Source organism: Pseudomonas sp. GM74 (genome assembly GCF_000282455.1).
In the GTDB taxonomy this organism is placed as follows: Bacteria; Pseudomonadota; Gammaproteobacteria; order Pseudomonadales; family Pseudomonadaceae; genus Aquipseudomonas.
The window spans coordinates 1-52810 of the sequence record NZ_AKJG01000013.1 but is presented as its reverse complement, the minus strand read 5'-3'; the positions used below and the strand labels follow the sequence as shown (position 1 = coordinate 52810).

Sequence of the window (52810 nt, the reverse complement as noted above, 5' to 3'; positions counted from 1 at the left end):
AGCCAGCTCCCACAAGGGACCGTGCCGTCGCTGAAAATGAGGCCCATAAAAAAGGCCGCTGCAAACGCAGCGGCCAAAGTAAGACGTTGGATCAGGAGCTACAAATCAACGTCGGTGAACACGGGGCGATGAGCCGAATCCTCAATTCATCTAAATTTTTTCAGTCACGGCGCAGGCTGTTACAGCGTGCCTTGCGGCCGTGGCAGCCAGATAAGAATAAGCCCTCGGCGCTGTAGGAAAAATACCAATTCCCGACATGCACTGTTGCAGCCCGGGCAACAGTCAGGATTCGGTGGTTCGACGTCCGGGTGATGACCCGGTGCCAATCATCCTTTAGAGGTACACCACGAATACCTCCTTGGTGCGCTTATCGACCCCGATGCCCGGCAGTAGGGTGAGGCCTTCTGTCACTCACCGGGGAAGACGCATGACAAAAACAACAATGCGCGCCATCTTCACACCGCAGGCGCTGGCGGCTGCGGTTGCCTTGGGTTGCTGCACCCAGGCGCAGGCCATTTCGTTCAACATCGGGGAAATCGAGGGGACGTTCGACTCCTCGCTGTCGGTCGGCGCGAGCTGGGGCATGCGTGATGCGGATAGCGCGTTGGTGGGTACCGTTAACGGTGGTTCCGGCCAGTCTTCGACCGGTGATGACGGGCGATTGAATTTCAAGAAGGGTGAAACCTTCTCGAAGATCTTCAAGGGTATTCACGACCTCGAACTGAAGTACGGCGACACCGGTGCGTTTGTGCGTGGCAAGTACTGGTACGACTTTGAACTCAAGGATGAAAGCCGCCCATTCAAGGACATCAGCGACCACAATCGCAAAGAAGGCGCCAAGTCTTCAGGCGGACAAATCCTCGACGCTTTCGTCTATCACAACTACTCCCTCGCCGATTTGCCGGGCACGGTCCGCGCCGGCAAGCAGGTGGTCAGTTGGGGCGAGAGCACCTTCATCGGCAACTCGATCAACAGCATCAATCCGGTCGACGTGTCCGCGTTCCGTCGTCCTGGCGCCGAGATCAAGGAAGGCCTGATCCCGGTCAACATGCTGTTCGCCTCCCAGGGCCTGACGGAGAAGTTGACCGTGGAAGGCTTTTATCAACTGGAATGGGACCAGACGGTCGTCGATAACTGCGGCACTTTCTTTGGTGTCGATGTGGTGGCGGACGGCTGCAACAAGGGCTACACCGTGGCCAACCCGGCCATTGCACCCTTGCAGCCGATTGCTGCTGCCTTCGGCCAGGGCTTCGAGGTCAGCAAGGAGGGGGTGATCGTCCCCCGTGGCGGTGACCGCGATGCCCGGGATTCGGGACAGTGGGGTACGGCGTTGCGCTGGCTGGGGGACGATACCGAGTACGGTTTGTACGTCATGAACTACCACAGCCGTTCACCGAATGTCGGGACCACCACCGCCGCCCCCGGTACGCTGGCGAGCATTCCAGGGATCGTTGCCACCGCCAACCGCATCGCCCCCGGCAGCGGTTCGGGCCTGGCCCAAAGCGTGATGCTCGGTCGCGGCCAGTATTACCTCGAATACCCGGAGGACATCCGCCTCTACGGCGCGAGCTTCGCCACCACCTTATCCACCGGCACCGCGTGGAGCGGGGAAATCAGCTACCGCCCCAACCTCCCGGTGCAGGTCAACACCAATGACCTGACCCTGGCCATGCTCAATCCGATAGCGGGCGGTGCGGCATCGCCCATCGCCACGTCGCCCGGGGCTGACAACAAGGGTTATCGCCGCAAGGAAGTGACACAGATCCAGAGCACCCTGACGCACTTCATCGACCAGATCGCCGGTGCGGATCGCCTGACCCTGGTGGGCGAGGCGGCGGTGGTCCGGGTCGGTGGACTGGAATCGCGCAGCAAACTTCGCTACGGCCGCGACTCGGTGTATGGCCAGTATGGTTTCGGCGGTGATATCGATGGCTTCGTGACCTCGACTTCATGGGGTTATCGCGGCCGGGCCATCCTCGACTACAACAACCTCATCGCCGGGATCAACGTCAGGCCCAACCTCTCGTGGTCCCACGATGTCTCCGGCTATGGCCCCAACGGTCTGTTCAACGAAGGCGCCAAGGCCATCAGCCTCGGTGTCGATGCGGACTATCGCAACACCTATACCGCGAGCCTGAGTTACACCGACTTTTTCGGCGGTGACTACAACGTCCTCACCGACCGTGACTTCGTGGCGTTGAGCTTTGGTGTGAACTTCTGATCTGGCTGAAAAGGATGAATTCAATGCGCAAGATGATTCTGCAATTGGGCACCGTTCTGGCCCTGAGTCTGCTGGCCGCCAACGTGATGGCCGCAGTGCCGCCGGAAGAAGCCGGCAAGCTCGGCACCAGCCTTACACCGCTTGGTGCCGAGAAGGCCGGCAATGCCGATGGCTCGATCCCGGCCTGGACCGGCGGCATCCCGAAAAACGCTGGCGAGGTGGACAGCAAAGGTTTCCTGGCCGACCCGTTCGCCAACGAAAAGCCCTTGTTCGTGATCACCGCGGCGACCGTCGACAAGTACAAGGACAAGCTCTCCGACGGCCAGATTGCAATGTTCAAACGCTATCCGGAGACCTACAGGATTCCGGTCTATCCCACCCATCGCACCGTGGCGTTACCGGCCGAAATCTATGAGTCGGCCAAGCGCAGTGCACTGAACGTAACACCGATCAATGACGGTAACGGTCTGGCCAATTTCACCGGCAATCGCTACTACGCGTTCCCGATTCCGAAGAATGGCGTGGAAGTGATCTGGAACCACGTCACTCGTTACCACGGCGGCAATCTGCGCCGCACTATCACCCAGGCGACACCGCAGTCCAATGGCGACTTCACCGTGATCCGCTTCAAGGACGAGGTTGCCGTGCCGTCGTTGCTCAGCGATCTGAAACCGGGCAGCGACGATAACGTTCTCAACTACTTCAAACAGGAAGTGACCGCGCCGGCGCGGCTGGCGGGCAACGTGTTGCTGGTCCACGAGACCCTCGACCAGGTCAGGGAACCGCGCAAGGCCTGGATCTACAACGCAGGCCAGCGCCGGGTTCGGCGTGCGCCGCAGGTCGCCTATGACGGCGTCGGCACTTCATCCGACGGCCTGCGCACCACCGACAACTTCGACATGTTTTCCGGTGCGCCGGATCGCTACGACTGGAAACTGATCGGCAAGAAGGAGATGTATATCCCCTATAACAGCTACAAGCTCGACTCGCCCGACCTCAAGTACACCGATGTGATCAAGGCCGGGCACATCAATCAGGACCTGACTCGCTACGAGTTGCACCGGGTCTGGGAAGTCGTCGCCACGGTCAAGCCGAGCGAGCGCCACGTGTACGCCAAGCGCCACATGTACATCGACGAAGACAGCTGGCAAGTGGCGCTGGCCGACCACTATGACGGGCGTGGTCAGCTCTGGCGCGTCGCCGAAGGGCATGCCCAGTTTTACTACGATCACCAGGTGCCAGCCTACACCGTCGAAGCGCTGTATGACCTGATTGCCGGTCGCTATATCGCCCTGGGAATGAAGAACGAAGAGAAGCGCAGCTTCGAATTCAACATTGATGCAAAAGCGGGGGACTACACGCCGGCAGCGTTGCGTAGCACGGGAGTCAGGTAGGTTTCCTACAGGCTCCTACACAAAAGGGTGACTTTGCGGTCACCTTTTTTATAGCGGTCGATCAGTGTGTTGAATACTTCTTCAACAAGCGCTCGGGAGGGGGCTAGGGTGGCGCCAGAATTATAAAAAAGGCGCATCACAATGACCGCAATGACGCACTGTCTGGACCGCCCTGGCTTCCTGCCCCGACTGTCGTCCCATCATCTGTCCCGCGAGCGGCTGATCGAGCCCATGCTGGTCTCGACCGCGCGGGTGAAGTTGCTTTGCGCTCCGGCCGGTAGTGGCAAGAGCGCGTTGCTCACCGAATGCCTGCTGCGGGCGCCGGAGCGCGCTCGGGTCTGTTGGCTGCCGCTGGTGGGGGAGTCGTTGAGTGCAGCGGATTTTCTGTTGCGCCTGACGCAAGCGCTGGGTCTGCCCTCGGCGGATGAGCCGGGGTTGCTGGCGCATCTGGCGCTATTGCAGACGCCGACCTGGCTGTTTCTCGATGATTACTGCCGCGCACCCAACCCGGAGCTCGACCGGATGCTCGATCGCCTGTTGGCCGTTGCCAGTCCGGCGCTGACCTGGTGGGTGGGCTCCCGGCGGCGACCACCCTGCAACTGGCCGCGGTTGCTGCTCGATGATGAGCTGTACGAGTGCGAAGCCCGGACGCTGGCCTTTACCGAGGCCGAGGTCGGGCAGTTGCTCGGTCATGTCGAGCCGACCCTGGCGGCACAAACCGCAAAAAGGGTGGTTCAGCGCAACGGTGGCTGGTGCGCTGGCGTGCGCATCGCGTTGCTCAATGGTTGTCCATGGTCGGGTGAGCAGGGGCGTTCGGCGACATTGCTCGATTATCTGCAACACGAGTTGTTCAACACCTTACCGTCGGAGTTGGTCGAGGTCTGGAAGGTGTTGGTCCATCTGCCACGATTCAATGCCAGCCTGTGCGAGCATCTTTTCGGTACGGGTGAGGGCGCGCAGTGGCTGCACGCGTTGCAGGACATGGGCTGCTTCATTGAACCCTGGGAAGACTCCGTCGAGTGGTTGCGGATCTTCGAGCCACTGGCCCGGGAGATGCGTGAGGAACCGACCCCGGCCGGGCGATCCTGGCATCGCCGCGCGTGCCAATGGTTCAGCGCCGAAGAAGACTGGCAGGGCGCCTTCGAGCAGGCATTGCTGGCGCAAGAGCACGAAGTCGCGGTCAGCCTGATGCAACACTTCAGTTTTGAGCATCTGTTCAAGCGTCAGAACGTCAGCTGGTTACTCAAGCTGCACGAGCAACTGGGTGAACAGTTGACCCTGGGCACGCCGCAACGGGTGGGGTTGATCACTGCGGCTTTGCTGTTTGCCGGGCGTTTCGAGCAGGCAGCGGCCTGCATTGGGCAGTTGTCCAGATTTGCCCCGCAACCGACGGCATCCTTGCAACGGCAACTGCTGGCGCGTTGGCAGGCGCAACAAGGGTGGTTGCTGCATTTGCAGGGACGCCTGCCGGCGGCACGGGCGCATTTTATCGAGGCGCTGGACGGGCTGGACGCCGAGGCGTGGCCCGCTCGGTTGCTGTGTCTGTCCGGGTTGACCCAGCAAGCGCTGCTCAACGCTGACCTCGATGCCGCCCAGGCCTTCAATCGTGACGCCCTGTGCCTGGCGCGGGCACAAGGCTCGTTGCTGTTTGAAGGCTTGCTCGAACTCGATCATGCGCAGTTGCTGGAGCAGCGTGGTGCACCCCGGCGAGCCGGGCAGTTGCTGGCCGACATCCATGAAATGCTCGGACGGCAGGCGGATCGACCGACGCTGTTGCTGGGACGAATCGCCCTGCGGCGCGGGCGGTTGGCCTTGTGCCAGGGCCAGGATGAATTGGCCGGTGAATGTTTCCAGGCGGGCCTTGATGACTGCCTGCACAGTCAGGACAAGCACGTGTTGTATGGGTTTCTCGGGCAGGCGCAACTGGCGGCCAATCAACGTGATTACGCCCATGCATTTGATCGTCTGCGCGAGGCCGAACGGTTGATGCAGCAACGGCAGATCCCCGACACGGTTTATCGCGGTGTGCTGCTGCAAGTCAGCAGTCATTTCTGGCTGCAACAAGGGCGCCCTGAGTTGGCCCGGGAAGCGTTGACCCGGGTCTTGCGTCATTACCGCGGGGCCCACGCGCGCCAGGCACCGCCGGCCACGCTACAGCTGATTGCACGTATCGAGTATCAGTTGGTGTTGGCCGAGACTCAACTGCAACTGGTGCAACGTCCACTGGATAGACTCAAGGCGTTACTCGAGCACGCGCAACAACACGCCATGCTGGCGCTGGAAACGGAGCTGCAATTGGCGATCTGCGAAGTGGCGGACCTGACGGGGGAGCCGGACATGGCTCACGCAGCACTGGAGGCCGGTCTGGTGCTCGTGAAGCGTTGTCACGGGCAACAGGCATTGCGTGATTTGAACTTGCGCCAGCCAAACCTGATCTGTCGTTTACAAGGGGAGGATACGGTGACCGCGCTGGCCCTTGATGTCAGCCTGCTGAGTTGTCGGGAGCTGGAAGTGCTCGGCCTGATTGCCCAGGGTAATTCCAATCAGCAAATTGCCGAGCAGTTGTTCATTTCGCTGCATACGGTGAAAACCCATGCCCGGCGCATTCACAGCAAGTTGGGTGTGGAGCGGCGTACACAGGCAGTTGCCATGGCGAAGAAGTTGGGATTGATAATGCAGGTTTGGTAGTCGTTGGTTTTTAGTTTGTAAATAAATTAAAACATACGGTCGCGTGCATAAATAACCGTGTTGATTAGTATGGTAGTCGGCGCTGATAAATAAGCAATTTGTTGCATTGTCAGTATATTGGTCGACAGTTCGAGCAGGATGCTCGGCTCTTTAACGTGACAGGAAGTCTGTATGAGTGACAGTTTTTTTTCTTACAGTAAGGTTTTGCGATTGAAGCGTATTCGTGCGGATTTCGCCGTCGAGGTGCTGTTGGCTGAGCGCTTGGGGGAACTCGAAATCAATCCGTACTTTACCTATCTGAATACCCTGGTTGATTTAGTTGGCACTGGTGTCGGCGAGTCCAGGACGTTATTCGATGAAACGCTGGAGTGGGTTGAGAAGGAGGCAATGCCTAATTATGATCATGGCCTAAATGGCATCTTCGATCGGCGGTTTTCTTACGAGCCGAAACATCGGGTTAAAGGGCTCGGCCTTATACAGTTTGAGGAGATAGTTATTGATGTCGTGCGCCTGCTCACCGATGCACCCTCAATCAATCTTTCAAAGCGCGAGATCAATGTTTCGGGCATCGAGCAAGTCCACGCAGCGTTAAAACATCAAATCCCCGAGATCAATATTGATAACGTGTACGTGACCAGTTTTGTGATTGAGCCGGGCGGACGGAGAATAACTCAGTCCCGAAGGCTGGCCGAAGATGTCTTTGTTCATTTTCAACATAATGAAATTCCTTACTATCACGGCGAAGGAGTTGGTGTTTTTTCGATCGCCTACAGTTCCCGGGAAGCTCATTTGCATCCGCAACTCACGATCAAGGATATCAGTGACCTAGTGATCGAAATCGCTCCGCAGTTCCTGATCTGATACGGAAGGACTCTCGTAGCCCATCCGCCAACTGATGGCCCGTGTCGCAGCCAGTAATCGCTGCGCTGCGGGGCCATTTTCGTCGGCATGAAACAGCGACGTCGGCCCCACCACCGTCAGCACTGCCGCAATCTTGCCCATCGCGTTGAACACAGGCGCCGACAAGGCATCCACACCGGGCATCAACAATCCATGCACATGATGCAGGCCCCGTTGGCGGATCTGTTCGCACATCGTCGTGTACGCCTGCTGATCGGCCAAGGCGTGGGCGGTGCTGTTCTGCAATTCCTGTTCACGCAGGTCCACGGTTTCACGCGCAGGCAAGTAGGCGCCAAATACCAGTCCCGTCGAAGAACTGAGCAATGGCAACACCGAGCCCAGTTGTGTCACCACCGTCACCGCACGCACCGCCGGTTCGATATGCACCACGGTCGCGCCCTGATTGCCCCACACCGCCAGAAAACAGGTTTCGTTCAAGTCGTCGCGCAGTTCAGCCAGGGGCAGGGCGGCGACTTTCAGCACGTCCATACTGTTGAGTGCCGCCAACCCGACGCGCAAGGCTTCGCGACCCAGACCGTAATGGTTGGTGGCGGCGTTCTGTTCGGCGAATCCGCTGGCGATCAGGGCCTGCAAATAGCGGTGAACCTTGCTCGCCGGCATCTGCACGTGTTCGGCCAGGCGCGACAGCGAAGTCGAAGGCGACAACTCGGCCAGCGCCTTGAGGATGTCGGTGCCAACCTCGGCCGAGCGGACTTTCTGTTTACCGTTGTTGTCGCTGGTTTTTTCCATGGTGGCTGGGATCCCGGGACGAATGGGCGTCTTTATAGCTTGACGGTCAATACCAATCAAATTACGTTATGCGTAATCAAATTACGATAAAAACAACCCGGGCGTGCCTCGACCTCTGCAATAGAGCGAGCGGCCACTGCCGACTCCCTGTTCAGGAGGCTCCATGAACCCCGATTCAACGACGCCAGCGCTGGCCTACCTGTCAGGCTTCGGCAACGAATTCAGCAGCGAAGCGTTGCCCGGCGCACTGCCTGTTGGCCAGAACTCCCCGCAAAAAGCCCCGTACGGCCTTTACACCGAACTGTTCTCCGGCACGGCGTTCACCATGGCGCGCAGCGAAGCGCGGCGGACCTGGATGTACCGTATTCAGCCGTCGGCCAATCACCCGGCATTCGTCAAGCTGGACCGGCAACTGGCCGGCGGCCCGCTGGGCGAGGTGACCCCCAACCGCCTGCGCTGGAACCCGCTGGACATTCCCGCCGAGCCGACCGATTTCATCGACGGCCTGGTGAGCATGGCCGCCAACTCGGGCGCAGAAAAACCGACCGGGATCAGCATCTACAACTACCGCGCCAACCGTTCCATGGAGCGCGTGTTCTTCAACGCCGACGGCGAGATGTTGCTGGTGCCTGAACGGGGGCGCCTGCGCATTGCCACCGAGCTGGGCGTGCTTGAACTGGAACCGCTGGAAATTGCCGTACTGCCTCGCGGCCTTAAATTCCGCATCGAACTGCTCGACCCGCAAGCCCGCGGTTACGTCGCGGAAAACCACGGTGCGCCGTTGCGACTACCGGACCTGGGGCCGATTGGCAGCAATGGCCTGGCCAATCCGCGGGATTTCCTGACCCCGGTGGCGGCCTACGAAAACCTGCAACAACCCACCACGCTGGTGCAGAAGTTCCTTGGCCAGTTGTGGGCCTGCGAGCTCAATCATTCGCCGCTTAACGTGGTCGCCTGGCACGGTAACAACGTGCCGTACAAATATGACCTGCGCCGCTTCAACACCATCGGCACCGTCAGTTTCGATCACCCCGATCCGTCGATCTTCACCGTGCTGACTTCACCGACCAGCGTTCACGGCCTGGCCAACCTTGACTTCGTGATCTTCCCGCCGCGCTGGATGGTGGCCGAGAAAACCTTCCGTCCGCCGTGGTTCCATCGCAACCTGATGAACGAATTCATGGGATTGATCCAGGGCGAATACGACGCCAAGGCTGAAGGCTTTGTGCCCGGCGGTGCTTCGCTGCACAGCTGCATGAGCGCCCACGGTCCCGACGGAGAGACTTGCACCAAAGCGATCAACGCCGACCTCAAGCCGGCGAAAATCGACAACACCATGGCGTTCATGTTCGAGACCAGCCAGGTGTTGCGCCCAAGCCGTTTCGCCCTCGATTGCCCGCAACTGCAAAACACATACGACGCTTGCTGGGCTACGTTGCCCGCCACTTTCGACCCGACCCGGAGATAACCCATGACGCAGACTTCCATCACTCGCAGCTGGGTTGCATCCGCCAACGGCCACGCGGATTTCCCCCTGCAAAACCTGCCGCTGGGCGTGTTCAGTCTCAACGGTTCGGCACCGCGCAGTGGCGTGGCCATTGGCGAGCATATCTTTGATCTGCAAGCGGCCCTGGAGGCCGGGTTGTTCGATGGCGCCGCGAAGGCTGCCGTCGAGGCCACCCGTGGCGGCCAGCTGAATGCATTCTTCGAACTGGGCCGCGAGGCTCGCGTCGCGTTGCGCGAGCGTTTGCTGGAACTGTTCGTCGAGGGCAGCACCCTGCACGGCAAGATCGAAGCCCAGGGCGCAAAACTGCTGCCGCTGGCGGCGGATTGCGAGATGCACCTGCCGGCGAAAATCAACGATTACACCGACTTCTACGTCGGCATCGAGCACGCGCAGAACGTCGGCAAACTGTTCCGTCCCGACAACCCGTTGCTGCCCAACTACAAGTACGTGCCAATCGGCTATCACGGCCGCGCATCGACCATTCGCCCCTCCGGCACCGATGTACGTCGCCCGAAAGGCCAGACCTTGCCGGCCGGTCAGAGTGAACCGACCTTTGGCCCTTGCGCGCGCCTGGACTACGAGCTGGAGCTGGGCATCTGGATCGGCCAGGGCAACGACATGGGCGACTCGATTGCCATTGGCGACGCCGCCGATCACATCGCCGGTTTCTGCCTGCTCAACGACTGGTCGGCACGGGACATCCAGGCCTGGGAATATCAGCCGCTGGGGCCGTTCCTGTCGAAAAGCTTCATCACCAGCATCTCGCCGTGGGTGGTCACCGCCGAAGCGCTGGAGCCGTTCCGTCGTGCCCAGCCTGCGCGTCCCGAAGGCGATCCGCAGCCGCTGCCGTATCTGTTCGACAAGCGCGACCAGGCCGCTGGAGCATTCGACATCGAACTGGAAGTGTTGCTGCTCACCGAAGCCATGCGCGAACAGAACCTGCCAGCCCATCGCCTGACCCTGAGCAACACCGGGCACATGTACTGGACCGTGGCGCAAATGGTCGCGCACCACAGCGTCAACGGTTGCCAATTGCAGGCCGGTGACTTGTTCGGTTCTGGCACCTTGTCGGGGCCACAGAGCGGTCAGTTCGGCAGCCTGCTGGAAATTACCGAAGGCGGTAAAAAGCCGATCGAACTGGCCTCGGGCGAGGTGCGTAAATTCCTTGAGGACGGAGACGAAATCATCCTGCGCGGCCGTTGCCGCCGCGACGGTTTCGCGTCCATCGGTTTCGGTGAATGCCGCGGCAAAGTGCTGCCGGCGCGCTGAGAGGAGCAGGGCATGGATCTCTATACCTACTACCGTTCGACATCTTCGTACCGGGTGCGTATCGCGTTGGCACTCAAGGGCCTGGATTATCAATCTTTGCCAGTCAACCTGATCGCACCCCAGGGCGGCGAGCATCGGCAGCCGGCTTATCTGGGTATCAACCCGCAAGGCCGGGTGCCGGCCTTGCGCACCGATGAAGGCGAGTTGCTGATCCAGTCTCCCGCGATCATCGAGTACCTGGAGGAACGTTATCCACAGGTCCCGCTGCTGTCCAAAGACCTGGCTGCGCGCGCTCACGAGCGCGGCGTGGCGGCAGTGATCGGCTGCGATGTGCACCCGCTGCACAACGTCAGCGTGCTCAATCGGTTGCGCCAGTCGGGCTACGACGAACCGCAGGTGGTGGAGTGGATCGGCCACTGGATCGGCCAGGGGCTGGCCACGGTGGAGCAATTGATCGGTGATGACGGTTACTGCTTCGGCCCCGAGCCTGGGCTGGCGGACGTCTACCTGATCCCGCAGTTGTACGCGGCCGAGCGCTTCAATGTTTCCCTTGAGGCTTATCCACGCATCCGGCGAGTGGCGGCATTGGCGGCGACGCATCCGGCGTTCATCAAGGCGCATCCGGCGAATCAGCCAGATACACCATAACCCAATGTGGGAGCGGCGGTGCGGCGGTCCGACTTGCTCGCGAAAGCGGTGTGTCAGCCACATTATTGTTGGCTGACACGCCCTCTTCGCGAGCAAGTCGGACTGCCGCACCACCGCTCCCACAAGGTTTATTGTGATTAGTGAACGATGGCGTTCGGCGGCAAATGCCCCAGCCGTTCCGTCAGGCGAATCCGCTGGATCGGGTCGTCACTGAGCAGCAGCGCATGCTCGAGGTCAAAACGCTCGGCATTCGGGCAGTCCAGCCGTTGGTACAGGCTGGCCCGGGCCAGATAATCGGCGGCAGTGGCATTGCCCAGTTCCAGGACGCGCTCGGCGTCGATCAAGGCATTGATGACATCGTCGTGGGACAGGTACAGCTGGCGCAGGTTGCGCGACAACCGTTGCAGCATCTGCACTGGCTCGGCGGTAACCAGGTGCTCGGCGCTGAGCTTCATGTTCGGGCCGTACTGGCGGTGCAGCAGTTCTCGACAATCGTTCGGATAAAGGCGACGGCCGCCGCAGGGATCGAGCAAATGATCGGCGCCCGGAACCCGCAGCAGGAAATGCCCGGGGAAGTTGACCCCGACCATGGGAATCTCCAGGCCCCTGGCCAACTCCAGCGCAATCAACCCCAGCGTCAAGGGTTGCCCTCGTCGGCGCTCCAGTACTTTGTCAATCAGTGCCACTTGCGGGCGCAAGGGTGTGAAGTCGTCCTGGGCGAAGCCAAGGTCATTCATGCGCCGCAGCAGTGGCTGGGCCAGTTCGCTGACCGGCAGCATCGGCAAGCCGCCACTGACCCGTTGTTGCAACACCTGGAAATCGGCCAACAGCGCTTGCGGCTGCACCTCGCTGTCGTGCTCGGCCGCAATCCACAGAGCCGCCTCGAACAGCGCGGGCGGTGAACGTAGCAGGCAGGCGAAAAACGATTGGCGCGGGGTCATCAAAATCTCCGGGCAATGCCTCGTTTTAGCCCCCTCTCCGGCTTTCGTCCAGTGCTGCACAAGGGCGACCACCGGTTATTTCCGAAAGCCTGCTTTGGGGCCGTGCTTATTCCGGTGCGCTTCTGCAATTTTTGGGCGCAAGCCTATACTGGCGACTACAAGAAGTGATTCGGGAGCCTTACGATGTTCGCTCTCATGCAAAGCACCCGCCTTGAATCGCTGCATCTGAGCGTTGACTCGGTCACCGGGTTGAAGGCGGTCATTGCCATTCATAACAGCCGGCTGGGGCCTGCCCTGGGTGGTTGTCGTTACCTTGCCTACCCGAGCGACGAATCGGCGGTCGAGGATGCCGTGCGCCTGGCCCAGGGCATGAGCTACAAGGCAGCGCTGGCCGGTCTGGCCCAGGGCGGCGGCGTGGCGGTGATCGTGCGCCCGGCCCATGTGGAAAACCGTGCAGCGCTGTTCGAAGCCTTCGGACGCTGCATCGAACAGCTCGAGGGTCGCTACATCACCGCCATCGACAGCGGTACTTCAGTGGCGGACATGGATTGCATCGCCCAGCAGACCCAGCACGTCACCAGCACCACCTCGGCGGGCGACCCCGCGCCACACGCGGCGATGGGCGTGTTCACCGGCATTCGCGCCACTGCGATGGCGCGACTGGGCAGCGATAACCTCGAAGGCCTGCGCGTGGCCATCCAGGGCCTGGGCAATGTCGGTTATGCCTTGGCAGAACAGTTGCACGCCGCCGGTGCCGAACTGCTGGTCAGCGACATCGATCACGGCAAGGTGCAACTGGCCATGGAGCAACTCGGCGCCCACCCGATTGCCAACGAAGCGCTGCTCAGCACTCCTTGCGACATCCTCGCGCCCTGCGGGCTGGGCGGTGTACTCAACAGCCATACCGTGACGCAACTGCGCTGCTCGGCGGTGGCCGGTTCGGCGAACAATCAGCTGACACATCTGGATGTCGCCGACCAACTGGAACGCCGCGGCATCCTGTACGCACCAGATTATGTGATCAACGCCGGTGGGCTGATTTACGTGTCGCTCAAACACCGTGGTGAAGAACTGTCGACCATCACCGCGCACCTGTCGAAAATCAGCTCGCGCCTGACCGAAGTGTTCGCCCATGCCCAGGCGGAAAAACGCTCCCCGGCTCGGGTGGCCGACGAGTTGGCGGAGAAAGTGTTGTACCGCTGAATTGGGCATGCGTTATCCACAGGCATGAAAAAGGCCCTGGGTCATTCGACTCAGGGCCTGTTCAATTCGGGCTTTGCCTACTTGGCGGCTTTGGGGGCTTTGGCAGGCTTGGCCGGGGTGATCGGCTCAGCGGCCTCAACGACCTCGGTCGCCGCAACAGGTTGTGCGACTTCAACCGGTGCGCTGAGCAGTTCGGACAGGGCGTCCGGCTGGCTCTTGAACGCCTTGGCGAACACGTCGCGATTTTTCGCCATGTAAATCCCGGCTTCTTCCACTTGCTGCTCGGTCAGGGACGGAACGGCTTTTTGCAACACTTCAGCCAGCAATTCAGCCAGTTCGAGCATTTTGTCATGACGGTCAGCTTCGGCTTTATCCATGAACAAGCGCTCCAGATCTCGGCTGCTGCGGTATACCACTTCGACGGCCATTCACCACCTCACATGCCTTCACATTGGTTGTCGATTTCGACTACTGTATCTATATACAGCTAAAGGATAGGCGAAACCCTGTCTCTTGGGTAGTGGCTTTTTAATGTAGACCGGATTCTGGATTTGTCAGGCAAGGCGCTGCGCAGGTGCGACCAAACGCCACGGCGCGCAATCCAGAGCGGCTCGCCATCATGGGCTGGCCTTTTTTCTGCATGCAGGAAAACCGTCACGTCCAACCCGCATCATCCGGTCGAGTCGACCTAAGGAAGCAGCATCGTGAAAATCAACTGGGCCGAAAAACTGCGGCAGAACGTGCATGAACTGGCCGAGTCCCTGGGCAATCTGTTCGTCGAAACCTTTCACTACCTGGCGCTGTTCGCCATTGGTGCGGTGACCGCGTGGGCGGCGGTGATGGAATTTCTCGGGATGATCGAAGAAGGGCACATCAAGATCGATGACATCTTGCTGCTGTTCATCTACCTGGAACTGGGGGCGATGGTCGGGATTTACTTCAAGACCAACCACATGCCCGTGCGCTTCCTGATCTATGTGGCAATCACCGCGTTGACGCGGCTGCTGATTTCCAACGTTTCGCACCATAACCCGCCGGACCTGGGGATCATCTACCTGTGCGGCGGGATTCTGCTGTTGGCGTTTGCGATCCTGGTGGTGCGTTACGCTTCGTCGCAATTTCCTTCGGTGAAGATCGAGAACCCACACCGCAAAACAGGTGCGGGCTCCAGTGAACATCCGGAAGTAGAAAAGGGCGAGCTTTAAAGCCCCATGGCGGGTCGGGGGCGGCCATTGGCCGGTGGCGGCAGGCTGCGGGTGCCGTCATCGGTCATGGATTCGAGGATGGTCACGGCGCTGTGGCCCTGCTCGATGGCAATGCCGAATTGAATGCTTTGCACCAGTCGTTTCAGGCGCTCGGGGTCATTGCGTTGTTCGGCGCTGATCATGCGCTTGGCCACCACGCGCCCACTGTTGGACAGGGTCAGCATGATGCTGCCGTCCAGGCCCTGAATGCTCAGGTTGATCTGGTAATCCGCTGCAAAGGCATCGGTAATGAGCTGGAAAGGGTTGTCCATGATGCGTCACCGCCTGATTGAACGTGCAGTTGTTGACCGGCCGTGATCGGGTTGGTTCGCTATGTCAGACCACCGGCCATCTCGCCATCATTGTTCCAGGCAGGATGTAGCAAGGGGCATGCCGACAAAATTGTCGGACAAAAAACTGGTTCTGTAGGAGCGAGCTTGCTCGCGATGGTCGTCAACGATAACGCGTAAACCCAGACACCCCACGGTGCCTTTTGGTTTTTCGCGAGCAAGCTCGCTCCTACAGGGGCCGCGTTTTCTGCACGTTTCAGGGCACTAAGCCTCGACGTGCCTCCAAAGCGATCAGCATTCCACCCAGTTCACCGCCAGGCCGCCCCGCGACGTCTCTTTGTACTTGTCGTGCATGTCGGCCCCGGTGTCGCGCATGGTGCGGATCACCCGGTCCAGGGAAATGAAGTGTTTGCCGTCGCCGCGCAGGGCCATTTGCGTGGCGTTGATGGCCTTCACCGCGGCAATCGCGTTGCGCTCGATACACGGTACTTGCACCAATCCGCCAACCGGGTCGCAGGTAAGGCCGAGGTTGTGTTCCAGGCCGATTTCAGCGGCGTTTTCCAATTGCTCCGGGGTGGCACCAAGCACCTCTGCCAGGCCCGCGGCGGCCATAGCGCAGGCGGAGCCGACTTCGCCCTGGCAGCCGACTTCGGCCCCGGAGATCGAAGCGTTTTTCTTGCACAGGATGCCGACGGCAGCTGCGCCCATGAAGAACGCGACCACATCGTCGTCAGACGCGTCGGCATTGAATTTCATGTAGTAGTGCAGTACCGCCGGAATGATCCCCGCCGCGCCGTTGGTCGGTGCCGTGACCATGCGCCCGCCGGCCGCGTTTTCTTCGTTCACGGCAAGGGCGTACAGGTTGACCCATTCCATCGCTGACAACGTGGACGTGATGACATTCGGCTTGCCGATTTCCTGCAGGCTGCGATGCAGTTTCGCCGCTCGGCGCGGGACATTCAGACCGCCAGGCAGAATGCCTTCGTGGCGCAAGCCCTGTTCGACGCATTCGCGCATCACCGACCAGATATGCAACAGACCCTGGCGAATATCTGCGTCACTGCGCCATGCCCGTTCATTGGCCATCATCAGTTCACTCACCCGCAGCCCGTGCTGGTTGCAGAGCCTGAGCAGTTCGGCGGCACTGGAAAAGTCGTAAGGCAGCACCACATCGCCGGTCGGTGCGATCCCGGATTCGGCTTCGGCCGCTTCGATGATGAAACCGCCGCCCACCGAGTAGTAGGTCTGCTCGAACAGTTCACCGGTTTCGCTAAAAGCTGTCAGGGACATGGCGTTGGGGTGGTAGGGCAGACTTTCGTCTAGCAGCAGGAGGTCGCGTTGCCAGTCGAAGGCAATTTCCACGGCACCTGCCAGACACAATTTACCGGTTTCCCGCAGGGTGTGAATGCGACTGTCGATGGTAGTGGGATCGATACGATCAGGCCATTCGCCCATCAAGCCCATGACGCAGGCGCGGTCCGTTGCGTGGCCGACGCCGGTCGCTGACAGAGAACCGAAGAGGCGGATCTCCACACGTCGCACCTCAGCCAGAAAACCCTGATCTACCAGCGCTTGGGCAAAGGTTGCGGCAGCGCGCATCGGACCGACGGTATGGGAACTGGACGGGCCGATGCCGACTTTGAAGAGATCGAAAACACTGATAGCCATGCTAAAGCCTGTACATGCAATGGAAGGGAAATCGCTGCCATTTCTGTAGGACAAGCGCAATTTGGGCGATACTGCCTGTCACGATCCTGTGTGACCAACGAAAATTCCTAAGACATCCTTTAGCGGTACTAAACGATGAGCCGTCAATTACACGCCCAGACGTATGTCTGGCTGAACGTGTTTGCCTGTGCCGCGCGGCACCTGTCGTTCACCCGATGCGCCGAAGAGCTGCACATCACACCGGGAGCGGTGAGCCAACAGATTCGCCAGCTGGAAGAACGCCTGGGCTTTCGCCTGTTTCATCGCCGGGCCCGCGGGGTGGAGCTGAGTGCAGAGGGCCAGCGCCTGGCCATTACCGTCAACGAGGCCTTTGGCAGCATCGACGCGGAATTGCGGCGACTGGATGCAGGCATGATCAGCGGGATTCTGCGGGTGCGTTCGATTCCGTCGTTCCTGAGCAAATGGCTGACGCCGCGCCTGCCGCGTTTGCAGCAGCGATTTCCCGACATCCAGTTGCGCCTGGTGGCCGAGGACAGCAGCGTGCCGCTGCATGAAGGCGACTTCGACCTGGCGATCGACCTGAACGACGGCAGCTACCCAGGCCTGTTATCCACAGCCTTGCTGGATGAACAGATTTTTCCGGTGTGCGCGCCGAGCCTGTTGCGTGGTCGTCCGCCGCTGCACGGTCCGGCAGACCTGATGCACTTTCCCTTGCTGCACGACATCACCGCCTGGCGCGGCAGCTATGAGTACGCGGAATGGGAGTTTTACCTCAATGCCATCGGCTTCGAAGGGGCGGATGTGCGACGCGGGCATACGTTCAACCGCAATCACCTGACCATCGAAGCGGCCATCGCTGGCATGGGCGTAGCGATTGCGCGACGAACCTTGCTCAATGATGAGTTGGAGCGTGGTGCCTTGATCGTGCCGTTTGGCCTGGCGGTGCCCAATCACAAGCGCTACATGCTGCTTTACGCACCGGGGGCGTTGAGCCATCCGGGTGTGCGCGCGGTGCACGATTGGTTGGTGGAGGAGGCGGGTGCTTTTCGCAGCCTGCACCCGTTGGGGGAGCGGCAAATGTGAGTAATTGTTACGTAGGAGCAGGGCGACCCAACTCCCGACATTAACAGCGCTTTTGCTCCTTGTCCGGCTTTTTTTGCGTATGAATATTTATCTTTTTTCAGGGGTTGAATTGTTCAGCGTACAGACCGATTGTGTAACCAAGAGGTCACGGTGATGACGCCCAAGGGCTTAGCTGACCGGCCTCTCGCGAGCTAGCTGAAATAAGGGATGAACTATGCAAATCCAAGTCAATAGCGATAACCATATTCAAGGCAGTAAACGACTGGAGGAGTGGGTACGTACGACCATTGAGAGCACGCTCGAACGCTACGAAGAGGACCTGACACGAGTCGAGGTTCACCTGCGGGACGAGAACGGCGACAAGCCGGGTCCCCACGACATGCGCTGCCAGCTGGAGGCGCGGCCAAAAGGCCATCAACCGGTTTCCGTCACCCATAAAGCCTCCACCATGGAGCAGGCGATCGACGGAGCGGCCACCAAACTTGAACATGCGCTGGAGCATATGTTCGGCAAATTACGCGGAAAACGAGCCAATGTGGTGCCCATCGAGAGTGCCGCCCATGCCGACCATCTGCTGGAAGAAGAGTTTCTTGAGAACGAACAGGCAGCGCTTAACGGCTGATACCTGATTCACTTTTTACCTTCCCATGAAAACGGGCCTGCATTGCAGGCCCGTTTTGTTTTCGGTGGCTTTTGGATTCCATGGCCATTGGCTGGCTCTGGGAGCAGCCAGGTTTGCGGTGCAACCAACGGGTGTAATAGAGGGCTGCCTCCGATCTTTTTGCATATGAGAATATTTATCATTAATATTGCGACCTTGCCGGCCCCCTGATGCTGTCGTGGCCTCCCCGGTTTTCAGATCGAAACATGAACGATGATCACTCTGCCCCCCGACCCCCACGATATCGAGCTCGATCAGCAGCGCGGCGACCGTGCGCATTTTCTCCAGGTGTTTCTCTCCCAGCGCTCGCAAATGGAGGCGTTGGTGAATCGTCGCGTCGGTTGCCGGGCGACGGCGGCTGACCTGGTTCAGGACTTGTTCCTGCGTTTCTGGCGGCGGCCGCTGGTGCAGGTCGAGGAACTCAGCACCTACTTGCTGCGCTGCGCCGGCAACATCGCCATCGACCATTTGCGCAGTGAAGGCACACGAGTCCGGGCTAGCGAAGGCTTGATGGTGGAGCCTGCGGACAGCCATGGCAGCGGACCACAAGCCGCGCTGGAGGCGGGCAACGATTTGCGCCATGTCGAAGCTGCGTTGCGCGCGTTACCGGAGCGCACGCGGCAGATCTTTTTGCTCAATCGCATTCATGGCCGTAAGTACGCCGAGATCGCCAAGGCCATGGGCTTGTCCCAAAGCGCCGTGGAAAAACATATGATGCGCGCCCTCGAAGCCTGCAAGGCGAGCCTTCGGGAGCCCGAAACACGAACGCCAGGGAAAGCACCGTGAACCACCTCGAACGCGTCATTCCGACGCCCGCGCAGGAGCAGGCCGCACTGGCCTGGCTGAGTTTGTTGCATAACCAGCCCAGCAGCGGTGACCAGGCGACATTCAGCCAATGGTTGCAGGCCGACCCCGCCCATGCCGAAGCCTATGCCCAGGCGCAAGTGCTGTGGGAGTTGAGCGAAGGGCCGGCGCGTACGCTCGCCGATGAAGACGCCTTTGCCTTGCGGGGCTATCTCAATGCCATGGAAAAGCCGCGGCGCAACACGGTCGCGCGCTGGTCCGGTGCGTTGGTGATGGCCGCGTGCCTGCTGTTGATGATCAGCCTTGGCACAGGCTGGCAGCCGATGCGCTGGATGGATGACCTGGGGGCGGATTACGTCTCGGCACCTGGGGAAATTCGCACAGTCACCCTGGCCGATCAGTCGCAGGTGACACTGGATGCCGACAGCGCCATCGCCGTGGATTTCAGTCGCGGTGAGCGGCATGTGCAACTGCGTCGCGGCGCCGGTTTTTTCAGTGTCACCCACACCGGCGAGCCGTTTGTGGTGGACGCCGAGGAAGGCCGGGTGCGGGTCCTGGGTACGCAGTTCGAAGTTCGATTGCAGCCCCACGGCGCGCAGGTCACGGTGTTGTCGGGGCGGGTTGGCGTGTCGGCGGACAAGAACGCCGAACAGCAAATTCTTACCGCCGACCAGCAAGTGGCCTACGGCGAAGGCACAGCGCAAACACTCCACGCGGTGGACAGCGAAGCGCAGTTGGCCTGGCGTCAGGGCTGGCTCAATTACTACAAGGCGACGTTGGCCGACGTGGTACAGGATTTGGCGCGCTATTACCCCGGGCGGATCGTGTTGCTCGACGATGAACTGGCGGCACGCCGGGTCAGTGGCAGCTTCCCGAGCAAGAACCCGCAGGCGGTGTTGAATTCTTTGCAGGGGGTGATGGGGTTTGAGCAGCATCAGGTGTTGGGGCATCTGATTATCTTGCGTTGAAGCTGGTGGCCCCTTCGCGGGCAAGCCCGCTCCCACAGGGTAAGTGGGTTTACGCCGATTTCGCGTCCGACACAGATCAACTATGGGAGCGGCGGTGCGGCGATCCGACTTGCCCGCGAAGGGGCCAGTTCAAACACTGCATCACCCGGAATAAAAATATTTTCAAATTGTGATGAGGTAAACCTCAGCGTCATTCGTGTAGTGACTGAAACTGCGAGTCATTCGCATCCGTAGCGGTTCTACACAGGTCGTGAGTAATGAAGTCCAGGGCAAAATCGGGTTCGGTCAAACAATGGTTGGGTGTGTCTGCGTTGAGCTTTTCGGCAATGGCATTGTTGCCGCTGAGCGTGGCGCTGGCCGCAGAGGCGGGCAGCAGTCAGTCGCGTGGGCAATTCAATTTCGCGTTGGCCGCCAAACCGCTGCCCCAGGCCCTGAGTGATTTCAGCCGGGTGACCGGTAACAGCGTCGTCTACACCGATGAAGCGCCTTATGGTCTGAATGCGCCGGCCATCAACGGCCAGATGAGCGCCGAACAGGCCCTGCAACGCTTGCTTACCGGTTCGGGCTTGACCTTCCGCCGCACCGACGGCCACACCTTCGCTCTGGAACCTCGGCCAACTGAAGGTGCATTGAATCTCGGCGCGACCACCATCACCTCGTCGATGGATGACTCCATGAGCTACCAGCCGCCACCCACCACTTCGGTGATGCGCTCCTCGGCCCCTGTTCAGGAAATCCCGCAGACGATCAACGTCGTCCCGGCCCAGGTCATCCGCGACCAGGCGCCGCGCAATCTCGATGACGCCCTGGCCAATGTCAGCGGCATCACCCAGGCCAACACTCTGGGCAGCACCCAGGACTCGGTGATGGTCCGCGGCTTCGGCGACAACCGTAACGGCTCGATCATGCGCGACGGCATGCCGATCGTGCAGGGCCGTGGCCTCAACGCCAGCGTGGACCGGGTCGAAGTGCTCAAGGGCCCGGCCTCGTTGCTTTATGGCATCCAGGATCCGGGCGGTGTGGTCAACATGGTCAGCAAGAAGCCCGAGCTTGAGCAGTACAACGCACTGAACGCGCGCGGTTCGAGTTATGGCGACGGCAAGAACGGCAGCGGCGGCGGTCTCGACAGCACCGGTGCCCTAGGCGATTCCGGGCTGGCCTACCGCATGGTGCTGGACTACGAAGACGAAGATTACTGGCGCAACTTCGGAGTGCATCGCGAAAGCCTGATCGCGCCGTCGCTGGCCTGGTACGGCGAAAGCACCAGCCTGCTGTTTTCCTATGAACACCGCGAATTTCTCACACCGTTCGACCGCGGCACGCTGATCGATCCACGCACCAACCACCCGCTGGACATCTCGCGCAACGAGCGTCTCGACGAACCGTTCAACAACATGGAAGGGCGCTCGGACCTCTATCATTTCGAGGCCGATCACGAACTCAACGACAACTGGAAAGCCCATTTCGGCTATAGCTGGAACCGCGAAACCTACGATGCCAGCCAGGTGCGCGTGACCGCCATCGACACCAAAAAGGGCACCCTGACCCGCAGCATGGACGGCACCCGGAATGCGATCAGCACCGACCGTTTCACCACCGCCAGCCTTGAAGGCAACGTGAACGTACTCGGCATGCAGCACGACCTGCTGTTCGGCGTTGATGACGAGTACCGCAAGATCTACCGCGAAGACCTGATTCGCCAGAAAAGCCTGACCACATTCAGTTACGTCAATCCGGTCTATGGTCGGGAGGTGCCGGGTACCACCGTCAGTGCGGCCGACAGCGCGCAGACCGATGAACTGCGCAGCGACTCGGTGTTCCTGCAGGACTCCATCCACCTCAACGAGCAGTGGATTCTGGTGGCCGGCGCGCGTTTCCAGGCATACGACCAATACGCCGGCAAAGGCGTGCCGTTCCACGCCAACACTGACAGCAACGGGCAGAAATGGGTGCCGCGCGCGGGCCTTGTGTACAAGTACACCGATGCCTTGTCGTTCTACGGCAGTTACACCGAGTCGTTCAAACCCAACTCCACCATCGCGCCACTGAGCGGCAGCAGTACCGTGCTTGACGGCGGTATGGCCCCGGAAGAAGCCAAGTCCTGGGAACTGGGTGCCAAGCTTGATCTGCCGGGCCGCGTCACCGGCAACATTGCGCTGTTCGACATCAAGAAACGCAATGTGCTGGTGGCCAACGCCGAAGGCCCGACCACGATTTACAGTGCCGCCGGCGAAGTGCGTTCCCGTGGCCTGGAAGTGGACCTGAGCGGTCAGCTTACCGATCGCTGGAGCATGATCGGCAGTTATGCCTACACCGATGCCGAAGTCACCGAAGACCCGGACTACAAAGGCAATCAACTGCAAAACGTGGCGAAGAACAGCGGCTCGCTCTCGGCCGTCTATGACTTCGGCAGCATCATTGGCGGTGATCAGCTGCGGGTCGGCGCCGGGGCGCGTTATGTGGGTGAGCGTGCGGGCAACGCGGTGAACGATTTCGACCTGCCGAGCTACACCGTGGCCGACGCGTTCGCCACTTACGACACCAGGGTCGAAGGGCAGAAGGTCAAATTTCAGCTCAACGTGAAGAACCTGTTCGACCGCACTTATTACACCTCGGCGGCGAGCCGCTTCTTTGTTTCGATGGGGGATTCGCGGCAGGTGACGTTGTCGAGCACTTTGGAGTTCTGACGATAGACCGCGTCATCGTTCATCGTCGGAACGCCGCCCGGAGCAAGCTCGCTCACACAGGGGAAAAGGGTGATCACAAAACAGCTGAGCACCACCAAACCTTGTGGGAGCGGGCTTGCCCGCGAAGGCGCTCATACAGGCCACGAAAAATCTCGGGACTAGCGCAAAAACGCCTGTCGATATTCACCGGGCGTTCCACCCAGCGCCTGGCGGAACCGATTGGTGAAGTGGCTGGCACTGGAAAAGCCGCAAGCCAGTGCAATTTCCCCCAATGGCTGCAACGTCGTGCGCAGCAACTCCCGCGCCCGGTTCAGGCGCCGCGCCAGCACGTACTGGTGGGGTGGCAAGCCGAAGCTTTCGCGGAACATCCGCGCGAAGTGGTATTCCGACAACGCGCACAGCGCCGCCAACTGACCGAGGCTGATGGCCTCGTCCAGATGGCCGTCGATGAACTCCACCAGATGCCGACGCTGATGCGCGGCCAATCCACCTTTAAGGCGCAGGCCTTGCCGGGTGTTGACCTGGCTGAGCAGAGCATGGCTGAGCAATTCGTGAGCCAGGCTGCTGGTGAGCAGTCGCTCGCCCGGCTCGTCCCAGTTCAAGCTGATCAACTGCCGAAAGCGCAGCGCCTGCTGCGGGTCATCGAGAAAGGTCTGCTCGCGCAGTTGCATTTCCCGTGGTTCGCGATCGAGCAGGGTGACGCAGCCGAGGGCAAATTGTTCGGGGCTGAAATACAGGTGTGCCAGGCGGATGTCGCCATTGATCACCCAGCCTGACTGGTGATCGGCCGGGAGGATGCACAGTTTGTCCGGGCCGCCCTTGTTGCCGGGCCGGTCGCGGCGAAAGGTGCCGGTGCCGCCGGCGATGTAACAGGACAACGTGTGGTGGCTGGGCGCTTCGTACTCCTGGGCGTCGTGGTGATTGCTCCACAAGGCTGCAGACAAGCCGTCACCGAGCTCGGCGCTGTGCTCCAGACGAGCATTGGGAGAGCGGTTGAGGGCTTGAAAAACTTGTAGGGTATCCAGTGCAGCCATGATCGTTGCTCTCTAACACCTGCATCCAACGCCTTGCATCCTACTCTGTAGACGCGCGCCTGCCAGCGTGTCGCCGGACAAAAGCGCAAGTTTATGCAAGTGCGCCTGGGCGTAGCGCCGGACACTGGGCTCCTATCGAGGAGCCTTAGTCATGAACCTTTCTTTGTACCTGCTGACCGTGCTGATCTGGGGTACCACCTGGATTGCCTTGAAATGGCAACTGGGCGTGGTGGCCATTCCCGTGTCGATCGTCTATCGCTTCGGCCTCGCCGCGCTGGTGCTGTTCGTGATCCTGCTGCTCAGCCGACGCTTGCAAGTGATGAACCGTCGCGGGCACCTGATCTGTCTGGCTCAGGGCCTGTGCCTGTTCTGCATCAACTTCATGTGCTTCCTCACCGCGAGCCAGTGGATCCCCAGCGGTCTGGTGGCCGTGGTGTTTTCCACCGCCACCCTGTGGAATGCCCTCAACGCGCGGGTGTTCTTCGGTCAGAAAATCGCCCGCAATGTGCTGATGGGCGGTGTGCTGGGCCTGCTTGGGCTGGGACTGCTGTTCTGGCCGGAGCTGGCCGGGCATGCCGCCAGCCCGGAAACCTTGCTCGGTCTCGGTCTGGCCCTGTGCGGCACCTTGTGTTTCTCGGCGGGCAACATGCTTTCAAGCCTGCAACAGAAGGCCGGTCTCAAGCCGCTGACCACCAATGCCTGGGGCATGGCCTACGGGGCGGCGATGCTCACGGTGTGGTGCCTGGTCAAAGGCATTCCCTTCGACATGGAAATGAGCGCACGTTACATCGGGTCACTGTTGTACCTGGTGATTCCGGGATCGGTGATCGGTTTCACTGCCTACCTGACCCTGGTCGGCCGCATGGGGCCTGAGCGTGCTGCGTACTGCACGGTGCTGTTTCCGGTGGTGGCACTCAACGTGTCAGCGTTCGTCGAGGGTTATCAGTGGACGATGCCGGCGCTGTTGGGGCTGGTATTGGTGATGTCGGGTAACGTACTGGTGTTTCGCAACCCCAAACCACGCTTGGTACAGGGGAGTGGCAAGCTCGCTTGAGATGACTTTCATCGAGCGCTGAAGTCCTCAGTCCTCGACTCTGATCGCAATATAAATCAGCAGCGGAAGTATGAAGTCGACAATGTGCCGGGTCCAGTCTTTGTAACTCCAAGCGTGTGATTGGTCCATGTTGAACCATTCCACGCCGATAACCTGGAAGCCGACATAGTAAAGCAAGAGTGCAATGAGTAATCCAATGATCGCGGGCTTTTTGGCCTCGTGAAACTCTTCAGCGCTGCCGTTCATGTTTTTATAAAGATAACAGGTTCCGATCATGAAAAAGATCGTGTAGATAACCTCGAGTGTAATGATGAGCCAGTAGATACGGTGGTGGAGCATGTGCGAGGTAACGGCCCTGTAGCTGTATCTCCCGTCGTCACCTGTGCTCTCCATGCTCAGGATGTTGCTGATGCTTTCGTAGTTGCTTGCGTAGTCTGTAAAGTTGCTGTACATCACCAGCAATCCAAAAAAGCTAATGAATAACATCAGTGTGGCTTTGCTGAAACGTATGATTTTACTTGTCGTAAGTTGGTTCAAGGTGGTGATCTCCTTTAATGTTTTCGTTGTTCCTGGAAAAGTAAGGAGAGTCTAGCGGGTTGTTTTGTTGTTTGTTTATTGACTGAATTGCAGGGTGTGTATTCAGGCAGTTTTATGACAGGTTGAGAGTGATATTGTTTTATTCTTTGCATAAAAGGGCAGGCGCAAATAACGCCTGCCCTTTTTTCAACCCTTCCAGACTTGCGGGTTGACCAGATCCTGCGGGCGCTCGCCCAACAGGGCGCTGCGCAAGTTGGCCAAGGCACGGTTGGCCATGGCATCGCGGGTCTCATGGGTGGCCGAGCCGATGTGCGGCAAGGTCACGGCATTGTTCAGCTGGAACAGTGGCGACTCGGCCAGCGGTTCCTTTTCGTATACGTCCAGCCCGGCACCACGGATGCGGTTGTTTTGCAGCGCTTCGATCAGCGCCGGCTCATCCACCACTGGACCTCGGGAAATATTCACCAGGATCGCGCTTGGCTTCATCAGCGCCAGTTCACGATGGCTGATCAAATGTCTGGTTTTCTCGCTGAGCGGCACGACCAGGCAGACGAAATCAGCTTCGGCCAGCAATTGATCGAGGCTGCGGTACTGTGCGCCGAGTTCCTGTTCCAGCGCGGTCTTGCGGCTGTTGCCGCTGTAGATGACCGGCATGTTGAACCCCAGGCGACCGCGTCGGGCGATGGCCGCACCGATATTGCCCATGCCGACGATACCCAGGGTCTTGCCATGCACATCGCAACCGAACAGTTGCGCACCGACAGTGGCCTGCCATTGCCCGGCCTTGGTCCAGGCATCCAGTTCGGCGACGCGACGGGCGCTGCTCATCAACAGGGCAAACGCCAGGTCGGCGGTGCTTTCGGTGAGCACATCCGGCGTGTTGGTCAGCATGATCCCGCGTTCGTTGAAGTAGGCCAGGTCATAGTTGTCGTAGCCCACCGAGACGCTGGACACCACTTCCAGCCTGGCAGCGTTTTCCAGTTGGGCGCGGCCAAGTTTGCGACCGACGCCGATCAGGCCGTGGGCGTGGGGCAGGGCTTCGTTGAATTGGGCGTTGATGTCGCCGTTTTTCGGATTCGGCACGATGACATCGAAATCCTGTTGCAGGCGTTCGACCATTACCGGGGTGACGCGGCTGAAAGCCAGGACAGTCTTTTTCATGAGAGGCGGGCTCGTCGGGCGGTGAAGAATGCTTAGCAAGCTACAAGTTTCAGGCGGCTAGCTGCAAGTTTAAAAGTCGCCCCCATCGTTTTTAACTTGAAGCTAGTCGCTTGAAGCTTGCAGGCGCCGTTCCGCTATACTGCCGCACTTCTTATACTGTGGCATGCGGCTCGCTCACCGGGCCCGACACTTCATGCATCACCCGGAGCTTTCATGACTTCCCCGAAACAACCGCCGGTCGCCGACGCCATGCGCGACGAGCCGGCCACACTGCCAGACAGTCTCGAGTCCAGTGCCGAAGGCGAAACAAAAGCCGAGATTCCGGCCTTCAAGTTCCCGTTCAAGCCGGGCGAACTGGCGGCCGCCAAAGGCTCGAGCCAGCCGTGGTACAAGAACGGCGCCAAGAACGGCCACACCAAAACCCCGGGCATGGCACCGCCGGGGACTCGTCGTTCGATGGGCAAGCGCTGACCCTGCGAGATTGCTGGCGGTTTTTTTCTCTCATTCATCAAGATATTTCCCACAAGAATTGGCGATTACGCTGCTGGGAAATGCAATGGCCATTCGTTGAGCATTCCAGGTTCATGAATTCCTGATGAAGGCCGTCAACATGTCTCAGGTGAAATCTTTTTCGTTATTGTCGCTACTGGTCATGACCGCTGGTTGCGTGTCGTCCGCACCAGAGCCACAGATTCGTTTCGGTATCGAAGCCATTGTTCCACCGTTTGAAAACCGTGACGACAAGGGTGAGTTGGTGGGATTGAACATTGAGTTGGGTCATGCGCTCTGCGCCGAACTCAACACCCGCTGTGTCTGGATAGATCAGGATTACGCCTCCAATATTCAAGCCCTTGAAGCTGGCCGCTTTGATGTGATCCTGCCGATGACCGCCACATCGGCGCGTAAAGAGCGGGTTGATTTCACCAACGATCTCTACCCCCTGAGCAGCCGCCTTGTGGCGCGCAAAGGGGCGAATCTGCAAGCGGATGCGCAATCGCTCAAGGGGAAAACAGTCGGCGTCCTCGCGGGTACCAGCCGCGAAGCGTTCGCCAAGGCCCGTTGGGCTCCGGCCGGGGTAACGGTACGCAGTTTCGATTTCAACCAACAATTGATCGAGAGCCTGCTTGCGGGGGGGGTCGATGCCACCCTGCAAGACTCCATCGAAATCACTTACGCATTACTCAGCCAGCCCCAAGGCCAGGCGTTCGATTTTTCCGGTCCGGCCCTCGAGGACCCCATGCTGGGCAGCGGCGTGGCCATGGCCTTGCGCAAAACCGATACTCAATTGCGCGACAACCTGAATCTGGCCCTTGAGCGGCTGAAGCAAGATGGCCGGTATCAGGCGATTACCCAGCGGTACTTGCCAGCAGCCCCCGATTTTCCTCGGTACTTCCCAGGTGGAGAAGGCCTGCCGTTTGCCGATGCGGTACAGGTCGGCGAGATGATCCATCTGTCAGGTGTGATTGGCGTCAGCGCCGGTGACGAACTCGTCAAGGGTGGCTTCGGCCCGCAGATGGTCCAAACCATGGAGAATCTGAGCAGCGCCCTGCAACGCACTGGTTCGTCTTTGGAGAACGTTGCCAAATGCACGGTCATTCTTGCGGATATGAAGGACTTTGGTGCGATGAACGAAATCTACAAGCGTTACTTCCCGACAGATCGATTGCCTGCCCGGACAACGTTCGCTGCGAAAAAACTGGTAATGAATGCGCGGGTGGAAGTCGAATGCATGGCGGTTGCTACCCGCTGACATAACGCTGGAATCGCTCTGGCGCAGATCGAGTTTGCGTCAGAGTCAGGCGTTCAGGCCGTGCGCAATGAAATAAACGCATAGTTCGCCGGCGCATCCGTCGCCACTTGAGCGCCGGCCGCAAGTACCTGTCCGGCGACATCCTCAGTCGAGACATGGAACAGCCATTCGCTGCTCCATTGCGGCAAGGCCTGTCCGGTCAATTCATCGACGATCGTGGCGAACTCGTTCATGTCCGGCAGATAAGCGGTGAATCCATCGCCCTTCAGCGCGGTTGTCCGAATCCCCAGCAACGCGCAAATCGCATCCTTCATCTGAATGTCATTGCGATCGGCCTGACGGGAGCGCTGGATCAATTCCGATAGCTCCCGGTCTACCAGTTCACCGCCTACAATCAGGTCCGGTCCTTTTTCCCACGACTCGGGCGGACATTCCTTCACGGCGATGTTCAGAGGTATGTGCGGATTGATTTCCATCGGATAGATACGGCACACCAGCGGCCGGCGTTCGTAGATGCGACAGAGGTTGTCTTCGTCAAGATTCCGGCAGGGGCCGACATTGTAGGCGGCGAAGGTGATGGCCACGTACGCTTCGGATTCACCGCTGCGCACCTCCGCCGAGCGCCGTTCGGCGTGTTCCCGTTGGTGCATCGGCAGACCCAGGCCATTGCCCAGAAAGGCTTCCACCAGCACGATCACCTGACCGCCGTCGGCTGTCCACATCCGGGCTTCGCTCAAGGTCAGGGGCACATGGTGGTCGTTGCAGCATTTGCCGCAGCCTACACAGGAAAACGTCGTATTCATTGAGCGTTCATTCGCATCACAGGGCATGAAACGGCGACAGAATGCCGCCGCAAAGGCCGTTATCGAAGCAAGTTATGCGCCATTCAGTTTGTCTTGCCGGTCGGGTGGATGGAGTCCCATTCGGTGACATACGCGGTTTTGCTCTTTTTGTTGTACAGGCACAACTCGGTGCCTTGTGCGCCTTTCATGTGCTTTTGCGGGTACTGGCCCTGGAGCAGGAGCGCGGTGTAGCCGACCCGGTCATCGAACTGCGCGGCGTTGCCGACCGGTTTGCTGTCCTTCAAACCGCTGGCTTTGGTGCAGCTGGTGAGTACGGCTTTGTCGTAGGTGGCCCAGGCGTCAGGGCTGGAGGCGTGGGCGTGGGAGGTGAGGGCTGTGAAGCAAAATAGAATCAGGGGCGCAGCTTTCATGGTTCAGGCTTCCTTGGGCTGAGTGGCCAGAGCAGGAGTATGCCTGAAAGATTGATGGAGACTTTGCCGGCCTCTTCGCGAGCAAGCTCGCTCCCACCGTGGTCGAGTGTGGCCACAGATTGTGTGTTCGGCGGGTAACCTGTGGGAGCTTGCTCCGGGCGGCGTTCCGACGATGGCGGCATGTCAGAGTGGAACCGGCTCCCGGCGAACCGCTCGCATCCCGACACTTTCATACAAGCGCCGGGCCCGAAGGTTGTCTTCACGCACCTTCAGGTCAACGAAACCTTCACGCCGCTGCTGGAACACCTTGAACGCCTGCAACAACAGGGCACGTCCCAACCCCCGGCCCTGAAACCGCGGATGCACCACCAGGTTCTTGATATAGGCACTCGTCCAGCACTGGCAAACGCCCACCACTTCTCCGGCATCCAGGACAATGAAGCACAGGGCCTGGTCATATTCCGGGTCGGTTTCGAACTGCCGTTGCCACATCTCCAGCGCGGCTACGCGACCGCCGCCCTCAAGATAACCGAACTCCATCAATCGGTGCACGGCGGCGCCCAGTTCCGGGCGGTACTCGCTCAATTGCAGGCCGGCTGGCCAATCGGGCGACGGCACGACGACAGAGAGGTCGCGCCGCATCAGCCAGCAAAATTCTTCGTTCAACGCTCAATAACCCTGTTCGGCGACAGCCTTGGCCGCAGTGATCAGGCACTGGGTCAATTCCGGCGAAGAAAATTTGGTCAGCACCGCGTTCGCCCCGGCCAGTCGTGCTTTCTCGGCGTTCATCGCACTGTCCAGCGAGGTGTGCAGCAGTACATAAAGATGTGCGAAATCCGGGGTTTCCCGCAGGGTGCGGGTGAAGGCGTAGCCGTCCATCTCCGACATTTCGATGTCGGAGACGATCAGGTTGATCTGCTGCGCGGTGCCTTGCAGGTCCAGCAGGCAGTCGATGGCTTCCTTGGCGCTGCGGGCCGTATGGCATTGCAGGCCAAGGTTACGCAGGGTGTGCACCGATTGCTGCAAGGCGACCTGGCTGTCGTCGACCACCAGGATGCGCGCGTTGCCGAGCAGCTCGGCGTCTTCCATGCTCAGTTCGGTCGGCGCCATTTCGATTTGTGCCGGGGCAATGCCGTGGATGACTTTTTCGATGTCCAGCACTTGCACCAGGGTGCCATCGACCGACGTCACGCCGGTGATGTAGGCACGCAATCCACCGGAGCCGAAGGGCGGCGGGCGGATGTCAGTGGTCAGACAATGGACGATCTTGCTCACGGCCTGCACGTGCAGGCCCTGCTTGGAGCGGCTGACGTCGGTGACGATCAGGCAGCCACCGTTGGGGTCTTCCAGCGGACGCTCACCAATGGCACGGCTGAGGTCGATCACCGACAGCGAGGCTCCGCGCAGGGTGGCGATGCCTTTGACGTGAGGGTGCGACTCCGGCAGTTTGGTCAACGGCGGGCAGGGAATGATTTCGCTGACCTTGAGCAGGTTGATCGCCATCAGCTTGCCGCTGCGCAAGGTAAACAGCAGAAGCGAAAGTGAGTCTGCGCGGGCTTTGGTGGAGGACATAAGAACCTTCTCAGGAAAAAGGTGACGGGCAATCCCGGGATCGCCGATGACTTCGATGCCGGGTTATCGACTTGTCGGGGGCAGGCTTTAGCATTTGCATTGAATGTCAGGCCATCTTCGTCGGAACGCCGCCCGGATGGGCCTTCACTTCATGCCGAGCCTTTTGGCCATCCGCCCCAGGTTCGCCCGATCCAGGCCTAGCTCACGGGCCGCGCTTGCCCAGTTGTTGTTGTGCCGCTCCAGGCAGGCACCGATCAATTGGCGCTGATAACGCTCGGTGGCCTCGCGCAAATCGCCGGTCACCGCTTGCGTGATGGTAGCGACGGGTTGCTCGGCGGCGGCTTCAACGCTGGCATTGGGCAAGTCCAGGTCGGCTGCGCTCAGGCTTAGAATCCTCGGCCGTTCCTTGCAATTGCCCAGGGCTTTCAAGGCGCTGCGGCCGATCAGGTGTTCAAGCTCACGCACATTGCCGGGCCAGTCGTAGGCCAATAGCGCGGCTTGGGCGTCGCTGTTCAGGCGCAGGCTGTTGAGGCCCATGCGCGAGCGATTCTGCTCCAGGAAGTAACCGCTGAGCAGCAGCACATCGCGCCCGCGATCGCGCAGGGCCGGTACCAGCAGCGGATAAACGCTGAGGCGATGGTAGAAGTCGGCGCGGTAACGGCCGCTGCGCACTTCTTCGGCGAGGTCGCGGTTGGTCGCCGCGATCAGGCGCACGTCGACCTGATGCTCCTGATCCGAACCCAGTCGCTGCAACTGACCGCTCTGCAGCACCCGCAGCAATTTGGCCTGCACGGTCAGCGACAACTCACCGACTTCATCGAGAAACAGCGTGCCGCCATTGGCCAGTTCGAACTTGCCACGGCGGTCGTTCATCGCCCCGGTAAATGCGCCACGAACATGGCCGAACAACTCGCTCTCCACCAAGGTGTCGGGCAGCGCGGCGCAGTTGAGGCTGATGATCGGCTTGTCGGCGCGGGGCGAGGCGGCATGGATGGCCTGGGCCACCAACTCCTTGCCGACTCCGGTTTCGCCGGTGATCAACACGGTCAGGTCGCTGCCGCCCACCAGGCTGATTTCTTCGACCAGACGCTTGTGGGCCTTGCTCTGGCCAATCATCTCGCGATTCTGCTGGCCGCTGGCCTGGCGGTAGACCTCGGCGCGTTGATGTTCATCTTCGACCCGGTTGTTCAACCGCTCGATGCGCTCGGCGGCGTTGACCGTGGCCGCCGCGAGGCTGGCGAAGGCCTGCAGGGCGTCCAGTTCGATCGGTTCGAAGCGCTCCGGGTCGAGGGCATCGAGGGTCAGCAGACCCCAGGGGCGCTCGTCGATGAACAATGGGCAACCCATGCAGTCGTGAACTTCCAGATGATCATCCAGGCCATCGACCAGGCCGTCATAAGGGTCGGGCAAGTCGCTGTCGGCAGCGAAACGGGTCGGGCCGGGGCCGCTGAGCAGCGCTTCGAAACGCGGGTGCTCGTTGACCTTGAAACGCCGACCGAGGGTGTCGGTACTCAAGCCGTCAACGGCCAGCGGCACCAGCCATTCACCATCGAGGCGCAGCAGGGCGGCGGCATCGCACGGCAGCAGGGCGCGCATGGCCTCCAGCAGGCGTCGATAACGCTCGCCCTCGGGCAGTTCGCGGGACAGGTCGGAGACCAGGGGCAGCAGGGCGGTGAGCAGCGGTTTTGCAGTCATAGTGACTCCGTGTAGTCGGTATGACTATAAAGCAGGCAGTGTCGAAATGACTATTGAGTTATTAACTTATTGATTTTTAAGAACTAAATAGTTGGCACGAAAACTGATAAGCATAGGGAAGTCCGTTAGCAACCCAAGAAGACCAGGAGTCACCTTATGCTGAGCGCTCAAGACCGTGCCATCATCAAATCCACCGTGCCGCTGCTCGAAAGCGGTGGTGAGGCGCTGATCACGCACTTCTACCGCATGATGCTCTCCGAATACCCGCAAGTCCGCCCGCTGTTCAACCAGGCCCACCAGGCCAGCGGTGATCAGCCGCGTGCTCTGGCTAACGGCGTATTGATGTATGCGCGGCATATCGACCAGCTCGACCAGTTGGGCGACCTGGTGGCCAAAATCATCAACAAGCACGTGGCCCTGCAGATCCTGCCAGAACACTATCCGATTGTCGGCAGCTGCCTGCTGCGGGCCATCGCCGAAGTATTGGGCGAAGAGATCGCCACCCCGCAAGTGATCGCGGCCTGGGGCGCAGCCTACGGCCAACTGGCGGACATCCTGATCGGCGCCGAAGCCAGCGTTTACGACCAAAAAGAACAGGCCCACGGCGGCTGGCGCGGGGCGCGGGAATTCATCGTGGCCGGCAAGGTCGAGGAGAGCGCAGAGATCACCTCGTTCTACTTTGAACCTGCGGACAAAGGTCCGATCCTGGTGGCAGAGCCCGGCCAGTACATCGGCATGAAACTGATCCTCGACGGGGAAGAGATCCGTCGTAACTACTCGCTGTCGGCGCTGGCGAACAATGGCCAGTACCGCATCAGTGTAAAACGCGAGGACGGTGGCCGTGCTTCCAACTTCCTGCACGACCAGTTGCATGTTGGCGCCAGCATCCAGCTGTTCCCGCCATCGGGCGAGTTCATCCTGACCGCCAGCGACAAACCATTGGTGCTGATCAGCGGTGGTGTCGGCATCACCCCGACCCTGGCAATGCTCGAAGCGGCGCTGGAAACCCGGCGGCCGGTGCATTTCATCCACTGCGCGCGCAACGGCAGCGTCCATGCTTTCCGCGACTGGATCGATGGCCTGGCCGAACGTCACCCGCAACTCAAGCGCTTCTATTGCTACTCCGAGGACGACGGCGTGAGTCCGGCGGCGCACAAGGTCGGTTTGTTGAGCCAGCAGCAGTTGGATGCATGGCTGCCGGAGCAGCGTGACCTGGATGCTTACTTCCTGGGGCCGAAAGGTTTCATGGCGTCCATCAAGCGCCATCTCAAGGCGCTGGGTGTGCCGGAGAAGCAAAGCCGCTATGAGTTCTTCGGGCCGGCAGCGGCGCTGGAGTAAGGGGTTGGCGTGGTGGGCCAGCAGGCTCACCGCGTCGCCTTCATCGCGGGCAAGCCACGCTCCCACAGTGATTTGTGTCGATCCAGATTGATGTGAACGACACAAAACCTGTGGGAGCGTGGCTTGCCCGCGATGGCTTCACCTCGGTCCTGAACTGAAAAAAGCCAGAAAGTTAATCCCTTCTTAACCGCCTTGTCGTCTATTCCCCCGAATCCCCCTCACATGCTCCAGACTCTCAAAGGTCCGGGCCAGCGTGTAGACTGGCGGGCAATCGATATTTTGAAGGGAAACGCGATGAGCGATGAATCCATGCGGTTGGGGCGTGAACGGCGCTACCTGGTGTTGTTGGGCATCATTTGCCTGGCGCTGATCGGCGGTGCGCTGTACATGCAAATTGTTCTGGGCGAGGCCCCTTGCCCGCTGTGCATCCTGCAACGTTACGCGTTGCTGCTGATCGCGATCTTTGCCTTCATCGGCGCGGCCATGCGCGGCCGTCGCAGCATCACGGTGTTTGAAACCCTGGTGGTGATCTGTGCAGTGGCAGGCGCAGGCGTTGCCGGGCATCACGTCTATACGCAATTCTATCCAGCGGTCAGCTGCGGCATCGATGTGCTGCAACCGATTGTCGATGACTTGCCACTGGCGAAAATCTTCCCGCTGGGTTTCCAGGTCGACGGTTTCTGTTCCACGCCATACCCGCCGATCCTCGGTCTGTCGCTGGCGCAGTGGGCACTGGTCGCCTTCGTGCTGATCGTGGTGCTGGTGCCGTTGCTCACCTCGCGTAACCGCAAAACACTGCGCTGAGGTCATCTGCCGCCGCGCATTGTCGGACAAAAAAGCCCCGGTCCTCGAAGAGAGGGTCGGGGCTTTTTTTGTCTTGCGCGGCACATTTCAGAGGCTGGGTAAAAAGACCGTGACGGGCGGCAATCAAGGGTGCGACACGTGTGCGACATGTTGTCACAGAGCGAGTGCCGCAGGGCGTTCGAGAAGGCCGGATTAGTGCATGGAAACGTAACGAAATCGGGCTGTTTTGCAGGCTTTCGTTTTTCTCTGTTGTGAGCGCGAACAGGCAGTTTTAACAGGCTCTGGCGAATGGCCGCAGCCCCCGTCATATCGGGCCTTGGGCAAGGTCAAGGGCACAGAGGAAGGACTCGATACTGTCTGAACCGTGGGTGGAAGACCTACTTATTTTGGTGTTTTTGTTGAGAATGAATTTCGATAAGATGCGCCACTTTTGCGAAAACGGTTAATGATTGTTGCCGGTTCGGATAAAAATTATTTCGGGATGAGACATGGTTTATAAAACATTACATATCTACAATCGCCCGCACTGAATTCCCGGCACTGCTCAAATCTTAACCAGGCGTGAGCAGAAACAGGGTGTCGAGAGGTCTGGTGGCTTCATGCGATGCCCAGGTGTCGGAGCCTCCAACTACCCGCACCAAATGGAATTGGTCTGTAAAAAGGCCTTTGACCACGTATTCGAATAAGAACTCACCGCAGGCCCGGGATTTGTCGTACAGCGTCTGACGCGCGACGGGCATGCCCTTATTCAATCCAAGAAAAATGCCAACCCTTGGCAGGGTGAAGTGTTGGCGATCAAAACCCAACTGCATTGCGCAAGCTGCTTTAGAGGTCGTGAGATGAGTAAAAACAGGTACCCCAGACTACTAGGCTTATTGCCGCTGATCGGCACGTTGTTGCTGTCAGGCTGCAACATGACCTTGCTCAATCCCAAGGGCCAGGTCGGTCTGGACGAGCGAAACCTGATCATCACCGCAACGCTGCTGATGCTGTTGGTCGTGGTTCCGGTCATCGTCATGACCTTCCTGTTCGCCTGGAAATACCGCGCGTCCAACACCAACGCTACCTACACCCCGAAATGGAACCACTCCACCAAGATCGAGATCGCGGTGTGGGCTGTTCCTGTGCTGATCATCATTGCCCTGGGTTACGTCACCTACAAGTCGACCCACGCCCTTGACCCGTACAAACCGCTGGAATCCGACGTGAAGCCGGTGACCATCGAAGTGGTCGCGCTGGACTGGAAGTGGCTGTTCATCTACCCGGAACAAGGCATCGCCACGGTCAACAAGATCGTGTTCCCGGCGCACACCCCGATCAACTTCCGCATTACCTCTGACGCCGTGATGAACTCGTTCTTCATCCCTGCGCTGGGCGGCCAGATCTACGCGATGGCGGGCATGCAGACCAAGCTGCACCTGATCGCCAACGAAAACGCTGAAATGGACGGTATCTCCGCCAACTACAGCGGCGCTGGTTTCACCGGCATGAAATTCAAAGCGATCGCAACTTCCCAGGAAGATTTCGACGCCTGGGTAAGTGAAGTCAAAAAGGCACCTAAACAGCTTGAACAAGCTGAATACGCAGCCCTTGCCAAGCAGAGCCAGAACAACCCAGTCGAGCTCTACTCCTCGGTGACGCCGAACCTGTTCCAGACCATCGTCGACAAGTACGAAGGCATGAAACCGGGTCCGAAAGTGAAGCACGAGAAAGAAGAGAAAGAAGTGGCCGCTACGCAAGGAATGGACATGAACTCGCATTCAGCTGCCGGGGCAGAGGAGTAAACGATGTTTGGTAAATTAAGTTGGGAAGCAGTCCCGTTCCACGAGCCGATCGTAATGGTGACCATCGCCATGATCGCGCTCGGTGGTCTGGCGCTGTTCGCTGCAATCACCTACTTCAAGAAGTGGACCTACCTGTGGACCGAGTGGCTGACGTCGGTCGACCACAAGAAAATCGGCGTGATGTACATCATCGTCGCCATGGTCATGCTGCTGCGCGGTTTTGCCGACGCCATCATGATGCGTACCCAGCTGGCCATGGCCACCGAGGGTTCGCCTGGCTACCTGCCACCTGAACACTATGACCAGATCTTCACCGCTCACGGTGTGATCATGATCATCTTCATGGCGATGCCATTCTTCACCGGCCTGATGAACCTTGCAGTGCCGCTGCAGATCGGCGCGCGTGACGTTGCCTACCCTTTCCTGAACTCCCTGAGCTTCTGGCTGCTGGTTTCCGGCGTGGTGCTGATCAACCTGTCCCTGGGCGTCGGCGAATTCGCCAAGACCGGCTGGGTTGCCTATCCGCCGCTGTCGGGCCTGCAATACAGCCCTGGCGTGGGGATGGATTACTACATCTGGGCGCTACAGCTATCGGGCCTGGGTACGACGCTGACGGGGGTCAACTTCCTGGCCACCGTGCTGAAAATGCGTACCCCCGGCATGAAGCTGATGGACATGCCGATCTTCACCTGGACCTGCACCTGGGCCAACGTCCTGATCGTGGCTTCGTTCCCGATCCTGACCGCTACCCTGGCACTGCTGACGCTTGACCGCTACATGGATTTCCACATTTTCACCAATGAACTTGGTGGCAATCCGATGATGTACGTGAACCTGTTCTGGGCATGGGGTCACCCTGAGGTGTACATCCTGATCCTGCCAGCGTTCGGTATCTTCTCCGAAGTCATCTCGACCTTCACCGGCAAGAAACTGTTCGGCCACCACTCGATGGTCTACGCATCGGGCGCGATCTCGATCCTGGGCTTCATGGTTTGGCTGCACCACTTCTTCACCATGGGTTCGGGTGCCAGCGTCAACGCCTTCTTCGGTCTGGCGACGATGCTGATTTCCATCCCGACGGGCGTGAAGCTGTTCAACTGGCTGTTCACCATCTACCAGGGCCGCCTGCGTTTCACCAGCCAGGTGCTGTGGACCCTGGGCTTCATGGTGACCTTCGCCATCGGTGGCATGACCGGCGTACTGCTGGCCATCCCGGGTGCCGACTTCGTTCTGCACAACAGCCTGTTCGTGATCGCGCACTTCCACAACGTGATCATCGGCGGTGCAGTATTCGGTTACATCGCAGGTTTCGCGTTCTACTTCCCTAAAGCGTTCGGCTTCAAGCTGCACGAAGGTTGGGGCAAGGCAGCATTCTGGTTCTGGATCAGCGGCTTCTTCGTCGCGTTCATGCCGCTCTACGCTCTGGGCTTCATGGGCATGACCCGTCGCCTGAACGCCACCACTAACCCTGAGTGGGTACCGTACCTGTACGTCGCCATGTTCGGTGCGGTGATGATCGCTGTCGGTATCGCTTGCCAGCTGATCCAGCTTTACGTCAGCGTGCGTGACCGCAACAAGCCGGAAAACATGTGCGAACACGGCGACCCGTGGAATGCACACACCCTGGAATGGTCGACCTCGTCGCCACCTCCGTTCTACAACTTCGCCGTGCTGCCAAAAGCCGACGTAGTCGACCCGTTCACCGAAGCCAAGGAAAACGGCACCGCGTACAAGGCTCCGGCCAGGTACGAGCCGATCCACATGCCAAACAACACCGCCACCGGTGTGGTCATGGGCGCGCTGTTGACCGTGTTCGGTTTTGCGATGATCTGGCACATCTGGTGGCTGGCAATCGCTAGCCTGGCCGGCACCGTGATCTACTTCGTGATCCACGCGGCCCGTGATGATCAAGGCTATATGGTGCCGGTCGACGTGATCGAGCGCATCGAAGCCGAGCAGCACAAGCGTCTGGTAGCGGCAGGGAAAATCCCGGCCACCGCCACCCGTGTTGAAACCTCGTTGGAACAGGCTTAAACCATGTCGAACTTAGTGACCAATGCTGGACACACCCATGTCGATGGACATGGGCATGATGACCATCACCACGACTCGGGCGAGATGACCGTATTCGGTTTCTGGCTCTACCTGATGACCGACTGCATTCTGTTTGCGTCGATCTTCGCGGCGTACGCGGTACTGGTTAACAACGTAGCGGGTGGCCCGTCGGGCCACGACATCTTCGAACTGCCATACGTACTGGGCGAAACCGCTCTGCTGCTGTTCAGTTCGATCACCTACGGCTTCGCCATGCTGGCGTTCTTCAAGGGCAACAAGAAGCAGGTCCTGGGCTGGCTGGCCATGACCTTCATGTTCGGTGCCGGCTTCATCGGCATGGAGATCAACGAGTTCCACGTACTGATCTCCGAAGGCTACGGCCCTAGCCGTTCCGGCTTCCTGTCCGGGTTCTTCACCCTGGTCGGCACCCACGGTCTGCACGTGACCAGCGGTCTGATCTGGATGGCGATCATGATGTATCAGGTGCAGAAAAACGGCCTGACGGCGACCAACAAGACCCGTCTGAGCTGCCTGAGCCTGTTCTGGCACTTCCTGGACGTCGTGTGGATCTGCGTATTCACCGTTGTTTACCTGATGGGGACTATGTAAATGGCTAACACACACTCCCATGACAGCCACGACGCCGGTCACGGCAGCGTCAAGTCCTACGGCATCGGTTTCATCCTGTCGGTGATCCTGACCCTGATTCCGTTCGGTCTGGTGATGTACCCGACGTTGCCGAAGTCGATCACCCTGATGATCGTCGTCGCGTTCGCAGTCATCCAGGTGCTGGTGCACCTGGTGTACTTCCTGCACCTGGACCGTTCGGCCGCGCAGCGAAACAACGTGATTGCGTTTGTTTTCGCCGCGATCGTGATCGTCCTGCTGGTTGGCCTGTCGCTGTGGATCATGTTCAGCATCCACACGTTCATGATGGCGAAGTGAGGTAAGTCCGCATGTCCCTCAAGCACTTTATCCAAATCACCAAACCGGGGATCATTTTCGGTAACGTGCTTTCTGTGGCAGGCGGATTTTTCCTGGCCTCCAAAGGGCATGTCGATCTGGCCATCTTCCTGGCCGCCATGATCGGCACGTCCCTGGTGGTTGCCTCCGGTTGCGTGTTCAACAACTGCATCGACCGCGACATCGACATCAAGATGGAACGCACCAAGAACCGGGTGCTGGTCCAGGGCTTGATCTCCCTGAAGCTGGCCCTGATCTATGCGACCGTCCTGGGTGTCGCCGGCGTTGCCTTGTTGTACAAGGTGGCCAACCCGTTGGCCGCCTTGTTCGCGGTCATCGGCTTCGTGATTTACGTCGGCTTCTACAGCCTGTACCTCAAGCGCAAGTCGGTTCACGGCACGTTGGTGGGCAGTCTGTCGGGTGCCATGCCGCCGGTGATTGGTTACGTCGCCGTAAGCAACACCTTCGACATGGCCGCACTGACCCTGCTGGTGATGTTCAGCCTGTGGCAGATGCCGCATTCCTACGCCATCGCGATCTTCCGCTTCAACGATTACCTGGCCGCATCGATTCCGGTGCTGCCAGTGAAGCGCGGCATCCAGGTGGCCAAGAAGCACATCCTGATCTACATCCTGGCCTTCCTCGTGGCGACCTTGATGCTGACCTTCAGCGGCTACGCCGGCATGAGCTACCTCGCCGTCGCCGCGGCCATGGGCATGTACTGGCTGTACATGGCCTGGACCGGCTACAAGGCAGTGGATGACACGGTCTGGGCACGCAAGCTGTTCGTGTTCTCGATCTTCACCATTACCGCGTTGAGCGTGATGATGTCTCTGGACTTCAAAGTGCCGACGGAGTTGCTGCTGACGTACGCGCCTTAAGGTTTAGATGCTGTAACGAAAAGCCCCGCCTTCGAGAGAAGAGCGGGGCTTTTTATTGGGGTTTTCAAATGAATCGAGTTGCCGCCATCGCGAGCAAGCTCGCTCCCACATTGGACTAGCGTCATCGCTGATATCGAGCACGACGCTGAGCCCTGTGGGAGCGGGCTTGCTCGCGAAGGCCGCGCCGCGGTGTATCAGGAATTTTGCGAGGATAATTCGCTGCTTTGTGTCTGTAGGGATTTTGTCTTTTTGGGTGGCGAATCTTCTGAATGAAAAAGTTATTCATCAGTCGGCCATTGCCGTTCATTCGACCTGCAGATATTTTGCCTGCGGCGAAATTCAGGGAGTGAGCCGGTGCAGGATTTTCAACGGTCTTTGGTTTTTTCAATTGTCCTGTCGATATCGTTCGGGCCTATTGCGCTAATCATATTGAGGCAGTCCATCTTGCATGGACGATTAAGCGCGATTCCCGGTGCATTGGGTGCAGCACTGGCAGATGCCCTGTATTCGGCTGTCGCGCTAGCGGGTGTAGCGCTCGTTAAAGCATTTGTACTTAGGCATCTAGATCTGTTGACGATCGCCTCGATCGTCTATCTGTTCTATCTGGGTGTAAGGGTTTCTGTGTACTCAGATCCAGATATGAACCACTCGCGCCAGTCAGGTTTTCTCTCAGTGTTTGCTTTAACACTGACCAATCCCCTGACCATCGTCGCAATCACTTCTTTTGTCATCGCTAATCATTCGGACGGGGTGACGATTAACGTACCGCTTTCCCTGACCGGTTTCTTTATCGGTAGTTTTGCCTGCCAGATGCTGTACGTCCTGGGAGGAGACGTTGTTGGAAGGGCGTTGCGTGGAAGGAAGAATATTCGCGCATTGAATTGGCTTAGTGGTCTTTGTCTGATCGTTTTCTCCTTATGGAAACTACAAGAATTTTTGAGGGCAGAAGAATTTATGTGAGTGGGCTGAGCGCTTAGCCTTGGCTGATTCGAATTAATACCCCTCAAGCAACCACGGTCCCGCGTTTCAAACTAAACGCGGGGCTTTTTCATTATTGATGCTGGATGTGATGGCCTCTTCGCGGGCAAGCCCGCTCCCACAGGGTTGAGGGCAGTCAGTTACTTAAGTGGTTTATCGAGCAACCGGAAAAACCGCTCGCGCACCTGCAAGCTGTCGCTGTGCGCCACGTTGAAGCGCAGGAACTGACTGGCATTCGGCCCTTTGCTCAGCAAGGTACCCGGCGCCAATACCATATTGTTCTCCAGCCCTTGGCGAGCCAGGTTCTCGGCATGCAAGCCGTCTGGCAGCCGCGCCCAGATAAACACGCCTTCGCCGGGCAACGAGGAAAGCGAGCACCCAGCCTCCGCCAACCAACCGGCCACACGACTATTGGACTCATACAACCGATCCACCGTGCGCCGCGCATGCTTGGCATAGCTGCCGTCGCTGAGCATGGTGCAGGTGATCTGCTCCGCCAGTTCCGACGTCACCCCGCCGCAGGCCATTTTCAGCGCGACCATGCGTGCCGCCAGTTGCGGTGACAGTACGGTGTAGCTGACGCGGCTGTTGGCGGTCAGGGTCTTGGAGAAGCCCGACACATAACTCACATTGTCCAGCCCGCTGGCGGCCAGGCGCGGGGTGCGGCGTTGCTGGATGTCGCAGTACAGATCGTCTTCGACGATGTGCAAGCCATGGCGGTGACTCAGCTCCAGCAAGCGGTAGACCTGGGCCGGGGTGAACGAGTGGCCGGTGGGGTTATGCAGCGTGCTGTTGGTCATGTACAGCACGGGTTTGTGGGCGATCAGCAGTTGCTCGAAAGCGTCGAGGTCCATGCCGTCGCAATCCCGGGCGATGGTGATGACCTTGGCCCCGTGCAACGCCAGGTTGGCGTGCATGTTGAAATAGCAGGGGTCGTCGAGCAACACGGTGTCGCCGGGTTTGACCAGCAGGCGCATCAGCAGGTCGATGGCCTGCATGGTATTGGCGGTGGTGATGATCTGGTCCACCGGCGCTTCGATGCCGAAGGTGGCCAGCTTGACCCGCAAGGCCTGACGCAATGGCAAGTAACCGCCGGCCACGCCGTACTCGCCCATGCGCAACGATGTTGCTCGCAGGGTGGCGCGCACGGCTTTCTGCAATTCTTCGGCGGGTAGCCACGAGGTCGGCAGAAAACCGCAGCCGGGACGCAGCGTGCCGTTGTCCAGCAGCAGGGCGCGACGAATCACGCTGAGGGTGTCCTGGGGTTGCAGATCCGGGCCGGTGCCACTTTTCAGCGCCGCTTCGGAGCGATGCACGTAATGTCCGGAGCCCTGGCGAGACACCACCAGCCCCTTGGCCCGCATGCGGTCCAGGGCATCGACCACCGTGGACTTGCCCACGTTCATCAAGTCGGAGAGTTCGCGAATCGGCGGCAGCTTGGCGCCGTGGGGCAGGCCACCGGTACTGATCGCCTGGGTCAGTTGATCGACGATCTGCTGCACCAGCGGCGCGCCGGGCTGGAATTCAATGGCGGCAATGACTGCGCGTTGAACCTGCATTTTACTGGTCTCTCCGGCAGTAAAGTTCGTTGGATTCTATACGAACTTGCCCTGATCAGGACAAGCCTCTCTCTCTACCATGCCCTTACAGACTTTTCTGAATGTCGGCCTTTGTCGGCGGGCGTTCACCCGGTTCCTGAGGTGCTGCATGAGTGTCGAAACAACGGTCGCGGTAGCCAAACCGGTCATAAACCTGCGGTTATTCACGATCCGGATCATCACCGCCGTCTCGCTGTTCGCGGTGCTGGGCAAGGCCAACGTCTGGCTCGACACGGCCACCAACAGCATCCTGGCCCTTGGATATCGCGCCTTGTTGCTGCTGTTACCCCTGACTTTACTGGTGCTTGGCCGCCGTTCCCTGAGTGTCACGCTGCTGTGTGCAGGGCTCGGGCTGGTGCTTCTGGCGATCACCAGTAACCAGGGCATGGTGATGTTTGCTGCCGCACTGTTTGCCTACGGCATTGCCATTGCCGGTTACCTGATCAAGAGCGAAGCGGCCCAGACCAAGGAAGGCGCGGCCTACAACCGCGTGGCCATGAACATGGGCAGCCTGGTGGCCGGTTTGATCCTGCTGTCGCCGTTGCTCACGCCTACGATGTTTTTCCTCGGTGCGGCGGCCTTTGTGTTGCTGTGCCTGCCGATCGCCCTCGGCGCGACCTTCACCACCGAACCGGTGCTGGCCCGCCCGGCCAATCAGGTCGGCAGCAACTGGGGCAACAAACTGCCGTGGGTGATCGCCGGCATCATCATGGGCATCAAGCTGTTCGGGGTGTTCTCGATCCTGCCACAGGCGATCCTGCTCAAGACCGGCGAGCTGCCGGCCTGGTACGGCTTGATGCTGATCCTCAACAGCGCCGTGGTGGTGTTTGCCCAGGTGCCGGTGATGAAGCTGATCGAGCGCACCGGGCGCTTCAAGGTCGTGGCGGTGATCGGGATCATCGTCGGCGGCTTTGCCGTGCTGTCTTCGCCCGCCGCGTTCCACGTCGAAACCCTCGCCGGGGCGTTGATCTGGGTGGCGCTGCTGTCCATCGCCGAATGCGCGTTCAGCTATCTCGATTACTTCTCGGTCAAGCAGAACAACATGTTCGTCAAGGAAGTGTCCCTGGGTGTCGGGGCCGGGTTGACGGTGTTGATCATGCGGGTGGTGCCTGCGCCCTGCAACGCGCTGGTGCTGGCCGTTATCGGTGCCGGAGGGATCCTGGCCTGGTACTGGCTCAACCGTAAATCCAATGCGTCGTTGCATGACTGAGTCATCGCCGTTGCGGTTTTCACTTTGCAGGTCGGGGGCATTAATGAATACGACTTCATGCGTAGTAGTGGTCGGTTACAACGGCAATCGGGTTCACGATATCCAGAAACTGCGCGAGCTGTGCAAGTCGCTCTACAACGCCAGGCTCATCCTGCTGGTCGAGAAAATTCAGCCCCATGACGACCAGGTGGCCGATCACGTCTGCAGCACTTCGCTGGCCGAAAAAGATGTGGCGGCGTCCCTTGAACTGGTGGTGGGGTGTCTGAATGCCGACAACTGGAAACTGATCGGCGTACTGCCGTTCTCCGATCGCGGCGTGCTGCTTGGTGCAGCGCTGGCCAGCCACTTCGGCCTGCCGGGCATTACCCCGGACGAAGCGCGGGCGGGGCTGGACAAGCAGATCTTTCGCCGGCTCGAAGCGGCGGCCGGCACCTCCCCTGAAGAATACCGACCGGTGTTTTCCGCACGAGTCGAAAGCCTGGCGGAACTGCGCCAGCGCGTCGTTGAACTGGGCGGCAAGGCCTTCATCAAACCGGCCTGCGAAGGCGCCAGCCGGGGCTGTCGCGTCATCCATCACCCTTCGGAATGCGATGACGCCTGGCTGGCCCTGAAGCCTTATCGCGAAGGCGGCATCGTCCTTGAAGCGCTGGTGCAGAACGCCCGGGAATACAGCTGGGACTACGTGGCCGGCAGCACCTGGGTGACGGAAAAAACCACCACCGAAGGCGCCTACCGCGCGGAAATCCAGCAAGTCGTACCGGCACCGCTTCCGGCTGAGGTACAGGCACGCTTGATGGCAGCCGGTCGACATATGTCGGGTCTGGTATCCCAGGACAATGGGGCCTGGCACAACGAAGTGTTCCTGCGCAGCGACAACCTGACTTCCGCCGTGGAGACCAACATGCGCCCCGGCGGCATGCACATCTGGGACCTGGCCAAGCAGGCCTTCGTCAATTTCGATCCGTGGGAACGCTGGGTGCGCTGGGCGGTGGAAGGCAAGACCGAGCAGCATGAACCAGTGGCTCGCGGTTACTGCGGCATTCGCCTGCTCAGGGCGCCGGCAGACGGCATCCTGCGCGCGACGCCTGACATCGAGACCCTGGCCCGCGCCCTGCGTATCGACCTGGTGGAAGGGCAGTACGCCAAGCGTGTCGGTGACTCGGTCAGCGTGCAGATCAAGGACAACTTCTCATTCATCGGCCACATCGTGCTGTTCAACGAACACTACGGGCAACTGAGCAACGACCTGTTGCGTCTGGCCGAGGCGATTGAGTCACGCATTGAGGTGATTTGCCTGGCACCGGCCACCCGCGCCGTGTGCTGAGCCCGCAAGCACCCGTTTTTTGCATTACTGATCAAGAGGGTTCGATCAATGATCCAGCACATGACCTGCGATGAACGCTTCATCGCCCTGGCCAAAGAGTTTGGCTATGACATCTACGGCGAAAACACAGCAGGCGGGCATTACGCGCCGCTGATCCGTCATCACGATGAGCTGTACATCAGCGGCCTGGTGCCGCGCATGAACGGCAAGATCCACTACCCCGGCCGGGTCGGGCTGGACCTCAACATGGCCGATGCGCAAGCGGCGGCCAGCATCAGTGCGATGCGCGGCCTGGCGCTGATCGTCGATGCCATTGGTTCGCTGGACAAGATCAAGTCATTGATCCGGGTCACGGTCTATGTGAAGTCCACGGCGGACTTTGTCGATTTAAGCGAAGTGGCCAACGGCGCCTCGGATGTGTTCAGCCATGTGCTGGGCGATGCCGGTAAACATACACGCACCACGATAGGTGTGTATCAGTTACCCAAGAATGCGGCGATAGAAGTGGACATGATCGCAGCCTTGCGTCCATCGGTTTTATAAATTATTCCCCCGGCTTTACAGCGCTGAACCGTTAACTTAAGGTTTAGCGCTAAAGTATGGGGAATAAAAAGAAAGGGCGTGCGAATGGATAACTTTCAAGGTGCGTTTTTTTCATATAAGGATTTTCGTCAGAGCCTGCACCATCAAGCGGTAAGTGCCAAAGTGTGGAAAGGCACCGAACTGGCGGGTATGCGTCAGGCCCTTGAAGCCAGCGACATTGATATTGTCGCATTGGCTCACGACAAGAGCATTGAAGGCTGTGAGGTGACACCTGGCATGGCGATCGCCATGCAATGGCTGAACCCCGGTGTGACGCTCAACGGTCATGCCCATTCCTGGTGGCACCTGTTTGTCATCCAGTGTGGCAGTGGCGTGTTGACCCTCGGCGATGCCGACGGGGTCAACGTCAGCAATGGCGACGTGTTGCTGGTACCGGCGTGGACCAGACACGGCTTCGTCAACACCAGCAAACACGAGCCACTGGCGATGCTGAACATGAGCAACATGCCGCAAATGGCACTGCTCTCGAACTTCGCCGACAGCCATGGCCTGATCACCACCCAGGCATAATTTCCCCCCCGCAAACGCCCAGGGAGCCCACCTTCGTCGGCTCCCTTTTTTTGTTTTCAAGACCTGCCCCCGGTATCGCTTTTTGCAACGTTGTTGCCGGGGTTTTGGTTGTGTGTCTGTCAGTGGAAAACAAATTTCTGTATCGATTGAAACGGGCAAATTCTGTATCTATCCAGCTTTGATCCAACTAACTACGATCACTTCCAATGCACGTTAATCCCTGCAGTTGGTCAATGGAGTGTTCTATGGAAAACAGGAAGCTAAAACTGTATGTCGGCGCCGACCATGTCAGCGCTTTTGCGATGTCGGCTTTTGTGGCGCTCAAGGAAAAGCAACTTTCATTTGAACTTGTTAGTGTTGATCTGAAAGCGCGCGAAAACTATTTGGCGAGTTATCGCGATCTTTCGCTGACCTGCAAGATTCCAACGTTAGTTCACGACAATTTTGCCTTGTCGGAATCATCGGCGATTGCCGAATACCTCGATGAACTCTCCCCGGGGCATAAAAAGCTCTACCCGCAGGACCTCCGGCAGCGCGCCCGTGCCCGTCAATTGCAGGCTTGGTTGCGCAGTGACTTGCTGGTGGTGCGCAAGGAGCGGCCGTTTGACCTGGTGTACTTCGACAAGAAAAACACCGCGCTGTCCGACGAGGCCCAAACCGCCGTCGAGCGCCTGTTTTTCGTCGCCGAGCATTTGCTGGAAGAGGGCGCCGAGCATCTGTTCGGTGACTGGAGCATTGCCGACACCGACCTGGCAATCATGCTCAACCGACTGGTTGCCAACGGCGATCCGGTGCCGGCGCGGCTCGCAGCGTATGTACGTCGCCAGTGGGATCGCGACAGCGTCCGGGCATGGATGGACATAGAGCGCAAAGCGCCGGCCATCGCGTAACAACACTCAGGGCAATCACCAGGAGCGCGGTCATGCAAGGACTGTCGGAGCACGAACGCTACAAACCCTATAACTCACGCACCATCCGCGACACACCTTACTGGCACAAGCTGACGCCGGCGTTGCAGGAGGCGATGACCGTGGTGGCCCGGGTCATGCCGTTTCGCACCAACGAATACGTGCTGGGCACGCTGATCGACTGGAACAACATTCCGGACGACCCGATTTTTCGCATGACTTTCCCCCATAAGGACATGTTACTGGCGGAGGAATATGCCTCGCTCAAGCAATTGATCGAGCTGGATGACAGCGCGGCGATCAAGCGGCGGATCGAGGCGATCTGGCGGCGCATGAACCCGCATCCGGCCGGGCAGTTGACCCACAACGTTGCCACCCTCAACGGCAAAGTCCTGCCGGGCATCCAGCACAAGTACCGCGAGACCGTGCTGTTTTTCCCCGGTGCCGGTCAGACCTGTCACGCGTACTGCACCTTCTGTTTCCGCTGGGCGCAGTTCATCGGCGAGGAAGAACTCAAGTTCAATGCCCGCGAATCCCGGGAGCTGGTCAGTTACCTGAGGGTGCATACCGAAGTGACCGACGTGCTGATTACCGGCGGCGACCCGATGATCATGAACACCCGCTCCCTGGCCGGTTACATCGAGCCGCTACTGGCGTTGCCACACCTGAAGAACATCCGCATCGGCACCAAGTCCGTGGCGTACTGGCCCCAGCGTTTTGTCAGCGACAAGGATGCGCCTGAGCTGCTGGAGCTGTTCCGACGCATCGTCGCGGCGGGGAAAAACCTGTCGATCATGGGCCACTACAACCACCCGGTGGAGATCCGCCAGGCCATTGCCCGCCAGGCCATCGAGCGCATTCGCTCGACGGGCGCGACGGTGCGCATGCAGGCGCCGGTGATCCGCCATATCAACGAAAACCCCGCCGACTGGGCCGCGTTGTGGACCGAGGGAGTGCGGCTTGGGGCCGTGCCTTATTACATGTTCGTCGAACGTGACACCGGCCCCAGCCATTACTTCGCAATGCCGCTGGCCCGGGCCTTCGAGATCTTCCAGGCGGCGTACCGCACGGTGTCGGGGCTTGCGCGCACGGTGCGCGGGCCGTCCATGAGCACCTTCTACGGCAAGGTGTTGATCAACGGTATCGAGACCGTCGCCGGGGAAAAGGTCTTCGTCCTGCAGTTCCTCCAGGCCCGCGATCCGCAATGGGTGTTGCGTACGTTCTACGCGCGCTTCGATCCACAGGTGACCTGGTTCGACGACCTGCAACCGGCCTTCGGCGAGCGTGCGTTCTTCTTTCAGACCGAGCTCACCGCCGTGCCGGAATTGATACCCGTGTTGCTGGAAACGGCGTAGGAAAATTCATGAACAATGGGGAGATATGGATATGAGCAGTATCCCGTTTGATCAACGCGAGGGCGTTATCTGGCTCGACGGCGAGTTCGTCGAGTGGTCCCGGGCGCAGTTGCATGTGCTGACCCATGGCCTGCATTACGCGAGTACCGTGTACGAAGGCGAGCGGGTCTACAACGGCAGGATCTTCAAGCTGCGCGAACACAGCGAGCGCTTGTATCGCTCGGCGCAACTGATGGATTTTGCCATCCCCTATGGGCTGGCTGAACTGGAAGCGGCCAGCCATGAGCTCCTGCAACGCAACAAGGTCGTCGAAGGCTACCTGCGCCCGGTGGCCTGGCGCGGCAGCGAGATGATTTCCACCTCGGCGCGTTTCAACCGTGTGCACCTGGCCATCGCGTGTTGGCAGTGGCCGAGCTATTTCGATCCGGCGGCGCGCATGGCCGGCATCCGTTTGAAGACCGCGACCTGGCGTCGTCCGCCGCCGAGTAGCAGTCCGTTCGAAGCCAAGGCCTCCGGGCACTACCAGATCGCCACGCTGAGCAAGCACGACGCCGAGCACAATGGCTACCACGATGCGCTGATGCTCGACTGGCGCGGCCATGTTGCCGAAGCCACCAGTGCCAATGTGTTCTTCGTCAAAGGCCGGACGCTGCACACACCGGCACCGGATTGCTTTCTCAACGGCATCACCCGCCAGACGGTGATCGAACTGGCCAAGGCCCTGGACTACCAGGTGGTCGAACGCACGATTTTGCCTACAGAGCTTGGCGACTTCGACGAGTGTTTTCTCACCGGCACCGCCGCCGAAATCACCCCGGTGCAGAGCATCGATGGGCAGCGTTACCGACCGGGTGACGCCTGCCGCGACTTCATCGCCGCCTACACCTCCACCGTCAACGCCGGTTAACCCGCCAGGAATCTCATCATGTCAGACCAAGGGATTGTTGCGTCTCAACCTTACATTTCGCTCGGCCATCGTCATGAAGAACTGTCGACGTTGGGCTGGACGGTGCTGACCCCGGATGAATTTTCCGACGATGTCGTAGGCACCTTGCGCGAGTTCGGCCCGATCATTCCGCAGTTCAACGGCCAGATGGCCTTTGCCATTACCCGCAAGCCGGGTTACGAAGACTTGCCGTACTCCCAGAGCATGAACGGCATCGGCCCGCACACCGAAGCGCCGGTGTACGGGCCGCCGCCGCGCTACCTGGCGTTGCATTGCCATAAACAGGCCAGGTGCGGTGGCGGGCACACCGGTTTGGTGGACGGTTACGAATTTCTCAAGTCCCTGGAGCGCAGTGAGCCAGAACTGCGTGAGTGGCTGGATAACACGCCGGTAGAATTCGTCGCCACCGCCAAACCGGGGGAGCCGGGACAGCGGCGGGTCAAGGAGTACATCCTCACGCCTACGCAAGACGGGGATATTTTCCGCTTCAGCTACAACCAGTTTCACTACGGCGACGTGAACCCTCCCAAGGAAGCGTTGCAGCAATCGCTGGTGACCAACAGCACATCGCCGCTGGCCAGGTTTGCCGTGTTCGGTGAAGCGTATTTCGTCGAGCACAACGTTCCGGTGCTGATTCCCGACGGGTGTCTGCTGATTTGGGACAACTGGCGAATGATCCACGCCCGCAGTCGTTACACTGACCCGGCGCGCAACCTGACCCGCTATTGGCTGGCCTGATTTTTCCGGCGCCCTTCATTCTTTTGGCGTACCCCTTGGTGGGTACGCGTCTTACAGGTATCGCGTCATGCAAACAGCAATCGAGATCGCCCAGGTCGATCATCAACTGATCGTGCGGCTCAATCAGGCCTGGACCAAGCGCGCCACGGTGTGTTCGCCGGACAGGGGACAGGTCAACGAGGAGTTCGACCCGACGCGCCCGGACTACCCGGAGTGCATGGTGCCGTTCTTCCATCATCCGAAATTTCAGGCCTTGAGCGACGAGCTCAAAAGCAGCGTGGTGACCTGGGGCTGGATCGGCTACAACCTGCGCACCGTCACAGCCGAAGAACATGTGGTCAATCCGGCGCTGAGCGTCATCGCCAATCAGTACCTGGGCAAGGATGACTGGCATTTTCGCGAGGCCATGCAACAGACCCTGATCGACGAGCACTACCACACGCTGATGCACCTGCGCGCCATCGAGCGGACAAAGCTGGACCGGGCGCTGGATCAGGATCTGGACTTGCCGCCCTCCGTCACTTACCTGCGCCTGAAAGCCCAGAGGGAAGCACTGCCCGAGCAATGGCAGCGGGATCTGGCAGCGATCACTTTTGCGGTGGTGGCCGAGATCAGCGTCAACGCCTATCTGGACTTGCTGGCAGACGACCAGACCATCCAGCCGCAGAACCGCCGGGTGGCCGAGCTGCACAATCGTGACGAATATGCCCACAGCAAGGTGCTGGCCGAAGTGTCCAAAGTCATGTACGCGAACATGCCGCCCATCCAGCGGGAATTTTTCGCACGCAACCTGTCGGTGGCGCTGAGTGCTTTTATTGCTCAGGACTACTCGATGTGGGAGGCGATTCTGACGCAGCTCGGGGTCGAGGATGCGGCGCTGATCATTGCCGACACCCTCGAGAGCAACAAGAACGCGACCATCATGCGCGACTACAGCGGTCTGCATAAGTTGGCCCATGACCTGGGCATCAGCGACCAGATCGATTTCGATTTCCGTCCGACCCTCAAAACCACGGCGGCCGCCTGAACCCGGAGGTGTCCATGTCTGCTCCTGTGTACGAAGTGTTCGCTATCCGTGTCGGCGCAAACGCCCAGCGCACCGCCAGGGAGAATTTTCTCTACGATGCCTGCTGCGGTGATCCGAATGCGCCGATGCCGCTGGACTACTACTTCTGGATCATCCGCAATGAGCAGCAGGTGATTGTGGTCGACACCTGCTTCCAACCGGCCACGGCGGACCGGCGCAATCGCCAGATGTACCGCCTGCCGGAAGAATCCCTGCGGCAACTGGACATCGATCCGGCCGAGGTCAAGCACCTGATCCTGACCCATTTGCACTGGGATCATGCCGGCAACCTCGGACTGTTCCCGAAGGCGACCGTGCATTTGCAGGAAGCGGAACTGCGTTTCTGCACCGGGCCGAAAATGGCCCATCGCACGGTGAACAAAACCTACGAGGTCGAGGACGTGATGTCGGCACTGCCGCCGCTGTTCGAAGGGCGGATGCGTTTACACAACGGTGTTGTCGAGGTAGCTCCCGGCGTGACCCTGCATCCGGTAGGCGGACATACGCCGGGCAGCCAGGTGGTACGGGTGAATACCGGACGCGGCTGGATTGTGCTGGCCTCGGATGCCGCGCATTTGTGGGTCAACATTCGCGAGCGCAGTCCGTTTCCGATTCTCGATGACCTGGCGCAATCCCTCGAAGCCTTCACCGAGATCGACCGCCTGGCCGACAGCGAAGACCACGTCATCCCCGGCCACGACCCGCTGATCGCCGAGCGTTTCCCGCACTGGAATGACGACCCACATATCATTTGCCTGCACCAACCCCCGATCTGACCCCCCCAAAAAAAACCTGTGGGAGCGGGCT

Annotated in this window: 50 protein-coding genes and 1 pseudogene; 36 read left to right on the top strand and 15 right to left on the bottom strand. The window is 59.5% G+C overall.

Translation table 11 applies throughout. From position 1 onward, the window contains the following. The 5 genes from PMI34_RS29155 to PMI34_RS23335 form a co-directional block, all read left to right on the top strand. On the top strand, positions 1 to 236 hold a 236-nt coding region (locus PMI34_RS29155), incomplete at its 5' end, for a hypothetical protein (protein ID WP_238538755.1). Between the two features lie 191 nt (positions 237 to 427). Beyond that, positions 428 to 2221: a DUF1302 domain-containing protein gene (locus PMI34_RS23320; protein WP_008046794.1), complete on the top strand. Its 1794-nt coding sequence runs from the start codon at positions 428 to 430 to the stop codon at positions 2219 to 2221. Between the two features lie 23 nt (positions 2222 to 2244). Then, positions 2245 to 3615 (top strand): DUF1329 domain-containing protein, encoded by a 1371-nt coding sequence (locus tag PMI34_RS23325; RefSeq protein ID WP_008046793.1) that lies wholly within the window; start codon positions 2245 to 2247, stop codon positions 3613 to 3615. A 141-nt stretch (positions 3616 to 3756) separates the two neighbouring features. Next, positions 3757 to 6303: a LuxR C-terminal-related transcriptional regulator gene (locus PMI34_RS23330; RefSeq protein ID WP_008046792.1), complete on the top strand. Its 2547-nt coding sequence runs from the start codon at positions 3757 to 3759 to the stop codon at positions 6301 to 6303. A gap of 171 nt (positions 6304 to 6474) precedes the next feature. Then, positions 6475 to 7164, top strand: a complete 690-nt coding sequence (locus PMI34_RS23335; protein ID WP_008046791.1) for a hypothetical protein — start codon at positions 6475 to 6477, stop codon at positions 7162 to 7164. Here the strand turns inward: PMI34_RS23335 and PMI34_RS23340 are convergent. Further along, positions 7129 to 7953 carry an IclR family transcriptional regulator gene (locus PMI34_RS23340; RefSeq protein WP_008046790.1) on the bottom strand — a complete coding sequence of 275 codons (825 nt, stop codon included), beginning with the start codon at positions 7951 to 7953 and terminating at the stop codon, positions 7129 to 7131. The genes PMI34_RS23335 and PMI34_RS23340 overlap by 36 nt on opposite strands. A 163-nt stretch (positions 7954 to 8116) precedes the next feature. On the opposite strand from PMI34_RS23340, the gene hmgA reads away from it, so the two are divergent. From hmgA to maiA, 3 genes are read left to right on the top strand one after another with little or no spacing between them, the layout of a single operon-like run. Further along, a complete protein-coding gene (hmgA, locus tag PMI34_RS23345) occupies positions 8117 to 9421 on the top strand; it encodes a homogentisate 1,2-dioxygenase (RefSeq protein WP_008046789.1) in 1305 nt (434 codons plus the stop codon). A gap of 3 nt (positions 9422 to 9424) precedes the next feature. After that, entirely contained in the window at positions 9425 to 10729 is a 1305-nt protein-coding gene (gene fahA, locus PMI34_RS23350; protein ID WP_008046788.1) for a fumarylacetoacetase, read from the top strand. Positions 10730 to 10741: 12 nt separating this feature from the next. Further along, positions 10742 to 11377 (top strand): maleylacetoacetate isomerase, encoded by a 636-nt coding sequence (maiA, locus tag PMI34_RS23355; RefSeq protein WP_008046786.1) that lies wholly within the window; start codon positions 10742 to 10744, stop codon positions 11375 to 11377. Between the two features lie 137 nt (positions 11378 to 11514). Here the strand turns inward: maiA and PMI34_RS23360 are convergent, their stop codons facing one another. After that, positions 11515 to 12318: a SirB1 family protein gene (locus PMI34_RS23360; protein WP_008046784.1), complete on the bottom strand. Its 804-nt coding sequence runs from the start codon at positions 12316 to 12318 to the stop codon at positions 11515 to 11517. A 183-nt stretch (positions 12319 to 12501) separates the two neighbouring features. Here PMI34_RS23360 and PMI34_RS23365 point away from each other — a divergent pair, with 183 nt between their 5' ends. Continuing rightward, positions 12502 to 13521 (top strand): Glu/Leu/Phe/Val dehydrogenase family protein, encoded by a 1020-nt coding sequence (locus PMI34_RS23365; RefSeq protein WP_008046782.1) that lies wholly within the window; start codon positions 12502 to 12504, stop codon positions 13519 to 13521. 188 nt (positions 13522 to 13709) lie between these two features. Here the strand turns inward: PMI34_RS23365 and PMI34_RS23370 are convergent. Beyond that, a pseudogene (locus tag PMI34_RS23370) lies at positions 13710 to 13949 on the bottom strand (YebG family protein); the annotation flags it as partial. 276 nt (positions 13950 to 14225) lie between these two features. On the opposite strand from PMI34_RS23370, the gene PMI34_RS23375 reads away from it, so the two are divergent. Then, complete coding sequence (locus PMI34_RS23375) at positions 14226 to 14726, top strand: phosphate-starvation-inducible protein PsiE (RefSeq protein WP_008000650.1); 501 nt, start codon at positions 14226 to 14228, stop codon at positions 14724 to 14726. Here the strand turns inward: PMI34_RS23375 and PMI34_RS23380 are convergent. Beyond that, positions 14723 to 15037, bottom strand: a complete 315-nt coding sequence (locus PMI34_RS23380) for a DUF3509 domain-containing protein (protein WP_008046777.1) — start codon at positions 15035 to 15037, stop codon at positions 14723 to 14725. The genes PMI34_RS23375 and PMI34_RS23380 overlap by 4 nt on opposite strands. 309 nt (positions 15038 to 15346) lie before the next feature. Then, on the bottom strand, positions 15347 to 16723 hold the full coding sequence (locus PMI34_RS23385; RefSeq protein ID WP_008046775.1) for an L-serine ammonia-lyase: 1377 nt from the start codon (positions 16721 to 16723) through the stop codon (positions 15347 to 15349). Positions 16724 to 16858: 135 nt separating this feature from the next. On the opposite strand from PMI34_RS23385, the gene PMI34_RS23390 reads away from it, so the two are divergent. The 5 genes from PMI34_RS23390 to PMI34_RS23410 all read left to right on the top strand — a co-directional run bounded on the left by PMI34_RS23390 (position 16859) and on the right by PMI34_RS23410 (position 22926). Beyond that, positions 16859 to 17806, top strand: coding sequence for a LysR substrate-binding domain-containing protein (locus PMI34_RS23390; RefSeq protein ID WP_008046773.1), 948 nt, complete (start codon positions 16859 to 16861; stop codon positions 17804 to 17806). Between the two features lie 214 nt (positions 17807 to 18020). After that, a complete protein-coding gene (locus PMI34_RS23395; protein WP_008046771.1) occupies positions 18021 to 18428 on the top strand; it encodes an HPF/RaiA family ribosome-associated protein in 408 nt (135 codons plus the stop codon). Between the two features lie 252 nt (positions 18429 to 18680). Continuing rightward, entirely contained in the window at positions 18681 to 19253 is a 573-nt protein-coding gene (locus tag PMI34_RS23400) for an RNA polymerase sigma factor (protein WP_008046770.1), read from the top strand. Continuing rightward, a complete protein-coding gene (locus tag PMI34_RS23405; protein WP_008046769.1) occupies positions 19250 to 20239 on the top strand; it encodes a FecR family protein in 990 nt (329 codons plus the stop codon). The genes PMI34_RS23400 and PMI34_RS23405 overlap by 4 nt, the downstream gene beginning before the upstream one ends. A gap of 257 nt (positions 20240 to 20496) precedes the next feature. Beyond that, a complete protein-coding gene (locus tag PMI34_RS23410) occupies positions 20497 to 22926 on the top strand; it encodes a TonB-dependent siderophore receptor (RefSeq protein ID WP_008046768.1) in 2430 nt (809 codons plus the stop codon). Between the two features lie 158 nt (positions 22927 to 23084). Here PMI34_RS23410 and PMI34_RS23415 read toward each other — a convergent pair whose 3' ends face one another. Continuing rightward, on the bottom strand, positions 23085 to 23960 hold the full coding sequence (locus PMI34_RS23415) for a helix-turn-helix domain-containing protein (RefSeq protein WP_008046767.1): 876 nt from the start codon (positions 23958 to 23960) through the stop codon (positions 23085 to 23087). A 151-nt stretch (positions 23961 to 24111) separates the two neighbouring features. Between PMI34_RS23415 and PMI34_RS23420 the strand changes: the two genes are divergently transcribed. After that, the gene (locus PMI34_RS23420; RefSeq protein WP_008046766.1) at positions 24112 to 25014 is read left to right on the top strand and encodes a DMT family transporter; all 903 of its coding nucleotides are present in this window, start codon (positions 24112 to 24114) and stop codon (positions 25012 to 25014) included. Between the two features lie 27 nt (positions 25015 to 25041). Here PMI34_RS23420 and PMI34_RS23425 read toward each other — a convergent pair whose 3' ends face one another. Together PMI34_RS23425 and PMI34_RS23430 are read right to left on the bottom strand one after the other, a co-directional pair. Next, complete coding sequence (locus tag PMI34_RS23425) at positions 25042 to 25551, bottom strand: DUF2165 domain-containing protein (protein ID WP_008046765.1); 510 nt, start codon at positions 25549 to 25551, stop codon at positions 25042 to 25044. A gap of 186 nt (positions 25552 to 25737) precedes the next feature. Beyond that, positions 25738 to 26712: a 2-hydroxyacid dehydrogenase gene (locus PMI34_RS23430; protein WP_008046764.1), complete on the bottom strand. Its 975-nt coding sequence runs from the start codon at positions 26710 to 26712 to the stop codon at positions 25738 to 25740. A 213-nt stretch (positions 26713 to 26925) separates the two neighbouring features. Here PMI34_RS23430 and PMI34_RS23435 point away from each other — a divergent pair, with 213 nt between their 5' ends. Then, entirely contained in the window at positions 26926 to 27183 is a 258-nt protein-coding gene (locus PMI34_RS23435) for a hypothetical protein (protein WP_008046763.1), read from the top strand. A 139-nt stretch (positions 27184 to 27322) separates the two neighbouring features. Continuing rightward, positions 27323 to 28462, top strand: a complete 1140-nt coding sequence (locus PMI34_RS23440; RefSeq protein ID WP_008046762.1) for a transporter substrate-binding domain-containing protein — start codon at positions 27323 to 27325, stop codon at positions 28460 to 28462. 53 nt (positions 28463 to 28515) lie between these two features. Here PMI34_RS23440 and PMI34_RS23445 read toward each other — a convergent pair whose 3' ends face one another. The 5 genes from PMI34_RS23445 to norR all read right to left on the bottom strand — a co-directional run bounded on the left by PMI34_RS23445 (position 28516) and on the right by norR (position 32942). Further along, a complete protein-coding gene (locus PMI34_RS23445; protein WP_008046761.1) occupies positions 28516 to 29265 on the bottom strand; it encodes a YkgJ family cysteine cluster protein in 750 nt (249 codons plus the stop codon). Positions 29266 to 29348: 83 nt separating this feature from the next. Next, positions 29349 to 29675 (bottom strand): hypothetical protein, encoded by a 327-nt coding sequence (locus PMI34_RS23450; protein ID WP_008046760.1) that lies wholly within the window; start codon positions 29673 to 29675, stop codon positions 29349 to 29351. 183 nt (positions 29676 to 29858) lie between these two features. Then, positions 29859 to 30317, bottom strand: a complete 459-nt coding sequence (locus PMI34_RS23455; protein ID WP_008046759.1) for a GNAT family N-acetyltransferase — start codon at positions 30315 to 30317, stop codon at positions 29859 to 29861. A gap of 27 nt (positions 30318 to 30344) precedes the next feature. Beyond that, positions 30345 to 31247: a chemotaxis protein CheV gene (locus tag PMI34_RS23460; RefSeq protein WP_008046758.1), complete on the bottom strand. Its 903-nt coding sequence runs from the start codon at positions 31245 to 31247 to the stop codon at positions 30345 to 30347. A gap of 144 nt (positions 31248 to 31391) precedes the next feature. Further along, the gene (norR, locus tag PMI34_RS23465) at positions 31392 to 32942 is read right to left on the bottom strand and encodes a nitric oxide reductase transcriptional regulator NorR (RefSeq protein ID WP_008046756.1); all 1551 of its coding nucleotides are present in this window, start codon (positions 32940 to 32942) and stop codon (positions 31392 to 31394) included. A 156-nt stretch (positions 32943 to 33098) separates the two neighbouring features. Here norR and hmpA point away from each other — a divergent pair, with 156 nt between their 5' ends. Then, positions 33099 to 34280: an NO-inducible flavohemoprotein gene (hmpA, locus tag PMI34_RS23470; protein ID WP_008046754.1), complete on the top strand. Its 1182-nt coding sequence runs from the start codon at positions 33099 to 33101 to the stop codon at positions 34278 to 34280. 294 nt (positions 34281 to 34574) lie between these two features. Beyond that, complete coding sequence (locus PMI34_RS23475) at positions 34575 to 35084, top strand: disulfide bond formation protein B (protein ID WP_008046753.1); 510 nt, start codon at positions 34575 to 34577, stop codon at positions 35082 to 35084. Between the two features lie 551 nt (positions 35085 to 35635). Here the strand turns inward: PMI34_RS23475 and PMI34_RS23480 are convergent. Continuing rightward, positions 35636 to 35896, bottom strand: coding sequence for a hypothetical protein (locus PMI34_RS23480; protein ID WP_008046752.1), 261 nt, complete (start codon positions 35894 to 35896; stop codon positions 35636 to 35638). A 27-nt stretch (positions 35897 to 35923) separates the two neighbouring features. Between PMI34_RS23480 and cyoA the strand changes: the two genes are divergently transcribed. The 6 genes from cyoA (at position 35924) to PMI34_RS23510 (ending at position 41727) form a co-directional block, all read left to right on the top strand. Then, the gene (gene cyoA, locus PMI34_RS23485) at positions 35924 to 36868 is read left to right on the top strand and encodes a ubiquinol oxidase subunit II (protein ID WP_008046751.1); all 945 of its coding nucleotides are present in this window, start codon (positions 35924 to 35926) and stop codon (positions 36866 to 36868) included. A gap of 3 nt (positions 36869 to 36871) precedes the next feature. Further along, positions 36872 to 38902, top strand: a complete 2031-nt coding sequence (gene cyoB, locus PMI34_RS23490) for a cytochrome o ubiquinol oxidase subunit I (RefSeq protein ID WP_008046750.1) — start codon at positions 36872 to 36874, stop codon at positions 38900 to 38902. Positions 38903 to 38905: 3 nt separating this feature from the next. Further along, positions 38906 to 39532, top strand: a complete 627-nt coding sequence (locus PMI34_RS23495; protein WP_008046749.1) for a cytochrome o ubiquinol oxidase subunit III — start codon at positions 38906 to 38908, stop codon at positions 39530 to 39532. Beyond that, positions 39533 to 39868 (top strand): cytochrome o ubiquinol oxidase subunit IV, encoded by a 336-nt coding sequence (cyoD, locus tag PMI34_RS23500; RefSeq protein WP_008046747.1) that lies wholly within the window; start codon positions 39533 to 39535, stop codon positions 39866 to 39868. A gap of 11 nt (positions 39869 to 39879) precedes the next feature. Then, positions 39880 to 40767 (top strand): heme o synthase, encoded by an 888-nt coding sequence (cyoE, locus tag PMI34_RS23505; protein WP_008046745.1) that lies wholly within the window; start codon positions 39880 to 39882, stop codon positions 40765 to 40767. Between the two features lie 354 nt (positions 40768 to 41121). Next, positions 41122 to 41727 (top strand): LysE family translocator, encoded by a 606-nt coding sequence (locus PMI34_RS23510; RefSeq protein WP_008046743.1) that lies wholly within the window; start codon positions 41122 to 41124, stop codon positions 41725 to 41727. Between the two features lie 158 nt (positions 41728 to 41885). Here the strand turns inward: PMI34_RS23510 and PMI34_RS23515 are convergent, their stop codons facing one another. Continuing rightward, positions 41886 to 43304, bottom strand: a complete 1419-nt coding sequence (locus PMI34_RS23515) for an aminotransferase-like domain-containing protein (protein WP_008046742.1) — start codon at positions 43302 to 43304, stop codon at positions 41886 to 41888. Positions 43305 to 43452: 148 nt separating this feature from the next. Between PMI34_RS23515 and PMI34_RS23520 the strand changes: the two genes are divergently transcribed. From PMI34_RS23520 to PMI34_RS23565, 10 genes are all read left to right on the top strand, one after another. Then, positions 43453 to 44553 carry a hypothetical protein gene (locus PMI34_RS23520; protein WP_008046740.1) on the top strand — a complete coding sequence of 367 codons (1101 nt, stop codon included), beginning with the start codon at positions 43453 to 43455 and terminating at the stop codon, positions 44551 to 44553. Between the two features lie 43 nt (positions 44554 to 44596). Beyond that, the gene (locus PMI34_RS23525; protein WP_008046738.1) at positions 44597 to 45877 is read left to right on the top strand and encodes an ATP-grasp domain-containing protein; all 1281 of its coding nucleotides are present in this window, start codon (positions 44597 to 44599) and stop codon (positions 45875 to 45877) included. 48 nt (positions 45878 to 45925) lie between these two features. Beyond that, positions 45926 to 46420, top strand: coding sequence for a RidA family protein (locus PMI34_RS23530; RefSeq protein ID WP_007986839.1), 495 nt, complete (start codon positions 45926 to 45928; stop codon positions 46418 to 46420). 84 nt (positions 46421 to 46504) lie between these two features. Then, the gene (locus PMI34_RS23535) at positions 46505 to 46990 is read left to right on the top strand and encodes a cupin domain-containing protein (protein WP_008046736.1); all 486 of its coding nucleotides are present in this window, start codon (positions 46505 to 46507) and stop codon (positions 46988 to 46990) included. A gap of 245 nt (positions 46991 to 47235) precedes the next feature. Further along, on the top strand, positions 47236 to 47880 hold the full coding sequence (gene yfcF / locus PMI34_RS23540) for a glutathione transferase (protein ID WP_008046735.1): 645 nt from the start codon (positions 47236 to 47238) through the stop codon (positions 47878 to 47880). A 32-nt stretch (positions 47881 to 47912) separates the two neighbouring features. Then, positions 47913 to 49253 carry a KamA family radical SAM protein gene (locus tag PMI34_RS23545; RefSeq protein WP_008046734.1) on the top strand — a complete coding sequence of 447 codons (1341 nt, stop codon included), beginning with the start codon at positions 47913 to 47915 and terminating at the stop codon, positions 49251 to 49253. A 31-nt stretch (positions 49254 to 49284) separates the two neighbouring features. After that, positions 49285 to 50160 (top strand): branched-chain amino acid aminotransferase, encoded by an 876-nt coding sequence (locus PMI34_RS23550; RefSeq protein ID WP_008046733.1) that lies wholly within the window; start codon positions 49285 to 49287, stop codon positions 50158 to 50160. An 18-nt stretch (positions 50161 to 50178) separates the two neighbouring features. Further along, entirely contained in the window at positions 50179 to 50937 is a 759-nt protein-coding gene (locus tag PMI34_RS23555; RefSeq protein ID WP_008046732.1) for a TauD/TfdA family dioxygenase, read from the top strand. Positions 50938 to 51004: 67 nt separating this feature from the next. Beyond that, a complete protein-coding gene (locus PMI34_RS23560; protein ID WP_008046731.1) occupies positions 51005 to 51964 on the top strand; it encodes a diiron oxygenase in 960 nt (319 codons plus the stop codon). A gap of 14 nt (positions 51965 to 51978) precedes the next feature. After that, positions 51979 to 52779: an N-acyl homoserine lactonase family protein gene (locus PMI34_RS23565; RefSeq protein WP_008046730.1), complete on the top strand. Its 801-nt coding sequence runs from the start codon at positions 51979 to 51981 to the stop codon at positions 52777 to 52779. The last annotated feature ends 31 nt before the right edge of the window (positions 52780 to 52810 follow it).

Coding starts and splice junctions, on each gene's coding strand:
- fahA (WP_008046788.1), top strand. CDS start 9,425: ATGACGCAGACTTCCATCACTCGCAGCTGGGTTGCATCCGCCAACGGC.
- cyoB (WP_008046750.1), top strand. CDS start 36,872: ATGTTTGGTAAATTAAGTTGGGAAGCAGTCCCGTTCCACGAGCCGATC.
- PMI34_RS23380 (WP_008046777.1), bottom strand. CDS start 15,037: ATGGACAACCCTTTCCAGCTCATTACCGATGCCTTTGCAGCGGATTAC.
- PMI34_RS23450 (WP_008046760.1), bottom strand. CDS start 29,675: ATGAAAGCTGCGCCCCTGATTCTATTTTGCTTCACAGCCCTCACCTCC.
- PMI34_RS23515 (WP_008046742.1), bottom strand. CDS start 43,304: ATGCAGGTTCAACGCGCAGTCATTGCCGCCATTGAATTCCAGCCCGGC.
- PMI34_RS23340 (WP_008046790.1), bottom strand. CDS start 7,953: ATGGAAAAAACCAGCGACAACAACGGTAAACAGAAAGTCCGCTCGGCC.
- PMI34_RS23495 (WP_008046749.1), top strand. CDS start 38,906: ATGTCGAACTTAGTGACCAATGCTGGACACACCCATGTCGATGGACAT.
- PMI34_RS23530 (WP_007986839.1), top strand. CDS start 45,926: ATGATCCAGCACATGACCTGCGATGAACGCTTCATCGCCCTGGCCAAA.
- cyoD (WP_008046747.1), top strand. CDS start 39,533: ATGGCTAACACACACTCCCATGACAGCCACGACGCCGGTCACGGCAGC.
- maiA (WP_008046786.1), top strand. CDS start 10,742: ATGGATCTCTATACCTACTACCGTTCGACATCTTCGTACCGGGTGCGT.
- PMI34_RS23445 (WP_008046761.1), bottom strand. CDS start 29,265: ATGAATACGACGTTTTCCTGTGTAGGCTGCGGCAAATGCTGCAACGAC.
- PMI34_RS23415 (WP_008046767.1), bottom strand. CDS start 23,960: ATGGCTGCACTGGATACCCTACAAGTTTTTCAAGCCCTCAACCGCTCT.
- PMI34_RS23395 (WP_008046771.1), top strand. CDS start 18,021: ATGCAAATCCAAGTCAATAGCGATAACCATATTCAAGGCAGTAAACGA.
- PMI34_RS23565 (WP_008046730.1), top strand. CDS start 51,979: ATGTCTGCTCCTGTGTACGAAGTGTTCGCTATCCGTGTCGGCGCAAAC.
- PMI34_RS23550 (WP_008046733.1), top strand. CDS start 49,285: ATGAGCAGTATCCCGTTTGATCAACGCGAGGGCGTTATCTGGCTCGAC.
- yfcF (WP_008046735.1), top strand. CDS start 47,236: ATGGAAAACAGGAAGCTAAAACTGTATGTCGGCGCCGACCATGTCAGC.
- PMI34_RS23385 (WP_008046775.1), bottom strand. CDS start 16,723: ATGGCTATCAGTGTTTTCGATCTCTTCAAAGTCGGCATCGGCCCGTCC.
- hmpA (WP_008046754.1), top strand. CDS start 33,099: ATGCTGAGCGCTCAAGACCGTGCCATCATCAAATCCACCGTGCCGCTG.
- PMI34_RS23555 (WP_008046732.1), top strand. CDS start 50,179: ATGTCAGACCAAGGGATTGTTGCGTCTCAACCTTACATTTCGCTCGGC.
- PMI34_RS23455 (WP_008046759.1), bottom strand. CDS start 30,317: ATGCGGCGCGACCTCTCTGTCGTCGTGCCGTCGCCCGATTGGCCAGCC.
- PMI34_RS23330 (WP_008046792.1), top strand. CDS start 3,757: ATGACCGCAATGACGCACTGTCTGGACCGCCCTGGCTTCCTGCCCCGA.
- PMI34_RS23525 (WP_008046738.1), top strand. CDS start 44,597: ATGAATACGACTTCATGCGTAGTAGTGGTCGGTTACAACGGCAATCGG.
- PMI34_RS23320 (WP_008046794.1), top strand. CDS start 428: ATGACAAAAACAACAATGCGCGCCATCTTCACACCGCAGGCGCTGGCG.
- PMI34_RS23560 (WP_008046731.1), top strand. CDS start 51,005: ATGCAAACAGCAATCGAGATCGCCCAGGTCGATCATCAACTGATCGTG.
- PMI34_RS23545 (WP_008046734.1), top strand. CDS start 47,913: ATGCAAGGACTGTCGGAGCACGAACGCTACAAACCCTATAACTCACGC.
- cyoA (WP_008046751.1), top strand. CDS start 35,924: ATGAGTAAAAACAGGTACCCCAGACTACTAGGCTTATTGCCGCTGATC.
- PMI34_RS23410 (WP_008046768.1), top strand. CDS start 20,497: ATGAAGTCCAGGGCAAAATCGGGTTCGGTCAAACAATGGTTGGGTGTG.
- PMI34_RS23420 (WP_008046766.1), top strand. CDS start 24,112: ATGAACCTTTCTTTGTACCTGCTGACCGTGCTGATCTGGGGTACCACC.
- PMI34_RS23460 (WP_008046758.1), bottom strand. CDS start 31,247: ATGTCCTCCACCAAAGCCCGCGCAGACTCACTTTCGCTTCTGCTGTTT.
- norR (WP_008046756.1), bottom strand. CDS start 32,942: ATGACTGCAAAACCGCTGCTCACCGCCCTGCTGCCCCTGGTCTCCGAC.
- PMI34_RS23475 (WP_008046753.1), top strand. CDS start 34,575: ATGAGCGATGAATCCATGCGGTTGGGGCGTGAACGGCGCTACCTGGTG.
- PMI34_RS23435 (WP_008046763.1), top strand. CDS start 26,926: ATGACTTCCCCGAAACAACCGCCGGTCGCCGACGCCATGCGCGACGAG.
- cyoE (WP_008046745.1), top strand. CDS start 39,880: ATGTCCCTCAAGCACTTTATCCAAATCACCAAACCGGGGATCATTTTC.
- PMI34_RS23535 (WP_008046736.1), top strand. CDS start 46,505: ATGGATAACTTTCAAGGTGCGTTTTTTTCATATAAGGATTTTCGTCAG.
- hmgA (WP_008046789.1), top strand. CDS start 8,117: ATGAACCCCGATTCAACGACGCCAGCGCTGGCCTACCTGTCAGGCTTC.
- PMI34_RS23440 (WP_008046762.1), top strand. CDS start 27,323: ATGTCTCAGGTGAAATCTTTTTCGTTATTGTCGCTACTGGTCATGACC.
- PMI34_RS23390 (WP_008046773.1), top strand. CDS start 16,859: ATGAGCCGTCAATTACACGCCCAGACGTATGTCTGGCTGAACGTGTTT.
- PMI34_RS23430 (WP_008046764.1), bottom strand. CDS start 26,712: ATGAAAAAGACTGTCCTGGCTTTCAGCCGCGTCACCCCGGTAATGGTC.
- PMI34_RS23360 (WP_008046784.1), bottom strand. CDS start 12,318: ATGACCCCGCGCCAATCGTTTTTCGCCTGCCTGCTACGTTCACCGCCC.
- PMI34_RS23400 (WP_008046770.1), top strand. CDS start 18,681: ATGATCACTCTGCCCCCCGACCCCCACGATATCGAGCTCGATCAGCAG.
- PMI34_RS23520 (WP_008046740.1), top strand. CDS start 43,453: ATGAGTGTCGAAACAACGGTCGCGGTAGCCAAACCGGTCATAAACCTG.
- PMI34_RS23365 (WP_008046782.1), top strand. CDS start 12,502: ATGTTCGCTCTCATGCAAAGCACCCGCCTTGAATCGCTGCATCTGAGC.
- PMI34_RS23335 (WP_008046791.1), top strand. CDS start 6,475: ATGAGTGACAGTTTTTTTTCTTACAGTAAGGTTTTGCGATTGAAGCGT.
- PMI34_RS23325 (WP_008046793.1), top strand. CDS start 2,245: ATGCGCAAGATGATTCTGCAATTGGGCACCGTTCTGGCCCTGAGTCTG.
- PMI34_RS23480 (WP_008046752.1), bottom strand. CDS start 35,896: ATGCAGTTGGGTTTTGATCGCCAACACTTCACCCTGCCAAGGGTTGGC.